This window comes from Burkholderia sp. BCC1972, from assembly GCF_905339605.1.
In the GTDB taxonomy this organism is placed as follows: domain Bacteria; phylum Pseudomonadota; class Gammaproteobacteria; order Burkholderiales; family Burkholderiaceae; genus Burkholderia.
On record NZ_CAJPGH010000028.1, the window covers coordinates 1 to 53,786 of the forward strand.

The 53,786-nt window shown below is 66.8% G+C and carries 64 protein-coding genes (1 of these 64 running past the window's edge); 36 read left to right on the forward strand and 28 right to left on the reverse strand.

The window, feature by feature from the left end; genetic code table 11:
- The first annotated feature begins 385 nt into the window (after positions 1-385).
- The 22 genes from U5798_RS30015 to U5798_RS30120 all read left to right on the forward strand — a co-directional run bounded on the left by U5798_RS30015 (position 386) and on the right by U5798_RS30120 (position 11,739).
- Positions 386-562: a hypothetical protein gene (locus U5798_RS30015; protein ID WP_322084084.1), complete on the forward strand. Its 177-nt coding sequence runs from the start codon at positions 386-388 to the stop codon at positions 560-562.
- A gap of 94 nt (positions 563-656) precedes the next feature.
- On the forward strand, positions 657-887 hold the full coding sequence (locus tag U5798_RS30020) for a hypothetical protein (RefSeq protein ID WP_322084085.1): 231 nt from the start codon (positions 657-659) through the stop codon (positions 885-887).
- Positions 888-1,269: 382 nt separating this feature from the next.
- A complete protein-coding gene (locus tag U5798_RS30025; RefSeq protein ID WP_322084157.1) occupies positions 1,270-2,925 on the forward strand; it encodes a replication endonuclease in 1,656 nt (551 codons plus the stop codon).
- 122 nt (positions 2,926-3,047) lie between these two features.
- The gene (locus U5798_RS30030) at positions 3,048-3,263 is read left to right on the forward strand and encodes a hypothetical protein (RefSeq protein WP_322084086.1); all 216 of its coding nucleotides are present in this window, start codon (positions 3,048-3,050) and stop codon (positions 3,261-3,263) included.
- 11 nt (positions 3,264-3,274) lie between these two features.
- Positions 3,275-3,565: a hypothetical protein gene (locus U5798_RS30035; protein WP_322084087.1), complete on the forward strand. Its 291-nt coding sequence runs from the start codon at positions 3,275-3,277 to the stop codon at positions 3,563-3,565.
- Between the two features lie 2 nt (positions 3,566-3,567).
- A complete protein-coding gene (locus U5798_RS30040; protein ID WP_322084088.1) occupies positions 3,568-4,185 on the forward strand; it encodes a hypothetical protein in 618 nt (205 codons plus the stop codon).
- The gene (locus U5798_RS30045; RefSeq protein WP_322084089.1) at positions 4,182-4,826 is read left to right on the forward strand and encodes a hypothetical protein; all 645 of its coding nucleotides are present in this window, start codon (positions 4,182-4,184) and stop codon (positions 4,824-4,826) included. The genes U5798_RS30040 and U5798_RS30045 overlap by 4 nt, the downstream gene beginning before the upstream one ends.
- 118 nt (positions 4,827-4,944) lie before the next feature.
- Positions 4,945-5,121, forward strand: a complete 177-nt coding sequence (locus U5798_RS30050; protein WP_196487980.1) for a hypothetical protein — start codon at positions 4,945-4,947, stop codon at positions 5,119-5,121.
- 7 nt (positions 5,122-5,128) lie between these two features.
- Positions 5,129-5,257 carry a hypothetical protein gene (locus tag U5798_RS30055; RefSeq protein WP_257785774.1) on the forward strand — a complete coding sequence of 43 codons (129 nt, stop codon included), beginning with the start codon at positions 5,129-5,131 and terminating at the stop codon, positions 5,255-5,257.
- 61 nt (positions 5,258-5,318) lie between these two features.
- Positions 5,319-6,320, forward strand: a complete 1,002-nt coding sequence (locus U5798_RS30060; protein WP_322084090.1) for a major capsid protein P2 — start codon at positions 5,319-5,321, stop codon at positions 6,318-6,320.
- A gap of 33 nt (positions 6,321-6,353) precedes the next feature.
- Entirely contained in the window at positions 6,354-6,806 is a 453-nt protein-coding gene (locus tag U5798_RS30065; RefSeq protein ID WP_322084091.1) for a hypothetical protein, read from the forward strand.
- Positions 6,806-7,072, forward strand: coding sequence for a hypothetical protein (locus U5798_RS30070; protein ID WP_226190824.1), 267 nt, complete (start codon positions 6,806-6,808; stop codon positions 7,070-7,072). The genes U5798_RS30065 and U5798_RS30070 overlap by 1 nt, the downstream gene beginning before the upstream one ends.
- Entirely contained in the window at positions 7,042-7,452 is a 411-nt protein-coding gene (locus U5798_RS30075; RefSeq protein WP_322084092.1) for a hypothetical protein, read from the forward strand. Before U5798_RS30070 ends, U5798_RS30075 begins: the two co-directional genes overlap by 31 nt.
- Positions 7,449-7,994, forward strand: coding sequence for a hypothetical protein (locus U5798_RS30080; protein WP_226190822.1), 546 nt, complete (start codon positions 7,449-7,451; stop codon positions 7,992-7,994). The genes U5798_RS30075 and U5798_RS30080 overlap by 4 nt, the downstream gene beginning before the upstream one ends.
- Positions 7,994-8,782 carry a hypothetical protein gene (locus U5798_RS30085; RefSeq protein ID WP_322084093.1) on the forward strand — a complete coding sequence of 263 codons (789 nt, stop codon included), beginning with the start codon at positions 7,994-7,996 and terminating at the stop codon, positions 8,780-8,782. Before U5798_RS30080 ends, U5798_RS30085 begins: the two co-directional genes overlap by 1 nt.
- Positions 8,782-9,342: a hypothetical protein gene (locus U5798_RS30090; RefSeq protein ID WP_322084094.1), complete on the forward strand. Its 561-nt coding sequence runs from the start codon at positions 8,782-8,784 to the stop codon at positions 9,340-9,342. Before U5798_RS30085 ends, U5798_RS30090 begins: the two co-directional genes overlap by 1 nt.
- Before the next feature lies 1 nt (position 9,343).
- A complete protein-coding gene (locus U5798_RS30095) occupies positions 9,344-9,655 on the forward strand; it encodes a hypothetical protein (RefSeq protein WP_322084095.1) in 312 nt (103 codons plus the stop codon).
- Positions 9,655-10,281, forward strand: a complete 627-nt coding sequence (locus U5798_RS30100; RefSeq protein WP_322084096.1) for a glycoside hydrolase family 104 protein — start codon at positions 9,655-9,657, stop codon at positions 10,279-10,281. Before U5798_RS30095 ends, U5798_RS30100 begins: the two co-directional genes overlap by 1 nt.
- Entirely contained in the window at positions 10,278-10,601 is a 324-nt protein-coding gene (locus U5798_RS30105; RefSeq protein WP_322084097.1) for a hypothetical protein, read from the forward strand. The genes U5798_RS30100 and U5798_RS30105 overlap by 4 nt, the downstream gene beginning before the upstream one ends.
- Complete coding sequence (locus U5798_RS30110) at positions 10,598-11,047, forward strand: hypothetical protein (RefSeq protein ID WP_322084098.1); 450 nt, start codon at positions 10,598-10,600, stop codon at positions 11,045-11,047. The genes U5798_RS30105 and U5798_RS30110 overlap by 4 nt, the downstream gene beginning before the upstream one ends.
- A 3-nt stretch (positions 11,048-11,050) precedes the next feature.
- Positions 11,051-11,488: a holin family protein gene (locus U5798_RS30115; protein WP_322084099.1), complete on the forward strand. Its 438-nt coding sequence runs from the start codon at positions 11,051-11,053 to the stop codon at positions 11,486-11,488.
- Complete coding sequence (locus U5798_RS30120; protein ID WP_322084100.1) at positions 11,488-11,739, forward strand: hypothetical protein; 252 nt, start codon at positions 11,488-11,490, stop codon at positions 11,737-11,739. The genes U5798_RS30115 and U5798_RS30120 overlap by 1 nt, the downstream gene beginning before the upstream one ends.
- A 92-nt stretch (positions 11,740-11,831) precedes the next feature.
- Here U5798_RS30120 and U5798_RS30125 read toward each other — a convergent pair whose 3' ends face one another.
- The 9 genes from U5798_RS30125 to U5798_RS30165 all read right to left on the reverse strand — a co-directional run bounded on the left by U5798_RS30125 (position 11,832) and on the right by U5798_RS30165 (position 25,853).
- Positions 11,832-12,188 (reverse strand): hypothetical protein, encoded by a 357-nt coding sequence (locus U5798_RS30125; protein ID WP_322084101.1) that lies wholly within the window; start codon positions 12,186-12,188, stop codon positions 11,832-11,834.
- Positions 12,189-12,201: 13 nt separating this feature from the next.
- Positions 12,202-12,705 carry a DUF3653 domain-containing protein gene (locus tag U5798_RS30130; protein ID WP_322084102.1) on the reverse strand — a complete coding sequence of 168 codons (504 nt, stop codon included), beginning with the start codon at positions 12,703-12,705 and terminating at the stop codon, positions 12,202-12,204.
- 347 nt (positions 12,706-13,052) lie between these two features.
- The gene (locus U5798_RS30135; protein WP_322084158.1) at positions 13,053-16,226 is read right to left on the reverse strand and encodes a multidrug efflux RND transporter permease subunit; all 3,174 of its coding nucleotides are present in this window, start codon (positions 16,224-16,226) and stop codon (positions 13,053-13,055) included.
- Positions 16,227-16,302: 76 nt separating this feature from the next.
- Positions 16,303-17,937 (reverse strand): ABC transporter ATP-binding protein, encoded by a 1,635-nt coding sequence (locus tag U5798_RS30140; RefSeq protein ID WP_124452018.1) that lies wholly within the window; start codon positions 17,935-17,937, stop codon positions 16,303-16,305.
- Complete coding sequence (locus U5798_RS30145; RefSeq protein ID WP_322084103.1) at positions 17,937-19,040, reverse strand: ABC transporter permease; 1,104 nt, start codon at positions 19,038-19,040, stop codon at positions 17,937-17,939. The genes U5798_RS30140 and U5798_RS30145 overlap by 1 nt, the downstream gene beginning before the upstream one ends.
- The gene (locus U5798_RS30150) at positions 18,994-20,046 is read right to left on the reverse strand and encodes a microcin C ABC transporter permease YejB (RefSeq protein ID WP_124451874.1); all 1,053 of its coding nucleotides are present in this window, start codon (positions 20,044-20,046) and stop codon (positions 18,994-18,996) included. The genes U5798_RS30145 and U5798_RS30150 overlap by 47 nt, the downstream gene beginning before the upstream one ends.
- Positions 20,047-20,058: 12 nt before the next feature.
- Entirely contained in the window at positions 20,059-21,942 is a 1,884-nt protein-coding gene (locus U5798_RS30155) for an extracellular solute-binding protein (protein ID WP_322084104.1), read from the reverse strand.
- A 242-nt stretch (positions 21,943-22,184) separates the two neighbouring features.
- Positions 22,185-24,974 carry a TonB-dependent receptor gene (locus tag U5798_RS30160; RefSeq protein ID WP_322084105.1) on the reverse strand — a complete coding sequence of 930 codons (2,790 nt, stop codon included), beginning with the start codon at positions 24,972-24,974 and terminating at the stop codon, positions 22,185-22,187.
- 303 nt (positions 24,975-25,277) lie between these two features.
- Positions 25,278-25,853, reverse strand: coding sequence for a helix-turn-helix domain-containing protein (locus U5798_RS30165; RefSeq protein ID WP_124451880.1), 576 nt, complete (start codon positions 25,851-25,853; stop codon positions 25,278-25,280).
- On the opposite strand from U5798_RS30165, the gene U5798_RS30170 reads away from it, so the two are divergent.
- Positions 25,852-26,073, forward strand: coding sequence for a hypothetical protein (locus U5798_RS30170; protein WP_322084106.1), 222 nt, complete (start codon positions 25,852-25,854; stop codon positions 26,071-26,073). The genes U5798_RS30165 and U5798_RS30170 overlap by 2 nt on opposite strands.
- Before the next feature lie 88 nt (positions 26,074-26,161).
- Here the strand turns inward: U5798_RS30170 and U5798_RS30175 are convergent, their stop codons facing one another.
- The 5 genes from U5798_RS30175 to U5798_RS30195 all read right to left on the reverse strand — a co-directional run bounded on the left by U5798_RS30175 (position 26,162) and on the right by U5798_RS30195 (position 30,049).
- The gene (locus U5798_RS30175; protein ID WP_322084107.1) at positions 26,162-27,352 is read right to left on the reverse strand and encodes a tetratricopeptide repeat protein; all 1,191 of its coding nucleotides are present in this window, start codon (positions 27,350-27,352) and stop codon (positions 26,162-26,164) included.
- 16 nt (positions 27,353-27,368) lie between these two features.
- Positions 27,369-27,800, reverse strand: coding sequence for an ExbD/TolR family protein (locus tag U5798_RS30180; RefSeq protein ID WP_124451887.1), 432 nt, complete (start codon positions 27,798-27,800; stop codon positions 27,369-27,371).
- A gap of 127 nt (positions 27,801-27,927) precedes the next feature.
- Complete coding sequence (locus tag U5798_RS30185) at positions 27,928-28,350, reverse strand: ExbD/TolR family protein (RefSeq protein WP_048250972.1); 423 nt, start codon at positions 28,348-28,350, stop codon at positions 27,928-27,930.
- A 20-nt stretch (positions 28,351-28,370) separates the two neighbouring features.
- The gene (locus U5798_RS30190; RefSeq protein WP_322084108.1) at positions 28,371-29,264 is read right to left on the reverse strand and encodes a MotA/TolQ/ExbB proton channel family protein; all 894 of its coding nucleotides are present in this window, start codon (positions 29,262-29,264) and stop codon (positions 28,371-28,373) included.
- 86 nt (positions 29,265-29,350) lie between these two features.
- The gene (locus tag U5798_RS30195; protein WP_124451891.1) at positions 29,351-30,049 is read right to left on the reverse strand and encodes an energy transducer TonB; all 699 of its coding nucleotides are present in this window, start codon (positions 30,047-30,049) and stop codon (positions 29,351-29,353) included.
- Between U5798_RS30195 and U5798_RS30200 the strand changes: the two genes are divergently transcribed.
- The gene (locus U5798_RS30200) at positions 30,048-30,410 is read left to right on the forward strand and encodes a hypothetical protein (RefSeq protein ID WP_322084109.1); all 363 of its coding nucleotides are present in this window, start codon (positions 30,048-30,050) and stop codon (positions 30,408-30,410) included. The two genes, U5798_RS30195 and U5798_RS30200, sit on opposite strands and share 2 nt — an antisense overlap.
- A gap of 484 nt (positions 30,411-30,894) precedes the next feature.
- Here the strand turns inward: U5798_RS30200 and U5798_RS30205 are convergent, their stop codons facing one another.
- Positions 30,895-31,383 (reverse strand): aminoacyl-tRNA deacylase, encoded by a 489-nt coding sequence (locus U5798_RS30205; protein ID WP_059234117.1) that lies wholly within the window; start codon positions 31,381-31,383, stop codon positions 30,895-30,897.
- 101 nt (positions 31,384-31,484) lie between these two features.
- The gene (locus tag U5798_RS30210; RefSeq protein WP_322084110.1) at positions 31,485-32,459 is read right to left on the reverse strand and encodes a cysteine synthase A; all 975 of its coding nucleotides are present in this window, start codon (positions 32,457-32,459) and stop codon (positions 31,485-31,487) included.
- 145 nt (positions 32,460-32,604) lie between these two features.
- Between U5798_RS30210 and U5798_RS30215 the strand changes: the two genes are divergently transcribed.
- Positions 32,605-33,093 carry an adenosine-specific kinase gene (locus U5798_RS30215; RefSeq protein ID WP_322084111.1) on the forward strand — a complete coding sequence of 163 codons (489 nt, stop codon included), beginning with the start codon at positions 32,605-32,607 and terminating at the stop codon, positions 33,091-33,093.
- 270 nt (positions 33,094-33,363) lie between these two features.
- Entirely contained in the window at positions 33,364-33,651 is a 288-nt protein-coding gene (locus U5798_RS30220; RefSeq protein ID WP_124451895.1) for a YciI-like protein, read from the forward strand.
- A gap of 13 nt (positions 33,652-33,664) precedes the next feature.
- On the opposite strand, the gene corA is transcribed toward U5798_RS30220, so the two are convergent.
- Positions 33,665-34,642, reverse strand: a complete 978-nt coding sequence (corA, locus tag U5798_RS30225) for a magnesium/cobalt transporter CorA (protein ID WP_124451897.1) — start codon at positions 34,640-34,642, stop codon at positions 33,665-33,667.
- Positions 34,643-34,842: 200 nt separating this feature from the next.
- Here corA and cydX point away from each other — a divergent pair, with 200 nt between their 5' ends.
- Positions 34,843-34,989, forward strand: coding sequence for a cytochrome bd-I oxidase subunit CydX (cydX, locus tag U5798_RS30230; protein WP_124451899.1), 147 nt, complete (start codon positions 34,843-34,845; stop codon positions 34,987-34,989).
- A complete protein-coding gene (locus tag U5798_RS30235) occupies positions 34,986-35,603 on the forward strand; it encodes an ATP-binding protein (RefSeq protein WP_322084112.1) in 618 nt (205 codons plus the stop codon). The genes cydX and U5798_RS30235 overlap by 4 nt, the downstream gene beginning before the upstream one ends.
- A 111-nt stretch (positions 35,604-35,714) precedes the next feature.
- Here U5798_RS30235 and U5798_RS30240 read toward each other — a convergent pair whose 3' ends face one another.
- Positions 35,715-36,815 (reverse strand): saccharopine dehydrogenase family protein, encoded by a 1,101-nt coding sequence (locus U5798_RS30240; RefSeq protein ID WP_034181371.1) that lies wholly within the window; start codon positions 36,813-36,815, stop codon positions 35,715-35,717.
- Between the two features lie 247 nt (positions 36,816-37,062).
- Between U5798_RS30240 and U5798_RS30245 the strand changes: the two genes are divergently transcribed.
- The 4 genes from U5798_RS30245 to U5798_RS30260 all read left to right on the forward strand — a co-directional run bounded on the left by U5798_RS30245 (position 37,063) and on the right by U5798_RS30260 (position 40,442).
- Positions 37,063-37,845: a hypothetical protein gene (locus U5798_RS30245; protein WP_322084113.1), complete on the forward strand. Its 783-nt coding sequence runs from the start codon at positions 37,063-37,065 to the stop codon at positions 37,843-37,845.
- A 37-nt stretch (positions 37,846-37,882) separates the two neighbouring features.
- On the forward strand, positions 37,883-38,311 hold the full coding sequence (locus U5798_RS30250; RefSeq protein ID WP_322084114.1) for a hypothetical protein: 429 nt from the start codon (positions 37,883-37,885) through the stop codon (positions 38,309-38,311).
- A gap of 92 nt (positions 38,312-38,403) precedes the next feature.
- Positions 38,404-39,069, forward strand: coding sequence for a response regulator transcription factor (locus U5798_RS30255; RefSeq protein WP_124451907.1), 666 nt, complete (start codon positions 38,404-38,406; stop codon positions 39,067-39,069).
- The gene (locus U5798_RS30260) at positions 39,045-40,442 is read left to right on the forward strand and encodes a HAMP domain-containing sensor histidine kinase (protein WP_322084115.1); all 1,398 of its coding nucleotides are present in this window, start codon (positions 39,045-39,047) and stop codon (positions 40,440-40,442) included. The genes U5798_RS30255 and U5798_RS30260 overlap by 25 nt, the downstream gene beginning before the upstream one ends.
- A gap of 37 nt (positions 40,443-40,479) precedes the next feature.
- Here U5798_RS30260 and U5798_RS30265 read toward each other — a convergent pair whose 3' ends face one another.
- A complete protein-coding gene (locus tag U5798_RS30265; protein WP_006481526.1) occupies positions 40,480-40,944 on the reverse strand; it encodes an Lrp/AsnC family transcriptional regulator in 465 nt (154 codons plus the stop codon).
- Positions 40,945-41,194: 250 nt separating this feature from the next.
- On the opposite strand from U5798_RS30265, the gene U5798_RS30270 reads away from it, so the two are divergent.
- Positions 41,195-41,746 (forward strand): Spy/CpxP family protein refolding chaperone, encoded by a 552-nt coding sequence (locus tag U5798_RS30270; protein WP_124451912.1) that lies wholly within the window; start codon positions 41,195-41,197, stop codon positions 41,744-41,746.
- A 137-nt stretch (positions 41,747-41,883) separates the two neighbouring features.
- Complete coding sequence (locus tag U5798_RS30275; RefSeq protein WP_322084116.1) at positions 41,884-42,315, forward strand: PGDYG domain-containing protein; 432 nt, start codon at positions 41,884-41,886, stop codon at positions 42,313-42,315.
- Between the two features lie 33 nt (positions 42,316-42,348).
- Here U5798_RS30275 and U5798_RS30280 read toward each other — a convergent pair whose 3' ends face one another.
- From U5798_RS30280 to U5798_RS30315, 8 genes are all read right to left on the reverse strand, one after another.
- Positions 42,349-42,711, reverse strand: a complete 363-nt coding sequence (locus U5798_RS30280; protein WP_124451916.1) for a DUF3022 domain-containing protein — start codon at positions 42,709-42,711, stop codon at positions 42,349-42,351.
- A 12-nt stretch (positions 42,712-42,723) separates the two neighbouring features.
- Positions 42,724-43,512, reverse strand: coding sequence for a YhfC family intramembrane metalloprotease (locus U5798_RS30285; protein WP_322084117.1), 789 nt, complete (start codon positions 43,510-43,512; stop codon positions 42,724-42,726).
- A 54-nt stretch (positions 43,513-43,566) separates the two neighbouring features.
- On the reverse strand, positions 43,567-44,610 hold the full coding sequence (locus tag U5798_RS30290; protein WP_124451920.1) for a LacI family DNA-binding transcriptional regulator: 1,044 nt from the start codon (positions 44,608-44,610) through the stop codon (positions 43,567-43,569).
- A 332-nt stretch (positions 44,611-44,942) separates the two neighbouring features.
- A complete protein-coding gene (locus U5798_RS30295; RefSeq protein ID WP_322084118.1) occupies positions 44,943-45,908 on the reverse strand; it encodes a D-glycerate dehydrogenase in 966 nt (321 codons plus the stop codon).
- Between the two features lie 3 nt (positions 45,909-45,911).
- Positions 45,912-47,192 (reverse strand): MFS transporter, encoded by a 1,281-nt coding sequence (locus tag U5798_RS30300; protein WP_124451924.1) that lies wholly within the window; start codon positions 47,190-47,192, stop codon positions 45,912-45,914.
- 116 nt (positions 47,193-47,308) lie between these two features.
- Entirely contained in the window at positions 47,309-48,301 is a 993-nt protein-coding gene (locus tag U5798_RS30305) for a sugar kinase (RefSeq protein WP_124451926.1), read from the reverse strand.
- Between the two features lie 28 nt (positions 48,302-48,329).
- Complete coding sequence (locus U5798_RS30310; protein WP_124451928.1) at positions 48,330-49,094, reverse strand: sugar phosphate isomerase/epimerase family protein; 765 nt, start codon at positions 49,092-49,094, stop codon at positions 48,330-48,332.
- Between the two features lie 160 nt (positions 49,095-49,254).
- Positions 49,255-50,148 carry a LysR family transcriptional regulator gene (locus U5798_RS30315; protein WP_322084119.1) on the reverse strand — a complete coding sequence of 298 codons (894 nt, stop codon included), beginning with the start codon at positions 50,146-50,148 and terminating at the stop codon, positions 49,255-49,257.
- A gap of 112 nt (positions 50,149-50,260) precedes the next feature.
- Between U5798_RS30315 and U5798_RS30320 the strand changes: the two genes are divergently transcribed.
- Complete coding sequence (locus U5798_RS30320) at positions 50,261-51,328, forward strand: YeiH family protein (protein WP_322084120.1); 1,068 nt, start codon at positions 50,261-50,263, stop codon at positions 51,326-51,328.
- A gap of 103 nt (positions 51,329-51,431) precedes the next feature.
- Complete coding sequence (locus U5798_RS30325) at positions 51,432-53,165, forward strand: ClcB-like voltage-gated chloride channel protein (protein WP_322084159.1); 1,734 nt, start codon at positions 51,432-51,434, stop codon at positions 53,163-53,165.
- 27 nt (positions 53,166-53,192) lie between these two features.
- Here the strand turns inward: U5798_RS30325 and U5798_RS30330 are convergent, their stop codons facing one another.
- Positions 53,193-53,786, reverse strand: the 3' portion of a protein-coding gene (locus U5798_RS30330; RefSeq protein ID WP_124451937.1) for a TetR/AcrR family transcriptional regulator. The gene runs 27 nt beyond the window's last position; only the last 594 of its 621 coding nucleotides appear in the window; its start codon lies off the right edge, out of view; its stop codon occupies positions 53,193-53,195.

Consider the following 53,786-nt stretch of genomic DNA (forward strand, 5'->3'; position numbering starts at 1 on the left):
ATGAAGGTGTCAAGCGGTTGCCAATGCAACGTTGGCGGCGCCGTCACCTGTCCGCGTAGCCGCTCTGGCGCGCCCTGTATCGACTTCCCGCTCTGCATCTGCGGCCCGGTTTCTCCGGCGCCGGCCGTGCTTTCTGCACCGCCTAATTCCCTTTCAATCAGCCTGTAAGCCTTACCCGGCATGCATCTGCATGCACGGCGGATCGTCTCGTTAAACGGGGCCAAATACCAATGAAAAAGACCAATCACGCGGCGGTGTCGATAGCGTGGCGCGCTGGGGAAATGCTTTGTGCTGCTGAATTTCCGTCGATGTGGCCGTTCGCGTACCGCGCGGCAGTCACGCAATCTGACGCCCTGCTGCGTCGCCTTGTTCGGGGGTACTAACCATGAATCTGCAACAGCTATTCAACCTCATCGCGAACGCCTACGACAGGGGGCATCGTGACGCGATGCTGCAAACCGGAAACGCGGGGTGGATCGTCACGGACGCTACAGAGGCAATGCGTGAAGAGGCTATCGCTGCCGTGCTGGTCGGCGTCGCGAAAGGCGAGTTCGAGAAATGAGCGCGGGCGAGTGGCTGGCGGTGTGGTCGGTGGCCGTGGCCGGCGCGTGGTGCGTCGACCGGGGCTTTTCGTGGCTGCAGCGGAGGGCGTGGCGATGATCGAAGACGGGGACATTGGCTATGAAGGCGAGTATCACGCGTCGTTCGTGCGCGCGCGCCTGCCGCGCGTCGGCGGTCGGGCGACTGAAGCAGGATCGAGCGCCGCGCGCACGCTCGTCGCGTTCGTGCGCGAGCGCTTTGCGGAGCGGTCCGCGCAGCGCGGCGGATTCAGTGTGGCGCCGGCTGAGTATCAGCTGGCCGTGGCGTCGGTGATGGGGGTGCGGTGATGGCTGGAGGTCTTGACACGCCCGAGCTGGGCGATTCCATGCTGTTGAAGCCGCCGGTGCACCGAAAACCGGAATTCGTGCACGTATTCGATTGGTGGCACCTGTACATCGATTGCGGCATCGGCACGGCGATCGTGCGCGGTCGAACGATGGGCGCCGCGTGGCGTGAAGCCCAGCGCATGGGCTATACGAATCCGTATCTCCGGAATCGGGTGAGGGTGCGCTGATGTGGGTCTATGCCGTCGACGCCAAGCAATCGGTAGAAGCACTGCCGGCTGCGCACGGGCTGAAAAAGCGCGTGCCGCTGCGCTGGTATGGGCGCGCCGTTCGCGAGGCGCTCGCGGCAGGGCGTCGCTCGGCGCATGCGCGCCAGGCGTCGCACATGTTCGACGTCGGCGCGGCCGGCGATGCGCTCGACGCGTTCGCGCGCGACCACGCGCCGAGCGACGCGGCGATCCGGCCGGACGCTGGCGATTGGGAAATCGTAGAGAAGGCGCGGCGCATCGCGGCCGATGTGCAGCTGGCAACGCACGGGCTCGAGATTGGCGACGCGCTGATCGTCGCGCGCTCGCGTTGCGACCTGTACGGCGTCGCGATGCCGGATATCGATGATGGCGACGGCCAGGTCGCGCGCGTGCGCTGCGAGTTGTGGTGGCGCCGCCGGCTGCGCACGCAGCACGGGCGCGGCGCGGAGGCATCGAGCGTGCGGCTCGGCCTGGTGCACTACGGCGGCGACCCGTACGCGAGCCGCGAGGCGGTGACGCGCCGCATGGGGCAGAACGCCAGGAACCGGCTGATGCTGGAGTCAGTCGTCGTGGAAAACGATGAGGGCTACCGCGCGACGCTCGCGGAGCTGGCGGACAAGGGCACGGCGAACAAGGCGATTCGACGCGGCGAATTGATGACGCGCCTGCGCGGCTGCGAGGAGCTGGCGGTCGATGCGGGTTTCGATGCGGTGATGTTCACGCTGACGTGCCCGTCGCGGTTTCACGCGGTGCGGCAGCTGGGGAAACAGGTCAAATGCATCCCGAACAAGCGCTACGACCCGACGCTCACCCCGCGCGACGGGCAGGCGTACTTGCGCCGCGTGTGGGCGCGCATCCGCGCGGAACTCGCGCGCCTGGGCGTGCGGTATTTCGGCATGCGCGTCGCGGAACCTCATCACGACGCCACGCCCCACTGGCACGGGCTCGCGTTCTCCAGCGATATCGCAACGTTCGAACGCGTGATGCGAAAGCACGGGCTCAAGGATTCGGGCGACGAGCGCGGCGCGCAGGAACGGCGCGTGAAGTTCGAGCGGATCGACCGCGCGCGCGGATCGGCGGTCGGCTACATCGCGAAGTACATCGCGAAAAACGTGGACGGCGCACACGTGGGCGACCACAAGACCAACGAGGGTTTCATCGTCGCGCCCGACCTGCTGGGCGATCTGGAAATCACGCCGTCGCAGCGCGTCGAGACGTGGGCGGCGACGTGGGGAATCCGGCAGTTCCAGCAGTTCGGCGGGGCGCCGGTCGGCGTATGGCGCGAGCTGCGACGCGTGAAACAGGAGGATTTGCCGCGTGAGGATGAGTCGATGGCTGTGCGTGACGCATGGGCGGCAGCGCAAAAAACTGAGGAGCGGCCGGCGGACTGGGCGGCCTACTGCAGGGCGATGGGTGGCGTTGCGGGTGAGGCGCGCGCCGTCTGCGTGAAGCGCGTGCCGACGATCCGCGAAGGGCGTTACGGCGCCGTGCGCGTGATGGTGCCGCATGGCGTCGCCGCGCGCGGCATCGCGACGATCGATGAGGGCGGCATCGTCGGTTTACTCAGTCGCGAGACGGAGATTTTCGTTCCGTCGACGCGGTACGAATGGCGGGTGGTTTCGCGCAGCGGCGCAGCCGCGAGCACTCGGACTTGTGTCAATAACTGTACGGGAGAGGGTGATGTTGGAAGAGGATCGGGTGTATCGGGAGCTGATCGGAATGCAGGACGTACCGGACGAATCGAGCGTCCGGGAGGCGAAGGCGGCGGCGGCAGAGGTTCGCCGCATGCATGACGCGCTGTCGCCGTTCGAGCGCGGTCTGGCCCACAAGCAAATCGCAGTGATCGAGCGTCTGGTGAAGGCGGTCGAGGCGCTGTAATTCGCCGCAATTCGCGGCATTTTATGAGGAGTGAACCATGTTGGAACGTATCAAGGCACTGACCGAAAAAATCCGCTCGAATATCGAGCACCGTCACGACCTGGCGGACACGCTCGACCAGCTCGGCAACAAGGTGACCGCGCTGGAGGAGCAGGTCGAGGCGCTGGTGACGGCGCTCGAAGCGAAGTTCGCGCCGGCCGAAGGCGCCGCGCCGCAGCAGGTCGAAACGAACGCCACGCAGCAGACGGCGTAAGGGAGGGGGCCATGCCGTATCTGGGGAAAACGGAGTGCCACGTCTGCGACCGGGAGGTCGACGTGTCGGAGAACGTGTCCGGCATGGCCTACTACCGGTGCGCCGCGTGCGGCACCAAATTGCAAATGACGAACCCGCGCGGCGATCGCCTGATCCGCCAGCATGTCCGCGTGTTCGTTGACCCCGACGAAGCCCCGCCGGCCACGCCGGCAGCGGCCGAAGTTCCCGCGAATCCCGGCAATTCGCCGGAGCCCGCTAACCCGCCGCGTGCGAAGGCCCGCGCCGGATTCTGGAGTGTTTGACCATGGCAAAAATCACTGATCCGCAACCGGTCGTCGTGCCGGACGTGCGCGCCGACGCTACTGCAGACCAGCAGCCGGCCGCGCTCGATCCGCTCGATGCGATCGCGCGCGAGGAACTCGATGCGGATGCGGCGCTTGCCGCGAAGGTCGAGCAGGCCGAAGCAGAAGCGGCAGAGGCGGAAATGGATGCCCTGGTCGCCGGCTACCGTGAGGCGATGCGCGCCGCGCAAGATATCGTCGTATCGGCCGTGCCGGGCCTGAAACCGGTGTGGACGGATGAACGGATGGACAACATCGGCGCGGCACTCGCGCGCTGCGATGCGAAGTACGGGTGGGGCGGCGCCGGAAAGCTGCTGTCGTCGCCGCTGGTCGCGCTCGGCATCGCTTCGTTCCCGGTCGCGGTCGGTACCGCGCAATACGCGAAGGCCCAGAAGATCGCCGCGCAGCGCGCCGCGCTCGTCGCGCGAGCCGCCGCCGCACAAGCCGACGTCGCGCCGGGCGTGGTCGGGCCGGCCACGCGCGCGCCGGCACCGGCCGCGACGGTCGCGCCGACCACGCGCACGCCGAACATGGCGGATGCGATCGACGCGGCGCTCACCCAGGCGACCTACGCGCAATGACGGCCGGCATCCACAACAGCGCGGATATCATCGGCGTGGTGGGTGCCTCCAGCATGGGGAAGGGCATCTTCGTCAAGGATTACCTGCGCCGGCAGTCAAAGCGCCGACCGATGGCGATCTGGTCGCCGCTGGAGGAGACGGACGATTACGCGGCCGTGATCGGCGGCCGGAAGGTCGATTCCATCGCCGCGCTGGTCGCCGCGATCAAGGCGGGAGAAACGCGACTTGTGTTCATCCCATCGGAAAAGCCGAAAGAGCTGAAAGAGCAATTCGACCGGTTCTGTCGCGTCGTGTGGCAGCTCGCCGGCTGGTTGGTTGTGGTCGAGGAACTGTCGAACGTGACGATGGCGAGTTGGGCGCCGCCGGCATGGAAAAAGCTGTCGACAGCCGGCCGACACAAGGGGCTGACGATCATCGGCACCAGCCAGCGGCCGGCGCACGTCGACAAGGATTTTTTCGGCAACTGCACCGAGTTGAGGTGCTACCGCGTCGGCTACAAAAACGATGCGGTCGCGATGGCTGATGTGATGCTGATCGAGAATCCGCGCGAGCTGCTCAAGCTGCCACAGTTCCACTACATACATCGTCAGAAGATGGCCGGCACGAACACGCCCGGCGCCGTCTCGCCCCCGAAAAAGTAAAAAAACACACGCGGGGCTGGTCTGCGAATCGCCGTGAATCGCGGCAATTCGCAGACTTCGACCATACCCCCTTTTTCCGGAGATTCTCGGGGCTCACCAACACCCATTGGTCAACCCCGTGTCCGGAAACCCGTCTTACCTGCCTACGTGGCCGCGCCTGTCGCAAGAAGTGATCGCAACGACGGTCGGCGTGCTCGTCGCCGCCTGGATCATTTCCAAGGTGCCGGCCGCGAAAAAGCTGGTCGACGGTAATTCGATCTGGAGCACGGAACAAACCCTTTTTCCCACTCCGTGAGGATCGAATGAACAAGGCTCACCTGCATGCAGCACTCGCGACGCTCGCGACCTTCGCGGTCGTGGCGTTCATCCAGAAAAACGTGATGGCCGTCCCGGTCGTCGGCCCGTACCTGCCCGGCGGCGCCGCGCAGTAACGCGCGCACGACGGTCGCCGCCTTTGCGCGGCGTGTTTCCATTTCTGAAAGCGAGAGAACAATGCGCAAGGAACGGCTGGTAAATTTCCAGAACATCGCGGCGGGTCAAGTCGCGATCCTGACGTGCCCGATCGGCCCGACGTACGAAAAATTCAAGATCAACCTGCTGGGCGGCCTGCTGGTCGCGCACATCACGTCGATCGTCGGCAAGATCAACGACAAGCCCTTCTACACGACCACGGGCGCCGACCTGCTGGCCGAAAACCTGTATGAAGGCCGCTCGAACCCGAACACGCTGATCGTGCTCGACTTCCTGCGCAGCAACGCGAAGTCGTCGGCCGCGAAATCGGGCGCCACGGCGCAGACCAGCGAGGTCATGCTGACCGCGCTGTCGTCGGCGCTGATGCAAAAGCTGACGTGGGAAATCACGATCGCGCCGACCGCGCCGTCGACGCTGAACATGCAGGCGTTCGCCCAGCTGAACGATCCGAGCAAGAACCCGATGGCGCTCAAGAACCTCTACAGCGCGGTCGCGTTCCCGTACGCCCAGGACAACGATATCCCGCTGGCGGTCGGCCGCGCGGGCTCGATCATCAAAAAGCTGTTCATCCACCAGTCGAACTACGGCCCCGCGTGGGCGCAGAGCACGGCCTACGCGGTCGGCGCGCTGGTGACGGCGGGCGGCAACCTGTACCTGTGCACGACGGCCGGCACGTCGGCATCGTCCGGCGCCGGCCCGACCGGCACCGGTGGGGCGATCACGGACGGCACCGTCACGTGGGCGTACCAGCAAGTAGCGGGCACGATCACCAACATGCAGGTGCGCAACGCGGGCGTGATCATCTGGGAAGGTGCGCCGAGCGACGCGCAAGGCGACCAGACCGACTACGGCAAGGTGTCGCAACCGGGCCTGACGGTGATCGACTTCGACCTGCAGGGCATGCGCGAGAAGTGGCTGAATACGGCGCTCACGAACAACGTGTTCCTGCGCCTGACGACTGCCGGCGGCCCGTACAACCTGCGTCTGTATCAGTCGATCGTTGACCCGATCCAGCGCGCGTAAGGCGGCGGCCGTCCACCCACTACAGGAGGGCGTATGTCGCTTTTCGATTTCACGATGCCGGACGGGTCGGCCGGCGCCGATCCGTCGACCCTGAGCGATTACAGCTCGGGCGGCACCGACAGCACGACGTTTTCGACGCTCTACGGGGTGTCGGACGGCTCGGCGGGCGCCGGCTACAACTGGGCGACCGGCACCGACGCCTTGCCGCAGTCCGCGTCGTCGCAGACGCTCGGGCAGCTGCAAAGCGGCGGCAGCACGATAGACTGGAACACGATTCTGCAAGGCGGCCTGACGGCGCTGGTCGCGGCTGACTCGATCTCGCACGGGCTGACCGCGAGCGGGCAGGCGTTGCCGACGTATAAGGCGCCGAACGGCTACGTGTACCCGGTCGGCCAGGGGCCGGCGACGCGTTACCAGTCGGGCGGCGGTTTCATGATGCTGCTGCTGGTCGGCGTGGTGCTGTTCGCGCTCGCGGAGGAAAAGTAATGGTCGCGCCGCTTCCCGGACTCGCCATTCCGCCGCTCACGTTCGCGGGCGGCTCTGCCGGCCCGTCGAACGCGTCGGACTACAACCCGGTGTCGTTCTCGGACGGCTCGTTCATCGTGTCCGCTTCGCCCCAGCTCGGCACCAGCATCGCGGGCGCGGTGGCGGGCGCGACGAATTCGTTTTCGATGGGCTCGTTCCAACAGCTGATGCCGTATCTGCTGCTCGCGGGGGTCGCGTGGATCGTCATCAAGCATCGCCGGCCGTAACGGTGCGCGAGGTGGGCGCCGATGTTGCGCGCCCGCTGCTCGCCCGCGTCGACGCGTTCGATACGACGGGCGGCGTCGACACGGTCGCGAGCATGACGGCGATCGGCCGGTGTTTTGTGATCGCACACGACGGCCGCGACGTGGGCGCGTATGTGCTGCAACGGCAGGGCAACGAGTGTTTCGTGCTGGCCGCGCAAGGCGGCGCCGAGTTCGACATGACCGCGTTTCTGTCGGTCGTGGTCGAGGCGCATGCGCGCGGGCTCGCCAGCATCGCATTTCAGACGCGCCGGCCGGGGCTGATCCGCAAGGCGAAACGTTACGGCTATTACATCGCGGGGCGCGCGCCGGCTGGCGTCGTCATGCGGAAGGATTTGCAATGATTCGCAACCCACAACAGATCAAGCTGATGGCGCTGGGCTTGCCGTGCGTGCCGGCCAACGGCGGCGGCTCGTCCGATTCGTCGTCAGCAACGACGACGACCAACGCCGACCAGCGCAACAACGTCGGGTCGGGCGTCGGCGCGACCGCGTCGAGCGGCGGCACGGTGACGCTGAACGTCAACCAGCTCGACGGCGGGGCGATCGCCGCGTCGTTCGGGCTGGGCGAGCACGCGCTGCAGGGACTGGAAACGTTCGGCACGGCCAGCATGTCGGCGGTGTCGCACACGTCCGACATGGCGATCAACGGCATCCTGACCGATGCGGACAAGACGCGCCAGGCGTACGCGGACGCGGCCAGCGCGGCCATCAGCGCCGCGCAGCAGGCATCGGGCCAGGTCGCGAGCGCGTACGGCGCGGCGAACGGCGCGATCTCGACCGCGTACCAGGACACGCAGACGTCGAACGTGCGCACGCTGATGATCGGCGCGCTGATCGTCGCGGCGCTCGCGGTATCGATGCCCCTGATCGTCAAGGAGGTCTGATGCAGACCATCAAGCAGCTGATTACCGCACTGACCGGATACAGCGCGGGCATCGGTGGCCGCACGCTCTACGTGCAGGCGTGCGATACCGGATCAACGCTGACGATCACGCTGACCGATAGCCTCGGCACGCGTGACACGGTGATCGGCGTTGGCGCGGGCGTGAAGCTCACGCCGGCAGCTGGCTTCACGAAGGTGGAAATCTCGACCACGGCCGACGCGAACGTGCAATTCGTGGTGACGAACGGCGATATCGATCTGCAGCTGACGCAGATCGGCACGAACGTCACGAACACGAACGCGAACCCGGTGCCGGTCACGCTGGTGAGCGAGCCCGGTGCGCCGGTGCAAGTGTCGGCGCCGGTCGGGCAAGAGGTGAACGTCAAGGTGCAGGGCACGGTGAACGTGTCGGGCGCAACGCTCACGGCAACCAACGTCGGCGTGAACAACACGACCGCGAACCCGGTGCCGGTGCAACTGCACCTGTCGGATATCACGGTGCCGGTGCAGGTGCAGCCGCCCGCGAGCACGCCGACCGATGCCAGCGCCGTTACGGTTGGCACGTCGGGCGCGTCGCTGATCGCGGCGAACGCGGCGCGCAAGGGGCTGCGCATCCGCAACGCGGGCGCGGGACAGCTCGCGATCACGGCGGCGGCCGGCACGACGTTCGCGAATGCGGCATTGGTGATCCAGCCGGGCGATACGTATATCGAGCGCGACGCGCCGCAAGCGGCGTGGTACGCGGTGAGCGACACGGGCACGACGGCAAACATTCAAACGGTGGCGTGATGAAACGAACGATCCGAATCGCGGGCGCTGGGCTCGCACTGGTCGCGGCGGTAGCCGCCTACGCGCAATCCAGTTCCGACCTTCTGTCGGGGCTCGCGGGCCGACTGGCGAAGGCCGTCAACACCCAAGCCGTGTCGATCCAGACGAGCGCGGGCACGAACGGGATCACGCTGACCAACAACGGAAACAACCAGATCGCATTGCCGGCCGAGAAGTCGATGCAACTGAACGGCTATGGCTCGATCCAGTTCGGCGGCAACTACCAGGGCCGCTTGCTCGCGAACGACGGCGCGCCGAACGATATCGTGATGAATGGGCCGGCGAACCTGCCGGGATGGGATACAGACTTCGTGCTGTACCCGTCGCCGCAGGCCGGCGCGTTTCTGGTGGTCAACCGCGTGGGCGGCGCCAATCAGGAGCAATTCATTTTCGGTGCGCCGTACGCGGGCTCGAACACGAAATACCTGTTCTCGCAGGTGATCGCAGGCACGGGCCAATACCGGCCGGTGCAGTTCAACGGCGGACAGGACCGACGCATTCACGCTGACGACTGCCGGTAACGTGCAGTTCGACAATCACGTATCGGCAGCATCGCCTGCGCTGCAAAGCGGCACGCTGTCGAGCTGCGGCTCAGGCGGCTCGGCCGCGTTCGCGAACGACGTGCGCGGCACGTTCCAGGTGGGGACGGGCGGCGTCACGTCGTGCACGTATACGTTCAAGCAGGCTTACGCGTCGACGCCTTCGTGCACGGTCAGCGGGCTCGGGACGGGAACGGCGGTGATTGCGCTGGCGGCGCTCACAACGTCGAGTTTCACGATCACGTCGTCGGCCGATATCAGCGGCCACTACGTGACGTTTAACTGCATGCAGTGATGAGCGCGGCGCCTTTTCTTTTGCTGGTGGCTGGCGCGGCGGGCCTGCTGTACGTGACCAGCAGTCAGGCGGAACAGGATGTCGCAAGCTTTACGGCGAGCGACGTGATTGACGGAACGGCGGGGGATTTACTCGATATGACGACCAGCTACGGGCCGACCGGCGACCCGAACCAAAACCGGCAAGCGTTCCTTGACATGATCGCCTACAGCGAGATTGGCGCGGCGCTGCTCGCGGAAACCGATAACGGCTACAACGTGTTGGTTGGCGCGACGCCCGCGAACCCGCTCACGTTCTCGGACTACTCGCGCCATCCGCGCATCCTCAATTCGGCGCTCAACTCGACGGCGGCCGGGCGTTACCAGATCAACTGGCCAACGTTCCAGACCGTCTCCCGGCAAACGGGCCTGACGGATTTTTCGCCGTCGACGCAAGACGCGATGGCGCTGCAACTCGCCGCGAACAAAGGCGCGCTCGCAAGCATCGATGCCGGCAACATTCAGGCGGCAATCACGAAGTGCGCGCCGGTCTGGGCGTCGCTGGCGGGCGCTGGATACGGTCAGCACGAAAACAGCATGTCGCAACTGATCGCGTGGTATCAGGGCGCGGGGGGCGCGGTCGCATGAAGCTGAACAATCTCGCGATGGGGCTCGGCGTCGCCGTGCTGGGCTTCGCAGTCGTGCAGTATTTCAAGGGACAGCAGGCGCGCAATACGGGCCTGTCGACGCTGACCAACCCGAACGCGGGCGCGACGTGGCAATCGCTGACGTTTCCGCTCGGCACGGCGACCGGCGGCGTCAACATGACGGGCGGCGTCGACAACGTCTACAGCTCAACCTCCTGGAACCCGGATGCGCTCGGCGCGGCGATCGGCCAGGATGCGGCGGCGGCAATGAATGCGACCGGGCAGGGCACGTTGAACAGCTGGGGCTTCACACTGCCATGAGCGTGAAATCGGATGCGCTCGAATTCGGGGTAACGGCGCTCGCGGCGGGCGCCGTGCTCTGGTACGCGAGCCGGAAGCTTGGAAAAGGCGTCGATCAGGTCAAGCAATGGGTTAGCGACGCGGGTTCAGCGGTCGCCAACGGTGCGAGCGCGACGTGGGATACCGCCACGGCGCCGATCCTGCCGACCGACACGGGCGTGTCGGCCGTAGACGGCGCGGCGGCGATCGGAAACGGTGTTGTCGCGGCACCGAGCGGCGTTGTCGACTCGTTGTCGATGGGGCTGATCGGCGGCTCGGGCGGCACGTCCGGTAACGGCGGGCTCGGGGGCTGGCTCTGGGGGATCGTCAACGGTTCGGCGTTCGCGCCGAGCGGTGCAGGCAGCACGCCAGGTGCACAACCGGACTCAGGTGCCGGATTCGACCTCGGCAATTCGCAAGGGTGGTGAAAGATGGGAATACTTGACGCAATCCTCGGGCCGGGTGGCGGCGTCGTCAGCCTGGTGGATGACATCATCAAGCGCGCATGGCCGGACCCGGCGCAGCAGGCGCAAGCTCGGTTACAACTGCTCGACATGCAGCAGCGCGGCGAGCTCGCGGAGCTCGATGCCGATCTGAAAACGCGGCTCGCAGAGATCCAGGTGGACGACGATGAGGTGAAGTCGGAAAGCCTGTTCAAGTCGGGATGGCGGCCGTTCGTCGGATGGACGTGCGGCGCGGGCGTGGCCTACATGATGGTCGCGCGACCGTTCATCACGTGGGCGTGCGACGCGTTCCTGCACGTGGCACCGCCGCCGGCCATCGATATCCTGGTGCTGCAATCGATCCTGTTTGGCATGCTCGGGCTCGCGACCGCGCGCACCGTGGAAAAAGTGAAGGGCGCGAACTGATGACGACCGCCGCGCTCAAGATCGACCGCACGATTCCGCTCTGGGGCGTGGTGGGTGCACTCGCAACCATCGCAGCGACCGGCGCGGGTGTGGTGTGGAACCTGTCGGGCATCGCGCACGACGTGACGGAGGTCAAGCAAACCCTGCTCGGGTTGCAGACCCATGAGGAAACCCGCGACGCGCGCGTGACGGCGCTGGAGGTGCGTGTCGTGAAGCTCGAAACCAGTGCCGCTTACCGGAGAGACGAATGAGCAAGCATCACAAGCGGACGCCCCCGCGTGACAGCAAAGGCCGCTTCCGCCGCCGGAAGTAAAAAAAGCCCCGGAAAACCGGGGCTTTTTCATCAGCACGCGTCTTTCGAGCAGTCCGGCAAGACAAACGTGAGGGTGGCGCCGTCCGTCGTGGTCAGCGTAATCGTGCCGCTCACGGGATAGGTGGCGCGCGCGTGCTTACCGTTGATGGTGGCGCGCGGGCCGCCGTATAGGATCACGTTCGCCTCGGGACGCGACGGGCAACGCAGGTCGATCGCCATCGGGCCCGATACACCGATCGGCCCAAAACTACCGGGGCATTCGCCTTGAAACTGCGTGATGCCGTGGGAATCGACCCAGCGGGCGACGGTCGTATAGTCCGATGCGGTGCTCGAGTGCGCGGCGAGCGAAGCGGCGGCCAGGGCGACGGCGGCAAGCGTTTTTAACATGTGGGCTCCGGGGTTAGCGCACGGCGCGGCGCGGCCGGGACGGCGGGCGGGTCGGGTCGTGCGCGATATCGTTGGCGGCGCAGGACATGGCCTGCATGCGCCGGGCCTGATCATGCACGATCTTTTCGAGTTGCGAAATCCGGTCGCGCTGATGCTCAAGCTGCTGATCCTTCCAGTGCCAGGCGAGCATCTCGCGCGGCGTGTAGCGCACGCCGGCCGGCGACACCAGAAAATTCCCGTCGAAGCGGAAGCCGTCCCACTCGCGGCCCATGCCGGGCAGTTTCGATTCTGACCAGACGCGCAGCAGCGCGAGCGCCGCGTTGGGCACGCGGACCTTGCCGGTGCGCCAGCGCATCAGCGTCGTGCGGTGCACGCCGAGGATCGCGAGCGCGGCCGGCAGTGAGACGGCGGTCACGGCTTTGTCGATGAGCTCGGCCAGTTCGTTGGGGGCGGGTTCGGGGTGATAGCGGGCCATGGCGATCAACCCCGGAACGTAAGAAAAGCGCTGGAGGAACATGAGGCGGCAACGTGGTGGACGGGCCGTGAATCATGCCTACGGAGAGTTTCTTTAACCTTTCGTAACAATTCAGACAATTGTGAAACAACATTAGGGAAAACCCCTACGGAATTGTAGGTCGTTGAAAAGTAAGGCATTTCTCCCTCCGCATAGCGTGTTTCAATTGGTAACAGTTCGTGATAGTTGGCAACATGTTCCGAACCGTGCAGGATGCACACAAATTGCGAAACAGCCGGGGTCGGACCATGAGCAAAAAGGCGATAATTATGATTATGTCAAATACGATATTTCCGTCCGAATCCGCACCATCCCGCCATTGATCCGACCGAAAAAACCCGCTGCCACCGTCAATCGACCTCCAGATCCCCGACCGTTTCCGCCCGCCGCGCGTCGCGCCGCGTCCCGGCAGCCTGCCGACCGCGCCGGCCTGCAGACACCACCAGACGAAACGCAACCGGCGCAAACACGAGCCCGAACAGCGTCGCCGCCAACACGCCTCCAAACGCACCCGTGCCGATCGACCGCCGGCTTTCGGCGCCCGCGCCCGTCGCCAGCACGAGCGGCACGACGCCCAGCAGGAACGCCATCGACGTCATCACGATCGGCCTGAATCGCGCGGCGGCCGCGTCGATCACCGCCTGCCGCAGCGACATGCCGTGCGCGGCCAGATCGCGTGCGTACTGCACGATCAGGATCGCGTTCTTCGCCGCCAGCCCGACCACCGTGATCATGCCGACCTTGAAATACACGTCGTTCGGCATGCCGCGCGCGAGCGCCGCCGCGATCGCGCCGATCATGCCGAGCGGCACGATCGTCAGCACCGACAGCGGAATCGTCCAGCTTTCGTACAGCGCGGCAAGCGCCATGAACACCGCGAGCACCGACAGCCCGACGAGCAGCGGCGTTTGTCGCGCAGCGACCTGCTCCTCGCGCGCCGCATCGACCCAGTCGAAGCCGATCCCGGCCGGCAGCGCGCCGGCGAGCCGCTCCATCTCCGCCATCGCCGCACCCGAACTCGTGCCGGTCGCCGCCCGGCCGCTGATGTCGAGCGACGGATAGCCGTTGTAACGGTTCAGCATCACCGGGCCGATCGTCCAGTGCGGCGCGGCGATGGCCGACAGCGGCACCATGTCGCCGGTGCGGTTCGGCACGGTCAGCGCCATCAGTTGCGTGTCGGTCGTGCGGGCGCCCGGCTCGGCCTCGATGATCACGCGCCGCATCCGGCCCGATGCCGGAAAATCGTTGATGTAGTTCGAACCGAACGTGCCGCCCAGGAGCCCCGCGATCCGCTCGAACGGCACGCCGAGCGCATACGCCTTCGCGCGATCGACGTCGAGCTCGATACGCGGCGCGTCCGGCAGGTCTTCGAAATGCACGGCGGCCAGCAGCGGATCGGCCTTCGCGCGCTCGGACAGCTGCTCGCGGGCCGCCTTCAATGCATCGAGCCCGACACCGCCGCGATCCTCGAGCCGGAACGTGAACCCGTCGGAATGCCCGATGCCGCGCACCGACGGCGGCAGCGACGCCTCGACGTCGCCGTCGAGAATCTCGCCGAAACGCCGGTTGAGCCGGTCGCGCAACGTCATCGCGTCGACGTCGCGCTGCGCCCAGTCCTTCAACTCCACGAACGCCATCCCGACGTTCTGCCCGCTGCCCGCGAAACTCCAGCCGATCACGCTCGTCACGTTCGCGATCGCCGGCTCCGCGCGCAGGATCGCCTCGACCCGCTCGACGGCCACGAGCGTGCGCGCCTGCGTCGCGCCGGCCGGCAACTGGATCATCACCTGCAGCTGCCCCTGGTCCTCGGTCGGCAGGAAACCGCCCGGCATCATCCAGTACAGCAGCGCACAGCCGAGCACGAGCGCCGCGTAGACCGCGACGACGATACCGGTGCGGCGCACCGCGAACACGGCGACGCGGCGATAACCGGCCTCGACGCGCGTGAAGCCTGCACCGAACCGGTCGGCCAGGCGCGCACCGAGGCCGCGTCGTCGCGCCTGGCCGGCTCCGCGATCGTGCGGCGCGACCGGCTTGAGCAGGTTCGCGCACAGCGCGGGCGTGAGCGACAGCGCCATGAACGACGACACCAGCATCGACGCGATCATCGCCACCGCGAACTGGCGGTAGATGCCGCCGACGGTGCCCGGAAAGAACGCCATCGGCACGAATACGGCGGTCAGCACGGCCGTCACGCCGACGATCGCCCCGCCGATCCGCTTCATGGCCCGACGCGTGGCGTCGCGCGGCGACACGCCCTCCTCCATCACGCGGTGCACGCTCTCGACGACGACGATCGCGTCGTCGACGATGATGCCGATCGCCAGCACGAGACCGAACATCGTGAACACGTTGATCGACAGCCCGAACGCCCACATCGCGACGAACGCGCCCATCAGCGTGACCGGAATCACGACCGTCGGCACCAGCGTGTAGCGCAGGTCGCGCAGGAACAGCCACATCACGCAGAACACCAGCACGACCGCTTCGATCAGCGTCAGCACGACCTCGCGGATCGCGATCGTCACGAAATGCGCGCCGTCGAACGGGATCTCGATCGCGACGCCCGGCGGCAACGTCCGCGACAGCTCGGCGAGCCGCGCACGGATCGCGTTCGACGTTTCGAGCGCATTGCCGCGCGGGCCGAGCTGGATGCCGACCGTCGCGGCCGGGCGGCCGTTCAGCCGCGAATAGAACGAATAGTCGTCGCGGCCGATCTCGACGCGCGCGACGTCGGCGACGCGCACCGCCGAACCATCCGTCTTCGACTTCAACACGATCCGGCCGAACTCGTCCGGCGACGCGAGCTGCCCCTTGACGACGATCTGCGCGGTGAGCTGCTGGCCGCCCGGAAACGGCGCGTCGCCGATCGCGCCGGCCGTCACCGTCGCGTTCTGCGCGCCGATCGCCGCGATCACGTCGTCGGCGCCGAGGCCGTATTCGCGCAGCTTGTGCGGATCGAGCCAGACCCGCAACGCTTCGTCGGCATCCCACAGCTCGGCCGCGCCGACGCCCGGCGCGCGCTTCAGTTCACGCAGCACGTAGCGGTTCAGGTAGTCGCCGAGCTGCGCGGAATCGCGCAGGCCGTCGGTCGACGTCAGCGTGACGAGCATCAGGAACGTGTTCGCCGCCTTGAACACGCCGATCCCCTGCTGGACGACCTGCTGCGGCAAGCGCGACTCGACCTGCTTCAGCCGGTTGTTGACGTCGACGAGCGCGATGTCGGGATCGGTGCCCGGCGAAAACGTCACGTCGATCTCGAGGTTGCCGTGACCGTCGCTGCTCGTCTCGTAGTACAGGAGCCCGTCGGCGCCGTCGAGGCTTTCCTCGATGATGCTGCCGACGTCGCCGTCGACCGTCTCGGTCGACGCGCCCGGGTATGCGGCGGTGATCACGACGCGCGGCGGCGCCAGGCGCGGATACTGCGCGATCGGAAGCTGCGGAATCGCGAGCACGCCCGCGACGACGATCGCGAGCGCGACGATCCACGCAAAGACGGGACGATCGATGAAGAACGACGGCATCGACATGCGTCAGCGCACCGACGGCGTCGTGCCGAGCGGCTCGCGCTCGGCCTGGGCGCGCTGCGCCCGGTACACGTCAATCATCGGTTCTCTCTCGGGAGTCGCGCACCGGCGCCAGCATCGACGACGCAAGCAGCGCACGCGTATACGGATGGGACGGCGCATGCAGCACGTCGAGCGTATCGCCCTCCTCGACCACGCGCCCCGCCTTCATCACGACGACCCGGTGGGCCATCGCCCGCATGACCGCGAGATCGTGCGTGATGAACAGGTAGCTGAGTTTGTACTTCTTTTGCAGATTCGTCAGCAGATTCAGCACCTGCTTCTGGATCGACACGTCGAGCGCGCTCGTCGGCTCGTCCAGCACCAGCAGTTCCGGCTCCACCGCCAGCGCACGCGCGATCGCGATCCGCTGCCGCTGGCCGCCGGAAAATTCGTGCGGATACCGCAGCATCGACTCGGCCGGCAGGCCGACCTCCTGCAGCAGCGCGGCGATCCGCGCACGCCGTGCGTCGCCGGCCACCTGCGGCCGGTGCACGGCAAGCCCCTCGCCGACGATCTGCTCGACCGTCATCCGCGGCGACAGCGAGCCGAACGGGTCCTGGAACACGACCTGCATCCTGCCGTACAGCGTGCGCCTGCCCCCCGTCGTCCGCAGCGTGTCGAGCGGCAAGCCGTCGATCTCGATCGCGCCGGCCGCCGGCCGCTGCAGGCCGAGCACCGTCGCCGCGAGCGTCGACTTCCCCGACCCCGACTCGCCGACGATCCCGAGCGTTTCGCCACGCTTCAGCGTCAGCCGCACGTCATGCACGGCGCGGAACGTCGTCTTGCCGAGCACCGCACGCCAACCTTTCGCCGCGATGCGGTAGTCGACGGCGAGATCGCGCACGTCGAGGATCGTCTGCGCCCCGGCCGCGACGGGCTCGACGGCGCGCTGCGGCGCACTGTCGAGCAACCGGCGCGTGTACGCATGCTGCGGCGCGGCGAACAGTGCGTCGGTCGTGTTCGTCTCCACCAGCACGCCCTGCTCCATCACGGCCACGCGCTGCGCGAAGCGCCGCACGAGGTTCAGGTCGTGCGTGATCAGCAGCACGGCCATTCCGCGTGCGGCCGCTTCCTGCTCCTGCAGTTCGATCAGCAGATCGACGATCTGCTGGCGCACCGTCACGTCGAGCGCCGTCGTCGGTTCGTCCGCCAGCAACAGCCGCGGCCGGCATGCGAGCGCCATCGCGATCATCGCGCGCTGGCGCTGCCCGCCCGACAACTGATGCGGAAAACTGTCGATACGCCGCTCCGGCTCCGGAATCCCGGTGCGCCGCAGCAGCGCGATCCCGCGTTCGCGCGCGTCGCCCGGGCGCAGCCCTTCGTGCAGCCGCAGGCTCTCGGCGATTTGCTTGCCGATCGTATACAGCGGATTCAGCGCAGTCATCGGCTCCTGGAACACCATCGCGATGTCCGCGCCGCGAATCCCGCGCATCTGCCGTTCGGTCTTCGCGAGCAGGTCCTCGCCGTCGAACAGCATCCGTCCCGACAGCGTCGCCTGCTGCGCGAGCCGCAGGATCGACAGCGCCGTCACGCTCTTGCCCGACCCCGATTCGCCGACGAGCGCGACGCGCTCGCCGCGGCCGATCGACAGGCTCAGGTCCTGCACGGCCGGTTTCGCGCCGAAGCGTGCCGAAAACCCGTCGATCTGCAACAACGCGTTCGCCATCATCGCCCCCCGCCGAACGCCGAGCCGCGCGCGCGCGTGTCGAGCGCGTTGCGCAACGCGTCGCCCATGAAGGTCAGCAGCAGCAGCGTCACCACCAGCGCAGCGAACGCGGAGATCGAGATCCACCACGCATCGAGATTGTTCTTGCCCTCCTGAAGCAGTTCGCCGAGGCTCGGCGTCGGCGGCTGCACGCCGAGACCGAGGAAATCGAGGCTCGTCAGCGACAGGATCGCGGCGCTCATCCGGAACGGCAGGAACGTGATCACCGGCGTGAGGCTGTTCGGCAGCACGTGGCGCCACATGATCTGCGCGTTCGTCAGCCCCATCGTGCGGGCCGCTTTCACGTAATCGAGCGTGCGGTTGCGCAGGAATTCGGCGCGCACGTAGTCGGACAGCACGAGCCAGCCGAACATCGAGAGCAGGATGAACAGCAGCCACAGCGACGGCGTGAAGATCGACGCGAAGATGATCAGCAGGTACAGGTCCGGCAGCGCGCTCCAGATCTCGATCAGGCGCTGGCCGATCAGGTCGGTGCGCCCGCCGTAGAAGCCCTGCAGCGCACCCGTGAGCACGCCGACCAGCACGCCCGACACGGTCAGCGCGAACGCCATCAGCACCGACAGCCGGAACCCGTACAGCAGCCGCGCGAGCACGTCGCGCCCGAACTGATCGGTGCCGAGCCAGTTGCTCGCCGACGGCGGTGCCGGATACGGCCGCGACGCGAAGTAGTCGATCGTGTCGTAGCGATAGCGGTTCGGCGGATAGATCGCGAAATTGCCGTGCGATTCGAGCTTCGCCCGAATGTACGGATCGAGATAGTTCGTCTTCGCGGGAAAATCGCCGCCGAACTCGGTCTCCGGATAGTCCTTCAGGATCGGAAAATAATAGTGCCCGTCGTAGCGCACGAGCAGCGGCCGGTCGTTCGACAAACCATCGGCGCACAGACTGAGCGCGAACAGCACGACGAAGATCACGAGGCTCGCGAAGCCGAGCGGCTGCGCGCGAAAACGCTGCCACGTACGCCGCCACGGCGAAGGCGACGGCGCGCACGCGGGCTCAGTGGTCCAGACGGCTGAACTGGATACGGGGGTCGACGAGGACATAGCAGATATCCGCGATGAGCTTGGTCAGCAGACCGATCAGGGTGAACAGGAACAGCGAGCCGAGCACGACCGGATAGTCGCGACGGATCACCGCGTCGTACGACAGCTGCCCCATTCCGTCGAGCGAGAACAGCGTCTCGATCAGCAGGTTGCCGTTCAGGAACGCGCCGACGAATGCCGCCGGCAACCCGGTGAGCAGCGGGATCGCCGCGTTGCGCAGCACGTGCTTCCACAGCACGTCGCGCTCCGGCGCCCCCTTCGCCCGCGCGGTCAGCACGTACTGCCGGCCGATTTCCTCGAGGAAGGTGTTCTTCGTCAGGATCGTGACGATCGCGAAATTGCCGATCACCGCCGCCGTGACGGGCATCACGATGTGCCACAGATAGTCGAGCGTCTTGCCGAGCAACGTCAGGTCGTCGAAGTTGTCCGACGTGATCCCGCGCATCGGGAACACCTGCCAGAACGTGCCGCCGCCGAACAGCATCAGCAGCAGCACGCCGAGCACGAAACCCGGCACCGCATAGCCGGTCAGCACCAGCACGCTCGTCACGGTGTCGAACCGCGAGCCGTTGCGCACCGCCTTCGCGATGCCGAGCGGCACCGATACGAGATACGTGAGGATCACCGTCCACAGCCCGAGCGTGATCGAGACCGGCAGCTTCGAACGGATCACCGCCCACACGCTGCGGTGCGCAAAGTAGGACTGGCCGAGGTCGAACGTCGCATAGCTTTTCAGCATCAGCAGGTAGCGTTCGAGCGGCGGCTTGTCGAAGCCGAACTGCTTGCGGATCTGCGCGATCTGTTGCGGATCGACGCCCTGGCTGCCGTGATAGCCGCCCCCGCCTCCGCCCGCCTCGCCCCCGCGTGCGCTGCCGTGCCGCAACTGCGCAAGGACCTGCTCCACCGGGCCGCCCGGCACGAACTGCGTGACCGCGAACGTGATCGTCACGACCCCGACCAGCGTCGGGATCATCAGCAGCAGCCGCCTGAATATGTATGCCAGCATCGTCGTTCCCCGTCAGGCCGCCGGCGCCGGTTGTGTCGCCGGCTTCTTCACGAACCAGTAGTCGATGATCCAGTCCTCGTACTGATAGGAGTCCGGCACGACGGCCGGATGACCGATCGTTGCCTTGTACGCGATCCGCGCGTTCGGCAGGTAGTACTGCGGGATCAGCACGTACAGGTTGATCAGCACGCGGTCGAGCGCATGCGTGGCCGTCTCGAGATCGTCCAGCGTGTCGGCCGCGAGCGCCGCGCGGATCAGTGCGTCGACGGCCTTCGACTTCACGCCCGGATAGTTCTCGGAGCCCGGCTGCGACGCGGCCGCGCTGCCGAACCGGCGCGTCAGCTCCGCGCCCGGGATCGTCACGGGCAGGTAGATGTACGTCGTCATGTCGTACTCGAAATTGTCGAGCCGCTTCAGGTAGACGGCGCTGTCGATCTCATGCAGGTACGCGTGGATGCCGAGCGTCGCGAGCGCCTGCGTGTACGGCAGGATCAGGCGATCCATGCCCGGCTGGTCGTCGATGATCTCGATCGTCATCGGCGTGCCGTTCGCGTCGCGCAGCGCGCCGTCCCGGTAGCGCCAGCCGGCCTGCTCGAGCAGGTCGCGCGCTTCCTTCAGGTTCGCGCGCAGCGAGCCGGGCGGCAGCGTCGACGGCTGGCTGATCATCGGGCCGAACACGGCCGGCGGCAAGGTCGACCGGTACGGTTCCAGCAGCGCGAGCTCCTTCGCGCTCGGCATGCCGGACGCCGCGAACGGGCTCGCCTCCCAGAAGCTGCTGGTGCGGCGGTACTGCCCGTAGAACATCATCCGGCTCATCCAGTCGAAGTCGAACGCCAGCGCAAGTGCATGCCGCACACGCACGTCCTGGAACATCGGCTTGCGCAGGTTCATCAGGAAGCCCTGCATCTGCGCGGGGCCGTCGGGGAATTCGCCCTGCTTCAGCAGGCCGTTGCGAAAATTCTTGCCGACGTACTTGCGCGCCCACTGCGTCGCGCTGTATTCCATCCGCGCGTCCACGTCACCGGCCTTGAACGCCTCGAGCGCCGTGTACTGGTCGAGGTACAGCTTGAACGACACGTGGGCGAAGCGGAACATGCCGCGTCGCGACGGCAGGTTCGCGGCCCAGTAGTGCGGATTGCGCACGTAGCGGATCTGCTTGTCGTTCCTGCGCTGCTCGATCAGGTACGCACCGCTCGCGATCGGCGGCACGGCCGCGATCTGGTCGAACGGCGGCCGCGTGCCATCCGCGCGCTGCCCCCATTTCGGCGAGAACACCGGCAGGTCGCCCGCGATCAGCGCCGCGTCGCGCTCCGCGTGCTTGAACTCGAAGCGGATCGTGTGGCCGTCGACCACCACCGCACGCTTGATGATCGAGAACTGCGCGTTGTAGAGCGGCGACGCCTGCGGGCTCGTCAGCGTGTCGAACGAATACTTGACGTCTGCCGCGGTGATCGCGTCGCCGTTCGAGAAGCGTGCGGCCGGGTTGATATGGAACGTCGCCGACAGCCGGTCCGGCGCGAGTTCGACGTCGTCGGCGATCAGCGCGTATTCGGATGCGAGTTCGTCCCAGCTGCGCTGCATCAGCGTGTCGAACATCAGGTTCTTGATGTCGGGCGCAGGCGAGCCGCGCACGAGGAACGGATTCAGCGAATCGTAGCTTTGCGCTTCGTCGTAGTTTTCGAAATCGAGCGTGCCGTCGTCGGGCGCATTCACGTCCGCGTAGTCGAAATGCGTGAAATCCGGCGGATATTTCGGCTGGTCGTATTGCGAAATCGCCGGCACCGCGAGCGCGGCCCGCGGCATCGCACCGCCCGACACGAGCAGCGCCGCGCAGGCGAACAGCACAATCCGCGCGCGGTGCGGCACGTGTGCCCATCGCCATTTCAACAGTCTCATGGTCAGTCTGTCCGGAAGCGTGCGGGCGCGAAGCCTGCACGCGGTGGATGCCTGTGCCGGACGCCGCGTACTGGCCGCGTCCCGCCGGTAGTTCGTGTTGCAAACGATCGAAACACTGCGCCATCGCGTGCCGCGGTTGCGGGCATGCGTGGCGCCAGGCGAAAAAGGGCCGCTCCAATTAAAGGGGGGGGTTGTGGACGTGGAGCGGCCCGTCCAAGCCTGTCAATCCATCACGGCCTCCGTCAGAACTTGTACGTCGCGCCGACCTGCGCGAACCGGCCGATGTACGAGTACACCGACGTGTCGTACCCGCTCTGGCTCAGCGTGCCGTTCGCGAAGATCGGGTCGTACGGCGGCGTGCGGTTGAAGAGGTTGTCGATGCCGCCGTAGATCGTCCAGTTCTTGAAGCCCGTGTACGTCACCATCAGGTTGAACTGGCTGTACGAACCGACTTTCGGCGGCTCCGCCATCAGGTTCTGCGCGTACGGGCCCGTGAACTGCCACGTCAGCGCTGCATCGAACTTGCGATAGTTCCAGTCCAGCGTCGTGTTGCCGCGCCAGCGCGGGAAGCTGCCGCCGAACGGCTGCGTGATCGTGAAGTTGTTGCCCGCGCCGTTGACCGGCGCGGCGCCCGGGAAGCCGATCTTGTAGCTGTTGATGTATGCCCAGTCGCCCGACAGCGTAAGCATGCCCCAGCCCTTGAGCGGCAGCCCCTGGCGGAACGTACCTTCGAAGCCGTTCGTGTCGAGGTAACCGAGGTTCTGGTACGGAATCACCTTGTACAGCAACTGGCCGGTCGCCGGGTCTGTCACGACCTGCGATGGCTTGCCCTGGCCGATCACGTTGTCGATGCGGATCTTGTACCAGTCGAAGCCGATATCCGTGTAGCGGGCCGGTGAGACCTGGAAGCCGATGTTGAAGTTGCGCGTGCGTTCCGGTGCGAGGTTCGGGTTGCCGACCGTAATCGACGTGTAGTTCTGCCCGGTAGCCGGGTCGACCTGGATGCCGAGGGTCTGCGACTTGCTGTCCTCGACGAAGGTCGGCGCACGGAAGCCGCGGTTGTACGACGTATACAGCGTCAGCGCCTTGATCGGCTGGTAGCGCAGCGCGAAGCGCGGAGAGAATGCACCGCCCACGTCCGTGTAGTGGTCGTAGCGGCCTGCCTGACTGAACGTCAGGTTTTCCAGGATCGGCACGTTGATCTGGTAATAGACAGCCGCGACGTTGCGCGCGCCGTTCACTGTCTGCAGATCGGGCGAGATCACCGCGCCGCTCAGGTATTCCGAGCCCGGCGTCAACGTTTCGCTCTGGTGCGTGAACTGCGCGCCGAAGCCGATGCCAACGTCACCGGTCGGCAGGTGGAACAGGTTCGGCGTCGACAACGTCGCGTCGATCGTGTCGAGCTTCGAGATGCCGAGGTTGTTCGCTTCCTGGTACAGGCCGTTGAATGCGTTCGGCGTCGCGGCCGGGTTCGCGAAATTCAGCGTGCCGTTCTGGTAGATGTTGTTCAGCGCGTTCACGTTCAGCTGGTTCGTGAACACGTTCGACACCGTGCTCTGCGAATGGCTGACCGACGTCGCCCAGTCCCAGTCGCCGTACGGCAGCGTGAACGAACCCTTGATGCCGGCGGCCGCGCGCCAGTAGTTGGCCCAGGTCTTTTGCGCAACCGTGTTCGGAAACGCGTAGGTGAGCGGCGTGGCCGCGCCCGTCGTGTTGTACGGGTTGCTGGCCGGTACCGTGTAGTTGAACGGCGACAGCAACTGCGTCTGCGGATTCCACACCAGCGCCGGGTTCTGCGGGTTGCCGATCACGTTGTTCCACAGGCCGTCGTTGGTCGTGGTCGTGTTGTAGCTTTCCAGGAAGTCCGCGAAGGCCGTCGTCGTGTCGTTGATCTTGAAGTCGCCATGCAGCTTCGCGTTCAGGCGCTCGGTCATCGGCAGGATCGACGTGCTTTCCGCCGTGTTGTACCCGCAGATGGTGCCCGGCAACCCGGCCGACAGCGAGTTCGTCGCGGCCTGGTGCACCGCTCCGCCGAACGGGCAGCCGTTCAGCGCCTGCGCACTGCCGTCGGGCATGTTCCAGTAGGACGGCGCGAGCAGCGAGAAGCCGCCCGGCTTGCCCGTGAAGTCCTGGTTGCGCGTGGAATCGCGGTCGGCCAGCGTGAAGCCGTTCGACTTGTAGTAGCTGAGTGCGGCCGTCACGTTGAAGCGGTCGGCGTTCAGGTCGCCGAAGCCGCCGAGCACGCCGAACTTCATCGTGCCGTCGCCGTTACCGGCGTTGATCGCGCTGCCGAGGCTGCCGTCGAGCTGCAGGCCGCGGAAATTGTGTTTCGTGATGATGTTGACGACACCGCCGATCGCGTCCGAACCGTACTGCGACACCGCGCCCGTCTTCACGATTTCGATCCGCTCGATATCGTTGAGCGGCAGCGTGTTGAGGTCGAAGAACGAATCGACGCTGTTCGAGAAGAATGCGTACGGCGCGACGCGCTGGCCGTCGACCAACACGAGCGTGTACTTCTCCGAGAGGCCGCGCAGTGCAATGCCGGCCGCGCCGGCCGCGAAGTTGCCCGACTGCCCTTCGCCCCAGCTGTTCGCCGAGTTGGCCGTCGCATTGCGCAGGAAGTCGGTCACCGTCACCGCGCCGCTGGCCTGGATCTCCTTCGGCGTGATCGTCTGCACCTGCTGAAAGCCGGTCTTGTCGGATTGCCGGATCAGCGAGCCCGTCACTTCGAACCGCTTGATCTGCGCGACCTTGCCCTGCCCGTTCGCGGCGGGTGCGGCAGGCGTCGCCTCGGCCGCTGCACCGGGTGCCGCATCGGGCGCCGCAGCGTCCGGTGCAGCGGCGCTGCCCGCCGTGCCGCCCGCCTGCGCGACGGTCACGGGTGCGCCGTTCGCGACCGCATCGGCGATCGCGACGGCGCCCGGCGCCGGCTGGCTCTGGGCGAACGCCGGCGGCACCAGTACGGCCGTCAACGCGAGTTCCGCCCAGACTATCCTCTTGATGGCCAACGCCAACACTCTCTGCTTCATCTTGTTCCCTCTCGCTCGTAGTAAGACCCCACCTGCTGTGCGCCGGAACCTTGTGAATTCCTTGCGCGTCCTGGGTGCCCGTGTACCGGAACCCGCGATTGCCACGCTTTCGACTGCCATGATTCGAACGGATCGGCCTCGGGGCACCAGTGCCATTCAGCACGACCGCTATTTATTGTTTTGATTTGTCATACTAATTACCTACATTGAGCGCGCTACCTGCTTCTTCCCGATTCGACGGATGGCGCGTTGTGGTGCCGGCCCTTCCTTCGATCGGATACTTCTTCCTTGCGGCCGCCGCCGCTAGAACAGCCGCGGCGTGCCGACCCAGACGATTACCGCCTCTTCGTCGGCCGTGTTGTGCCACGCGTGCGGCATCGTCGACTCGTAGTGCGCGGTATCGCCTTCGTTCAGCGTGAACGTGCAGTCCTCGAGTGTCAGCGCGACCTGCCCGCGCATCACGTAGACGAACTCCTCGCCCGCATGCGTGGTCATCTCGGACGACAGCTGCCCTGCCGGCATCCTGACGAGGATCGCGTCGAGCTTGCGGCCGTCGACCAGGTTCGTCAGCCGCGCGAACAGGCTCGTCGAGTTCGCGAACTGGAAATACTGCAGCGCGTTGCCGCGGCACACCGAGCGCGCTTCCGTCGGCGTGTCGATGAAGTACTGCATCGTCACGCCCAGCGCCTTCGCGATCCGGACCAGCGACGTGATCGACGGCGTTGCCCGCCCGCGCTCGACCTGCGACAGGAACGGCTTCGAAATGCCGGCGATGCCGGCCGCTTCGTCGAGCGTGAGTTTCAGACGCTGGCGCAGCGCCCGGATCTTGTTGCCGAGCGACACGGCGACGAGCACCGACTCATCAGGGGGCACAACCATGGAAGAACTGAGCCTCGCAGTCGAAATCGGTTTGATGTCGGCGATCCGTGATCGATGCAACGATGCGCACGGCCCGGCGCGATACCCGCTCGCGCGCGGCAGCCGCGTGCGGGTGGTGCGCGGCGCAGGACCGCACCATCGCGGCCTGTCCGCACACGTCTCGCATATTTCATTCGGTTTACTAACTAACAAGGCTGCTCCTTTTCCTCGTCGAACCTGAACGTCATGCTGTCATGCACCGGCACTGTCGCGGCGGCGCACCGCTTGCCGATCGCGCCTGCAGCGTGCGCCGCCACCCCGTCGTTGCGTTACCGGGACGCCACCGCCGTCCACAGCCTGGCCAGGTCGCCGGAACCGTCGGTTCCCTTGACCGTGCGCAGCACCTGTACTGCATGTGCCTTCTGGCCGGCCACGTAGTACGCCTCGCCGAGCCGCAGTCGCGCCGCGTCGGGATGCTCGAGGCCGCCCTTCGCGATTGCCTGCTCCATCATCGGCAGCCCCTGCTGCGCGCGGCCCGCAAAGACGAGGTTCATGCCCGTGTCGAGCGGCGTCGCCGGCGTGGCGGCATCTGCGCCCGATTGCGCGCGCTTCGCGGCGAGCGCCTGCAGCCGCTTCTCGCGGTCCGCCTGCGCGTCCTTGCCGAGTACGCCGGACGCGAACCCCTGGTCGATTACCTGCTTGCCCTCGGCGGGCGATCCCGCCACCAGCGCGAGCTGCGTCATCTCCATGTATGCGTCGGCCGTCGCAAGCGATCCCGTCGCGCGGCGCAACCGGTAGATGTCGAGGTCAAGCGACGACAGATACCCGGGCGTGCCGCGAATGGCCGTGATCATTTCGTCCCAGTACGCGGGGCTCGGATGGTAGGTCACCAGCAGCCCGAGCGCACTGCGATACGCGTTGCCGTCCTTCACTTTCTGCGCGCACGTCGCGAGCATCTGCAGTTGCCCTTCGTCCGGTGCGCGTCCGCTGTTTGCCTGTGCGTCGGTGCTCGCCTTCAACTGGCTCACGACCGGCGCGCAATCGTTCGACAGGTAATACGACTGCGTGAGCAGCGTGCGCATTTCAGGGTCCGTGCCGCCTGCCTTCAGGTAGCGCTGCGCGATCCGGATCGCCAGCGGATAGTTCTTCTGCTGGAAATAGATGCCGGCCAGTGCCGCTGTCGTCCGCTGCTCGTCCTCGCCCGACAGCCGCCCCGAGTTCAGCACGGTTTCGTACGCCTGCGCAGCCGTGCCCGAGTCGCCGGCCGCGATTGCCGCCGCGCCGCGCATCTCTTCCACCATGTACGTTTCATACGGTGTCCGGTTGGGCACGGCGGCCGCCTGGCCGATCTTGCCGAGCGCGTCGCGATACTTGTGCGCGCGGTACAGCTCCTGCGCCGCTGCGAGCGGTTTCGCCACGTCCGGCCGCAGCGCGTCTGCCGGCACCGCCGGCCGGCCGAGCATGCAGGTCGCGCCGAGCGCCGTCACCGCCAGGATCCGTTTCCATCGTCGCTGGTTCATCGGCTCGTCCGTTTCGTCATTGCATGAACTGTTCGTTACCGATCAGGCCGATCTTGGTCGCGCCCACGCGTTGCGCGGACGCCAGCACGGCCGCCACGTCCTTGTACGGCACCAGCTTGTTCGGTCGCAGGTGGATCTCTGCCTGCACGGGTTCCGCCGCGACCTGGGTCAGTTTCGCCTCGAGTGCCGAACGGTCCGGCACCGGTGTGCCGTTCCACGTCGTCGTGCCGTCGAAGTCGATATCGATCTGCACGACTTCCGGCGGCGCGGCCGGCGGCGGCGGGTTGCCGACCGGCAGGTCCATCTTCACCGAATGCATCTGGATCGGAATGGTGATGATCAGCATGATCAGCAGCACCAGCATCACGTCGATCAGCGGCGTGGTGTTGATGTCGACCATCACTTCCGGTTCCGCGTTGCTTCCGCCCGAAGGCACATTCATCCCCATCTTCGACTCCTGTCGACCCGCGTTAGCGCTTTAACGCTTACGCTGATCCCATGCTTCGCGGTCGACCCGCGTTAGCACCTCAGCACTGACGCGAGCCCCATGCCCTGCAGCCGATCCGCTCGGGCGCCTAACCGCCGCGTGCCGGCGGCTCCGTAATGAACGACAGCTTCGCGATCCCCGCACGCTCGCACATCGTGACCACCCGGCCGATGAACTCGTAGCGTGTGTTCTGGTCGCCCCGCACGTGGACGCTCGGCTGCGGCTGCTGTTGCGACACGCCCTTCAGCTTTGCGAGCAGTGTCGGTGCGTCCACCAGCTGCTCGCCCCAGAAGAAATCGCCGTCGCGATTCACCGCGATCTCGATGCTTTTCGGCGTCGTCTGCAGCGGCTGCACCGTCTCCTTCGGCAGCTGAAGCTGGATCGTGTGCGTCACGACCGGAATCGTGATCAGGAAGATGATCAGCAACACCAGCATCACGTCGACGAGCGGCGTCGTGTTGATGTTGGCGATCACCTCGTCGCTATCGTCCTGCCCGACGTTCATGGCCATCGCGCGTCTCCGTCAGCCGGTCAGTTCGCGAGCGATGCCGCCGGCGACGCCGCACGCACCGGGCGCCGGTTGCCGGCCAGCAGCACCGTGTGCAGTTGCGCGCCGAAGTTGCGCACCCGCTCCATCACCGACTTGTTGCGCCGAACCAGGAAGTTGTAGCCGAGCACCGCCGGCACTGCGACGGCAAGGCCGATCGCGGTCATGATGAGCGCCTCGCCCACCGGGCCTGCGACCTTGTCGATCGACGCCTGCCCCGCGATGCCGATCGCGGTCAGCGCGTGATAGATCCCCCAGACCGTGCCGAACAGCCCGACGAACGGGGCCGTCGACCCCACCGTGGCCAGAAACGCGAGCCCGTCCTGCATCCGGTTCGACACGTTCGTGATCGAGCGCTCGACCGATACGTCGATCCACGTGTTGCGGTCCACCGCTTCGAGCAGCGCGTCTTCGTGATGTTCGCCGGCTTCGATCGCGGTTTCGGCGATGAACCGGAACGGCGACGCCTCGTCGAGCAGCTTGGCGCCTTCGGCCAGCGACGGCGCGGTCCAGAGCTGCGCGTCGGCCAGTTTCGCGCGACGATTCGCACGCAACTGCTCCAGGAACTTGGTGATCATGATGTACCAGCTTCCCATCGACATGATCACGAGCAGGATCAGCACGAAACGGGCGACGAAGTCGCCGTTCTTCCAGAGCGCGCCGAGCCCGTACGGATTCTCGACTGCAACCGACGTCGCCGGCGCGGGCGGCGGCGCCGGCTCGGCGGCGGCCGGTGCCGGAGCCGGCGCGGCCTGCGCCGACGTGTCGGCCGCCCCGCTGGCCTGCGCGTGGGCGAGCTGCGGCGCAACGAACCCGTCGACCACGGCGACGGACATCAACATGCTTGCCGCCAGCGCGGCCAGTAAACGCTTCGTCATACCCTACTCCAGTTCTTTCGTTGAACTTAATACACAAGTTCGAGACGGTTTTCCCCGACCCGGCTCGTGCCGGGCCGCCCACTGCATCAATTCAGATTGAACGAGAACGGCACCTGGACCCGCACCGACTGGCCCTGAGCGACGCATTTGAACCGTTTCACGGTGTTGAACGCGGCGCGATCGAGGATCGGATCCGCCGACTGCGCGACGCGCTCGTTCGTGATGTTCCCTTCCGCATCCACGACGAACTCGATCGTCACGTCACCCGTGATGTTGTTTTCCTGTGCTTCCTTCGGATACTGGATCGACGCGCGCAGCGTGTCCGAATTCGGGCAGACGACCCCGACGTCATGGCTGACCGGCTTGGCCGGTGCCGGAGGCGCCACCACCGGCGCCTGCACGGCAGGCGCAGAAGGCACCGGGGCCGACTGGTGCGTGATCGTGGCCTGCGGCGGCGCCTGCACCTGGACTTCCGGCGGCGGCACGAACGGCGGCGGCGGCGGCGCGAATTTCGGCGGCGGGAGTTTGACCACGGGCATCGGCGGTGGCGGCGGCGGCTTGACCGGCTCGATGATGCGGGTTTCGATCGGATGCTGGATCACCTGCACGACTTTCGTCGCGAGGCCGTTGAGCAGTGCGTAGATCAGCACTGCATGCAGCACCAGGACGATCCCGATGCCGCCGAACCGGCGCACCGGGTTCTGCTGCTTCTTGCCGAACTCTCTCGGACGCCCCAGCGTGGCCAGTCCGCTGTTCGAAGTAGCCAGATGTTCCTCGACTTTCATGCCCACCATCCATCCCCCAAGCGATTCGCCCAGTTTCGGGTTGCGGCCGGCAGCGCAGCCAGGTCGGCATCGCCACCGCATCATCCCGAAAATTTCATTTCAAATTCAATTAGCAATCCGAATTGAAAGAATCACATTCGAATTCCAATTAATTCTTTTTCAAGGAATCGTTCCGGCCGGCGCGGCCCGGCTTTACACCGGTAAACCACGCGCCCGCACGGTCAGGCAATTGTTAGCTGAGCAGACGCCCCTCGTATTTCGTATGACGAATCGCCGATCGTTACGCGGTGATGTCAATGGCGCCGTTCACTTGGGTGCAGAAGATAGCAAGGAAAAAATTTTGCCGTCAAACTTTATTTGATGCCCAAATACAAAGTTTGGAGGCTTTATTCAAATAATATTCCGGTAAGCACAAATCAAGTCTTTATTATTAAAACGGTAATTGATTTGTATGGATATATCAAAATCCGGATATCAAACCCTTTTCGACATAAATATTCGCGTATTTCCTGCGCTGCACCAGAATGGTTGGTCCCGGAGACGACGGGCTGGCGCGTCGCGTCATCTCGGCAACGCCGGCATCCGTCGTTCGACGTCCCTCTTCACCTGCTCGGAACGCGGCCGGCGTCACATGCCGCGAGACGCCGGCGGCACGATCCGGTCTCGTAAAGATAAATAGGAATCCGATACAACTAGAATGAGATTACGATCTATCGAATCATCACGAAACAACTTCGCATATCAAATTAACATTCCGGGAAAACGCGTCCGAAAGGCACACGCCCCCCCTCCTCGGCGCGCACACATGCGCGCCGCCCTCGCGTGTCACCGCATGCGCCGTCTCGTCAGGACAGCATCATCCCCTGCATCTTGTGCGAGAAATGCGCGCGCTCCGCCGTCTCCATCAGCATCAGGAATTCGTCCTGCATCATGTGGATCAGCGCTTCGTGGTCGCCGGCCTCGAAATAGACTTCCGGCTGCTGCGCGAGACGTTCCTCGAGGAAGGTCTTCATCCCGTACGCCATGCAGACCGGCGGCAGCGCGCCCATGTCGCAATCCTTGAACAGCTCGCGCAACTCGACCTCCCGGGCGAGCACGAGATGGCGTCCCGTCTTCACCCAGAGATCCGACAGGCGCACCGCGTGCGTCGTCGGCAATACGGCGGCGACGTAGCCCTCGTCGTCCTCGAGGAGCACGGTTTTCGCGAGGCGATCGCCGGGAATATGCGCGGCGGCGGCCGTCTCCATGCTCGTATGGCTATAGGGGTGGTACACGACTTCGTACCGCGATGACTTCTGGCGCAGGCAATCCTGCAGGGTGGCTGATACAGGCATGGCACACCTCGTCTGGGCGAATCGGGCGAACGGCGTTCGCACCGGATTCGTTCAGCATAGGTCGCAATCGCACGTTTGGAAAATCCCGGTACGCGCTTCCTTCAGACCGGATCCAGTCCCTTCTCCCGCAGCCATTCGCGGTTGAAGAGCCGTGCGCGATAAATGTCGCCGCGATCGCACAGCAGGGTCACGATCGTGTGTCCCGGCCCCATCCGGCCGGCAAGCCAGACCGCCGCCGCAACGTTGATGCCGCTCGATCCGCCGACGTACAGTCCTTCCTCGCGCAACAGCCGGTAGACCATCTTCACGCATTGCGGATCGTCGATGCGCACGGCGTCGTCGATCGGCGTGCCTTCGAGATTGGCGGTGATCCGCGTCGAGCCGATGCCCTCGGTGATCGAACTGCCTTCCGCGTTGATCTCGCCGGTTTTCACGTGGCTGTAGAGCCCGCTGCCGTGCGGATCGGCAAGCACGATCCGGATCTCCGGCTTCTGCTCCTTCAGATAGCGGCTCACGCCGGCCAGCGTGCCGCCGGTGCCGGTCGCACACACGAATGCATCGACCGTGCCCGCGGTGTCGCGCCAGATTTCCGGGCCGGTGGTCTCGTAGTGCGCCTGCCGGTTGACGAGGTTGTCGAACTGGTTGGCCCACACCGCGTTGTCGAGTTCGGCCGCGAGCCGCCCGGCAATCTTCTGATAGTTGTTCGGGTCGCGGTACGGCACGGCCGGCACCTGACGCACCTCCGCGCCCAGCGTGCGCAGGATCTCCATCTTTTCCGGCGATTGCGTTTCCGGTATCACGATCACGCAACGATAGCCGCGCGCCGCGCAAATATGCGCGAGGCCGATGCCGGTGTTGCCCGCCGTGCCTTCGACGACGGTGCCGCCCGGCGTCAGCGCGCCGCGCCGCTCGGCGTCGCGAATGATGTAGAGCGCCGCGCGGTCCTTCACGGAGCCGCCGGGATTCATGAATTCCGCCTTGCCCAGAATCTCGCAGCCCGTCTCGGCGCTCAGCTTCTCAAGCCGGATCAGCGGCGTGCGTCCGACGCACTCGACGAAGCCCTGTCGCACGTCCATGCCCCCTCCTTTGCGTATACGCTCGCGCGCGCGTCACACAAATAAAGGATAGAACGCCCTCGCCGCTTTCGACGGCGGCCGTCGCGTACTAAGCTGGGAGAGCCCACTCGCGACGCCTGCGTCGCATCGCCAGACGAGGTCCGACATGCTGCAATTGCACACCGTGGCCATCCAGAAGCCCGAGACGGTGAACTTCGTTCTCGGCCAGACGCATTTCATCAAGTCGGTCGAGGACATTCACGAGGCGCTCGTCGGCACCGTGCCGGGCATCCGCTTCGGGCTCGCGTTCTGCGAGGCGTCCGGCAAGCGGCTCGTGCGGCGTTCCGGCACCGATACGGAGCTGACCGAGCTCGCGTGCCGCAACGCCACCGCGATTGGCGCCGGGCACGGCTTCATCGTGATGCTCGGCGACGGTTTCTATCCGGTCAACGTGCTGAACGCGATCAAGGCGGTGCCGGGGGTCTGCCGGATCTACTGCGCGACCGCGAATCCGACCGAGGTGATCGTCGCGGAAACCGCACAGGGCCGCGGCATCATCGGCGTCGTCGACGGTTTTCCGCCGCTCGGCGTCGAAAACGATGACGACGTGCGCTGGCGCAAGGACCTGCTGTGCGCGATCGGCTACAAAGCCTAGATTCGGGGCGCCGTTCAGCTCGTGCGTGCCTGCTCGACAGGAATCTCCTGGCCCCCGGACTTCCCCTCTACAGACAATGCTGCATCGATGTCGCGAATGCGTCGCAAGATTCCAGCGCGGCTCAAAAACAGACCGTTAGTTGCATTAAAGACAACAAGCCGATGCTCCTGTGTGCCGCGCACCATGTTCGCACGGCTGCCCTATACTGCCAGCACACTGATTGACGGCCGCTGGCGCACCGGCCGCCGCCGATTGCTCCGGGAGCGACACATGCATTACCAGTTGATCTACGAACTCGTCGACGATTACCTGACGCGACGGGAACCGTTCCGTGCGCAGCATCTCGCGCTCGCGCAGGCCGCGACCGAGCGCGGCGAACTCGTGCTCGCCGGCGCGCTGGCCGATCCGGCCGACCAGGCCGTGCTCGTGTTCGAAGGCGATTCGCCGGAAGCGGCCGAATCGTTCGCGCGCGCCGATCCGTACGTGCAGAACGGCCTCGTGAAATCGTGGCGCGTGCGGCCGTGGCGCGTCGTGATCGGCAAGCACGCGCCAGGCTAGGCGCGCGGGATGCCTACAGCCACCCTGCCCGCTTGAAACGCCACCACAGCGCGAAGTCGGCTACGACCATCACCGCGATGCAGCCGTAGAAGCCGTACTTCAGGTGCAGTTCGGGCATGTTCGCGAAGTTCATCCCGTAGATGCCGGCGATCATCGTCGGTATCGCGAACAGCGCGGCGAACGAGCCGAGCCGCTTCGTCACTTCGCTCTCCGCGAGCGAAATCATCCCGAGGTTGACCTGGATCGCCGTGACGACCATCTCGCGGCGCCCTTCGATCGTCTTCACGATCCGCTGCAGATGGTCGTACACGTCGCGAAAATATGCGGCCATGCCGCTGCAGACCTGCGGCACGCGCCCGCCGGTGAGCTTCGCGAGCGGCTCCATCAGCGGCGCCGTATGCTGGTACAGCAACACGAGCCGGCGTTTCAGCGAATAGAGATCCTCGATGATCGCGCGCGACGACGCGGGCGTCGCCTTCGCGAAGATGCGGTCCTCGAGTTCCTCGAGCTCGGTGCCGAGCGTTTCGAGGATCGGAAAATAGCGGTCGACGACCTGGTCCATCAGCGCATAGAACACGAACGCCGATCCTTCCTGCAGCAGATGCGGCTCGCGCTCGCAGCGCTTGCGCACTTCGCGGAAATCCTGCTCGGTATGGTTGCGGATCGACAGCACGTAGTTCGGGCCGACGAACACGTTCAGTTCGCCGACCTTGAATTCGCCGTCCTCGTCGAGCTCGACCGTATGCAGCACGGCGAACAGCGAATCGCCGTATTCCTCGATCTTCGGCCGCTGATGCCCTTTGCGGGCATCCTCGAGCGCGAGTTCGTGCAGCCCGAACTCCTCGCCCATCAGGTCGATTTCGTCGGGCGTCGGATCCTTCAGCGCGACCCACACGAAGCATTCGGGCTTCGACACGTAGTCGCTGATGGCATCGATATCGATGTCGGCCAGCTTGCGGCCGTCCTGGTATGCAGCGCAGTTGATCAGCATGTTGTCCGTGATGTTGCGGTTTGCGCATCAGTTTACCGCTTTGCTGCGCGGACGGCCCGGCTTGCACGGCACGCCGTTATTGGTCATGATCGGGCTGCGTGCGCCGCAGCACGCGCACCGCGGTACGTCGACAGGCCCGCGGCACCTGCGTTGCGCGATGCACAACGCCCGCGCGACCCAACCGTCAAGGAGGCAGACCTATGTGGTATTTCTCGTGGATACTCGGCATCGGCGTGGCGCTCGGCTTCGGCATCATCAACGCGATGTGGCTGGAAGCGGAGGTATTCTCGCGCGGCGACAAGCGCAACGACACGTCGAGCCCGCGGCCGGGAGGCAAGGCTTCGTGACGCACCTGGTGTTCTTTTGCGGTCACGCCGGCACCGGCAAGACCACGCTCGCGAAGCGGCTCATCGGGCCGCTGATGCGCGCGACCGGCGAAGCGTTCTGCCTGCTCGACAAGGACACGCTGTACGGCCGCTACAGCGCGGCCGCGATGGGCGCGCTCACGGAAGATCCGAACGATCGCGACAGCCCGCTCTACCTGAAACACCTGCGCGGTCCCGAATACCAGGGCCTGCTCGATACGGCCCGTGAAAATCTCGCGCTCGGCATCGGCGCGATCGTCGTCGGCCCGCTGTCGCGCGAAGTGCGCGACCGGCGCATCCTCGACCGCGCATGGCTCGGCATCGCACCTGACGTCGCGCTGACGGTCGTCTGGGTCCACACGTCGGAAGACGTCGCACATGCGCGGATCGTCGCACGCGGCAACCCGAACGATGCGTACAAGCTCGCGCATTGGGACGAATACCGGCAGCGCCGCTTCGTGCCGACCGGCCGTGAATGCGACGGCATCGTGATGTTCGACAACACAGCGCCGTCCGACGCGGACGTCGACGCGCTGCTGTACCGCATCGTGCCGCCCCCCCAACCCGCGACGATCGTCCCGCCGCTGCCGGCCTGAGCGCGCCGCCCGCCGCCGCCCCGCTTTCTGTTTTCCCCCAAAAAAACAACGCCGGAAGCGCTGCTACGCTCCCGGCGTCGTACGGCCCTCGTGCCAGAGGCTGGCGGTCGGTCAGGCGACCGCGTGCACGCGCTCCATCGTGCCGCCTTCGTACAGCTTGCCGAAGCGGTTCGACAGGAACGCCTTCAGCGACACCTTTTCCTGCGGGATGAAACCGCTCTGCGGCAGCTTCTTCTCGCGGAACAGATCCAGCACCGCGCACATCGCGCCGGCCGTCGTGATCTGGATCGCGCTCATGTGCATCCCGCACACGTCCTTCGCGAAGATCTTGCGCGTGAACACGTCCTGCACGAGCTGGCCGTCCTTCACGCCCGTCACCGTGACGAACACGAGCACGACGTCCTGCTTCGTCGACGGCACCGCGCGGCGCATGATCGACTTCAGCGTGTCGCGATCGGTCGACAGGCGCAGGTCTTCCAGCAGGAACTGGACGAGCTCGCGGTGGCCCGGATAGCGCACCGACTTGTAGTCGAGCGTCTCGACCTTGCCCGACAGCGTCTCGCACAGCGTGCCGAGGCCGCCGGACGTGTTGAACGCTTCGTATTCGGTGCCGTCCAGCGAGAAGTGCTCGAGGCCTTCGAGCGGCTGCACCCACTGCTTGCGGCCGTCGCGGATCGCTTCGCACGGCTGGCAGTATTCGTTGATCAGGCCGTCGACGCTCCACGTCAGGTTGTACTTCAGCGCGTTGGTCGGATACTCGGGCAGCGCGCCGACGCGCATCTTCACGTCGCGCACTTCGCTGAAGCCGTTCACGAGTTCGTGAGCGGCGATGCCGATGAAGCCCGGCGCGAGGCCGCACTGCGGCATGAACGCGCGGTCTGAGCCGTCGGCCAGTTCGCGGATCGCGTGGGTCGCGCGCACGTCTTCGGTCAGGTCGAAGTAATGGACGCCGGCAGCCTTCGCGGCGGCGGCGACATTGACCGCGAGGTAGTACGGCAGCGCGTTGACGAGCGCATCGAAGCCCTTCACCGCTTCGCGAATCGCATTCGCGTCGGCCGAATCGACCCGTTGCGTCGCGATGCCTTCGCGCGACAGCTTCGCAAGCGCATCCGCGTCGCGGTCGAACGCAACGACTTCGTAGTCGCCCGTTTCACGCAGCATGTGAGCAATGGTGTGGCCGATCAGACCTGCGCCGACGATGGCGATTTTCATGCGCTTATCTCCTGATGATGGGTTGGTGTTGTGAACGGCGTTGAGCCATGAACACAGTTTAGGGACGCTCAAAATCAGTTCCAAGACGAAGAATGATGCGAAACGACCGATAATTTCGACGTTATGACGACACATTTCGCCGAAACGTCGAAACGAGGGTTTTTCACCCGCTGCGGTCTGCTATGGCTGGCCTAAGTTTCGCGATTCAGACTGCATGCCGGTCACCCGATTTCCATGGAGGCATCGCATGCAATCCCTGCCCGTCAACCGCGCGTCGCACTGGCTGAACAAGGTGCCCGACGTCGCCCTGTCGTTCTGGATCGTCAAGATCATGTCGACCACGGTCGGCGAAACCGGCGCGGACTTTCTCGCGGTCAACGCGGGACTCGGCCAGACCGTCACGCGCGTCGCGATGGCGTCGCTGCTCGCGATCGCGCTGTGGCTGCAGTTGCGCACGCGTCGCTACGTGCCGTGGATCTACTGGCTCACGGTGGTGCTCGTCAGCATCGTCGGCACGCAGATCACCGACCTGCTCACCGACGGCCTGAACGTCAGCCTCTACGCGAGCACCGCCGCGTTTGCCGTCGCGCTCGCTGCGATCTTCTTCGTCTGGCATCGCGTCGAAGGCACGCTGTCGATCGACACGATCGTCACGCCGCGGCGCGAGCTGTTCTACTGGGCCGCGATCCTCTGCACGTTCGCGCTCGGCACCGCCGCCGGCGATCTCGCGACCGAGGCGCTCGGGCTCGGCTTCACCGTCGGTGCGCTTGCCTTCGGCGCGTTGATCGCGGCCGTGTTCGCCATGTGGCGGTTCGGCGCGAACGCGGTGCTGGCGTTCTGGATCGCGTACATCCTGACACGTCCGTTCGGCGCGTCGCTCGGCGATCTGCTCACGCAGGCCCGCGCGTACGGCGGGCTCGGTTTCGGCGCCGCGTGGACGAGCCTGCTGTTCCTGACCGTGATCGTGCTGCTCGTCGCCGTCGCGCAATTCGGCAGCGGCGCGCAGACGCGTGCCGGCGCCGCCGATTGACACCCTCTATTTCCCTTCATCGCATCGAGGACATCCCATGACCATCCCGAATTCCGTTTCCCGTCTCGTCATGACCGCAGCCGCGATGGCCGTGCTCGGCACCGCCGCCGGCTGCTCGAAGCAGGATGCGAGCGCATCGACCGCGGTACCCGTCGCGTCGTCCGCAGCACCGCGCGCCTCGAAGCTCGGCGACCTGTCGCAATTCCGCACGATCGCCGCCGACGTGAACACGCTCGTCGCCAAGGGCGACCTGCCCGGCGCGAAAACCCGCATCAAGGATCTGGAGATCGCGTGGGATTCGGCCGAGGCCGGCCTCAAGCCGCGCGCTGCCGCCGACTGGCACATGGTCGACCAGGAGATCGACCGCGCCCTCTCCGCGTTGCGCGCCGACCATCCGACCCAGGCCGATTCGGCCGCCGCGATGAAGAGCCTGCTCGCGGCCTTCGACCGGTTCGGCGGCAAGTAAGCGCGGATCGGCGATGCGCCGGGCGCGCCGCACGTGACGGGCGCGCGGGAATCGCATACGCTGGCGGCGATCGCGCAGCACGGAGAACACGCATGCGAATACTGCTCGTCGAGGACGACCCGATGATCGGCGAGGCGGTCCATGCCGCGCTGAAGGACGCGTCGTACGCCACCGATTGGGTCGACGACGGCGGGCGCGCGCTGGCCGCGTTCGCCGCGCAGCCCTACGACCTGGTCCTGCTCGACCTCGGCCTGCCCGGCCGCGACGGGCTCGACGTGCTGGCCGGCATCCGCGCGAAGGACGCCGGCACGCCGCTGCTGATCGTCACCGCGCGCGACGGGCTCGACGATCGCCTGCGCGGCCTCGACGGCGGCGCCGACGACTACATCGTCAAGCCGTTCGACATGGCCGAGCTGCTCGCCCGGATTCGCGTCGCGATCCGGCGCCGCGCCGGTTCGGCCGCGCCGCTGCTCGGCAACGGAATCGTGTCGCTCGACCCCGCCACGCGCGAGGCGACCGTCGACGGACAGCCGCCGGTCGCACTGTCGAACCGCGAGTTCTCGCTGCTGCGTGCGCTGCTGGTCCGCCCCGGCGCGATCCTGTCGCGGCGCGAGCTCGAGGATCGGCTGTACGGCTGGGGCGAGGAAGTCGAAAGCAACGCGGTCGAATTCCTGATCCATTCGCTGCGCCGCAAGCTCGGCAGCACCGTGATCAAGAACGTCAGGGGGGCCGGATGGATGGTTTCAAGAAGCGCCTGAACGAGTCGATCGGGTTCCGCCTGTCGGTCGCGCTGTCGGCCGCGATCCTTGTCGTCGCCACCATTGCGGCCGCGTTCGCGTTTTCATCGGCGTTCGATGAAGCGCACGAATTGCAGGACGACGTGCTGCGCGAGGTCGCGACGCTGCTCGACCGCCAGCGTGCGCCTGCGCCGCATGCGGCGGGCGCCGGGCCCGCACGCGAAAGCGACGAGCTGTCGCGCGTGATCGTGCAGCCGCTCGGCGCCGATCCGCAAGCACGGCAACCGCGCACCGACGGCTCGCCTCAGCTCGCGCTGCCGCCGACGCTCGCCGACGGGCTGCATACGGTCGATGCCGGTGGCAGCGCCTATCGCGTGATGGTCCGTACGTTCGCGAACGGCGAGCGCATCGCGGTCGCCCAGGCAGCCGGCATGCGCGACGACGTCGCGCGCGAGAGCGCGTGGCGTACCGCGTTGCCGCTGCTGATCCTCGTCCCGATCCTGCTGCTGCTCGTCGCCGATCTCGTGCGCAAGCTGTTCCGTCCGGTCGCCGCGCTGTCGGCCGGGATCGACGCGCGCGACGAACACGACCTGCGCCCGGTGCCAGCCGAGCACGTGCCGGTCGAGGTGCGGCCGTTCGTCGTCGCGATCAACCGGATGCTCGCGCGCGTCGCGCAATCGGTCGATGCGCAGCGCCGCTTCGTCGCCGACGCCGCCCACGAACTGCGCTCGCCGCTCACCGCGATGTCCCTGCAGGCCGAGCGGCTGGCCGACATCGACCTGCCGGACGACGCGCGCACACGGCTCGCCGCGCTGCGCGGCGGGCTCGACCGCAGCCGCCACCTGATCGGGCAGCTCCTCGCGCTCGCGCGGGCGCAAAGCGCGCCGGCCGCGCCGCCCGGCGCCGTCTCCGTGCATGCGATCTATCGCCGCGTGCTGGAAGACCTGATGCCGCTCGCCGAGGAGAAGGCGCTCGACATCGGCATCGACGACGGCCCGGACGCCCGCGTGAGCGTCGACGAGCTCGAACTCGCATCGCTGGTCATGAACCTGGTCGACAATGCGATCCGCTACACGCCGGCCGGCGGTCGCGTGGACCTGTCGACGTCATGCACCGATACGCATGCGTGCGTGACGATCGTCGACAGCGGGCCGGGCATCGCGCTGCAGGAGCGCGAGCGCGTGTTCGATCCGTTCTACCGCGTGCCCGGCAACGCGCAGATCGGCTCCGGGCTCGGCCTGTCGATCGTGAAGATCCTCGCGGACCGGATGGGCGCCGACATCACGCTCGCGCATGCGGACGAGCGGGCCGCGCACGGATTGCGCGTATCGGTGCGGATTCCGCTCGCGCGGCCGTCACGCGCAGCGCAGCCGCGCGACCGGACCGACGGCTGATCGAGCCGCTGCGTGCGATACAAATGCGACCGAAGCGTCAGCCGCCGATCGTCCCGCGATCGATCTTGCGCGACAGGATGATCGACGTCGTCGTGCGCTCGACGCCTTCGAGCGTGCCGATCTGGTCGAGCAGGTCGTTGAGCCGTTCGGGCGAATCGGCGCGCAGCCACGCGACGTAGTCGTACTCGCCGCTCACCGCGCACAGCAACTGCACTTCGGGCATCCGGTCGAGCTTGCGCAACACGTCCTTGCCGAACTTCGGCGTGAGGATGATGCCGACGTACGCGTAAATGCTCGCGTCGAGCACGTCCTGCCCGAGCCGGACGCTGTAGCCGGCGATCACGTTGGTGCGTTCGAGCCGCGCGATGCGTGCGACGACCGTCGTGCGCGCGACGTCGAGCTGGCGCGCGAGATCCGCGACACTGGCGCGCGCATCGGCTTGCAGCAGCGCGACGAGTTGCCGGTCGAGATCGTCGAGTTGGTCGAGGCGAGGTGGACGCATGAGACTGGGCCGGTGCGCAACGCGCCGGCTGAGTGGAAGGTGACGCGATGATAGCGCCGAACGCCGGTGCGCCCAACCGCCATCGCCCGGGTTCTAACCTTTCGATTTCGATTCGTATCGGATGTAAGCAAGTGTCGCATTCACTGCTGCGCCGCACGCGGCGTGCTACTAATAGCGTGCGACGCGAGATGCGCGCTTGCGGCAGCAGCCGCCGCGCCCGCTCGCACGACATCACCCCGGAGAGCCAACCATGAAGAAAATCTCGCTCACCCTCGCTACGCTCGCCGTTGCAGCCAGTGCGTTCGCGCAAACCCCGGCCCAGCCGCAAGCGCCCGCCCCGGCTCCGGCCACGACGGCCGCTGCGTCGGCCCCGAGCGCCGAGCAGCGCGCGGCACGCCATGAAGCGCGCATCGAGCAGCGCATCAAGTACCTGCACGATCAGTTGAAGATCACGTCGGCGCAGGAACCGCAATGGAAGACGTTCGCCGATACGATGCGCGACAACGGCGAAACGATGGGCCGCCTCTACAGCGAACGGATGGCCAAGCACGACGTCTCCGCGATCGACGACATGAAGCAGTATGCGGAACTGTCGCAGGCGAACGCCGACGGCGCGAAGAAGCTTGCCGAAGCCTTCGCCCCGCTCTACCAGAGCTTCCCGGCCGAACAGAAGGCGCTGGCCGACACGACCTTCCGCGGCTGGCTGCACCACGGCGGCGAGCACGGCGGCAAGGGCAAGACGAAGGGCAAGGAAGGCAAGGCGGCGGCCGCGCCGGCCGCCAGCGCACCCGCGCAGCCCTGACGCCCGCCGCGCCGGCGCCGTGCCGTGCCCGCCCGGGCCGGACGGCGCCGCGCCCCTGCCGGCGACCGGCGCGCCACACGGCGCGCCGAATTCGGGATAAGCTCCCGGCTTTTCCAGCTTTCCCGCTCCTTCCCGCCATGCTCGAACTCAAGCAACTCGATCTGCGTACCGACCCGCAGGCCCGTCGCGTCGTCAAGGACGAAACCGTCGCCGTGGATTTCGCGGATGTCGATGGCGAACTGATGAGCCTCGAAGGCCCGAACCGCTATGTGGCGGGCGACGCATTGATCACCGGCTCGACCGGCGACCGCTGGGTCGTGTCGCGCGCCCGCTTCGACGCCAAATACCTGCCCGCCGATCCGGCACTCGCGCACGGCACGCCGGGCGCCTACCGGAACCGGCCGGCCATCGTGCTCGCACGCCGGATGGACGAGCCGTTCACGATCGCCCGCTCGGAAAACGGCGACACGCTGCGCGGCGTCGCCGGCGACTGGGTCATGCAGTACGCGCCCGGCGACTATGGCGTCGTGCAGGCGCAGCGCTTCGCGCAGGTGTACCGCGACGCATGATTCGCCGCGCCGGTGCGATGCCGGCGCCGTCGCTCACGCGAAGTCTTCGTCGAGTTCAAGTTCCGCGTCGCGCTCGACGGCCTCGCCGGCCGCGTGCCGCTCCTCGAGCGACCCGAGCATCGCTTCCGTATACGCATGCAGCACCGCATGGCTGCGCGCGCGCTGCATCGGCTTGAGCGCCAGGTAGCGCGCGAGTGCCGCCGGCACGATGCGGATCGCGAGCGTCATCCGCTTCGGCGTCGCGCCGAAACGCATCGCGAGCCAGTGCACGGACAGGAAGCGCCCGCGCGCATCGCTGCTTTCGGCAAAGCGCGTCTGTTCCGGAAAGAGATCGCAGATCACGCGCGCGAGCGCGTCGAATTCCGCGCTCTGGCATTCGATCAGATAGTCGTCCATTCCGCTCTCCCGTCAGGCCGCCGCGCGCGACGGCCGGCACGTCTTCACCAGCACGACCACCAGGGCCGCGGCCAGCACGAAATACACGGCCTCGACCCACGCGGCCGGTAGCGCGCGCACCTGGTACAACAGCGCCGGCACGGCCGCGAGCGCATGCAGCACGATCGCGAGCGGCAACACGCCCGCGCGGCCGGCACGCACGCCGCGCCACACCAGCACCGACAGCGCCACCTGCACCGCGAACGCCGAGCAGCGCTCGAGCAGCAACAGCAGGATCGACTGTGCCGACAGCGTCGCGAGCATCATGTGCAGCCGCACCACGGTGTCGACCGGCAGGTCGGCCAGCTGCGTCTCGAGCTGGCCGCGGCCCGCGAGCCATGCGAGATACGACCACTGGCCCCACACGAGCACGCCGACGAACCATGCTTCGGCACCGGCGTGACCGATCCCGTAGCCGATCCCGCGACCGTCGCCGGCCGATTCGCCGTAGCGGCGGTTCAGGAAACGCATCCCGAGATAGCGGCCGACTTCCTCGAAGACGGCCGTCGCGAGCGCACCGTACGCGACGAACGCGAGCGGCTGCGTCAGCCAGCCGTCCTCAGGCGTGTGGCTCAGCACGAGCCCGTGGAACGCACGCTCGACGATCATCGCGAACAGCGTGAAGACGGCGACACCGACGATCGTGTCGCGGCGGTTGAGTGCAAGCGGCTTGCGCAGGATGCGGAAGAGGACGAGCGGCAGTAGCGCGATGATCAGCGTGGCGGCGATCAGCAGCGCCAGCGTGACGGGAGCGACAGTCATGTATTTCCTTGATCGGGGCAGCGCACCTGGCGCGCTGCGTGCCCCGAATGATACTCAGCTTGCGGTCGACGCGCGCGCACACAGCGCGCCGGGCAGCATCGCGACGCGCACGTCGCCCGCCGCGCCGTCGATCCGCTCGTGCACGAATTCGACGGCCTTGTAGCCGATTTCGTAGGTCGGCTGACGGATCGTCGTGATGCCGATCAGCTCGGCCCATTCCGGATCGTCGATCGACAGCAGCGCCGCCTTCTGCTGCCACGCGGCGCCGAAACGCGCACGCAGGTGGCGTGCGATCGCGAGCGCAACCGGCGCGTTCGCGGCGAACAGCGCCGCGCGCACGCCGCGCCGGGCCGCGGCGTCGATGCGGGTGTCGATGTCGGCAAGCGCCGCGGCAGCCGCGTCGGGCGCGTTCAGGTCGAGCACGACCGTCGGCGGCACCGGCAGCCCGCGCGCGTCCAGCGCCGCGCGGAACGCGGCCTCGCGCGCGCGCCGCGAGCTGACGCGCTCGAACGGCTGCACGACGAAATGGATCGCGTCGAAGCCGTGTTCGACCAGGTGCGCGAGCGCCATCTCGATCGCGTCGGCGTTGTCGAGGCCGATCAGGTCGGCCTCGAAGCCCTCGACCGTGCGGTCGACGAGCACGGCCGGAATGCCCGCGCCGCGCAGCGGGCGCAGCACGTCTTCGTCGGCACCGAGCGCGTTGACGATCAGCCCTTCGACGCGGTAGGTCGTGAGCAGCTGCAGGAAGCGCCGCTCCATCTCGACCTCGTTCGCTGCGTGACAGATGAGCGGCATGTAGCCGAGCGCATGGCACGCGGCCTCGACGCCCTGCAGCACTTCGACGGTGTAAGGATTGGTCAGGTCGGCCGCGAGCATGCCGAGCAGCCGGTTGCGGCCGCGCTTGAGCCCGCGCGCCATCTGGTTCGGCCGGTAGTTGAGCCGCGCGATCGCCGACTCGATCCGCTGGCGCAGATCGACGGACAGCACATGCGTCTCGCCGTTCAGGTAGCGCGACACGCTGGTCTTGCCCGTGCCGGCCTCGCGCGCGACGTCGCTGATCGTCGCCGGACGCGTCGTGGAAGGTTGCGAATCGGTCACTGTCGTGCCTCGCGACGTGCGATCCGCGCCGCTTCGTGAGCAGACGGACCTTTGTTGTTGGAAACGTAAGCCACCCGGCGGACTCCCCTGTCTGAGCGCTTCTGCGCCTGCACTGATCCCGTGCTTCGCGGTCGATCAGCGCCCGCGAGTCGCGTGCGTCGGCAGTCGGCCGCCCGGACCTGGCGCGGATACCCGCCGCGCGACGCCACCGGCCATGCAGCCGGGTTGTCGACGCGACGAGAGCGGGCGATCATAACGCAGCCAGCCCTCCCGCACCAAGATCATCGACTCTAACCGCGCCGCCGCCGCGCCGGGCGGTCGCCGGATGCGGCTCACGCGTGCGCGAGCGCGTCCGGATTGACGAGATTCGTGCGCAGCGTGCCGGCCAGCGCGCCGACCAGGTTTTCCGCCGCGCAGCGCGCCATCCCGTGGCGCGTCTCGTGCGTCGCCGAGCCGATATGCGGCAGCGCGACGACATTCTTCATCTGCAGCAGCGGCGAATTCGCCGGCAGCGGCTCCTGCTCGAACACGTCGAGCCCCGCGCCGCGGATCGTGCCCGCGCGCAGCGCATCGACCAGCGCGGCTTCGTCGACGACGGGCCCGCGCGACGCGTTGATCAGGATCGCGCCGCGCTTCATCTTCGCGAATTCGGGCGCACCGACCAGATGGCGCGTTTCCGGCGACAGCGGCACCTGCAGGCACACGAAATCCGACTGTGCGAGCAATTCGTCGAACGTCACGCGCCGCGCGCCGTACTGCGTCTCGGCTTGCGCGTGCGCGGAGCGGTTCGCGTACAGCACCTGCATCCGGAAGCCGAGCGCCGCGCGGCGCGCGACCGCGCCGCCGATCCGCCCGAGCCCGACGATGCCGAGCGTCTTGCCCTGCACGTCGGTGCCGTACAGGTCGGGGCCGATGCTGCGATGCCAGTTCCCGGCCTTGACCCACTCGGCCAGCTCGACCACGCGCCGCGCGGACGCCAGGATCAGCGAAAACACCGTATCGGCGGTCGACTCGGTCAGCACGTCCGGCGTATGCGCGAGCACGATGCCGCGGCGCGTCAGGTCGGCGACGTCGAAGTTGTCGTAGCCGACCGAGATCGTCGACCACGCCTTCAGCCGCGGTGCGCCGTCGAGCATCCGCGGCGTGACCTTCAGGCTCGCGCCGATCGCGCCGTCCGCGTCGCCGAGTGCGGCGGCAAGCGCGTCGGCGCCGTCGGCCTGCACGACGTCCGCATGCTCGCGCAGGTACGCGAGAACGTCATCGGGCAGCGGCTTGTACGCGACGATACGGGGCTTCATGTTTCATTTTCCTTGCAGCGGCGCGGCGAGCGGATGCGCATCGCGCGCCTGGGGTTTGACGGACAGCGTGAGGATCACCGCGGCGACGAGCGCGGCGCTCATGAACGCATACGACGCGACGGGCGACCCGGTCGCACCGTTCAGGTAGCCGACGAAGTACGAGCCGACGAACGAGCCGAGCGCGCCCATGCTGTTGATCAGCGCCATCGCGCCGCCGGCGACGTTCTTCGGCAGCAGCTCCGGCACGATCGCGAAGAACGGGCCGTACGGCGCATACATCGCGGCGCCCGCGACAACCAGCAGCGCATACGAGATCCAGAAATGCGACGAGCCGAGCGCGTACGACGCGGCGAATGCGGCTGCGCCGATCAGCAGGAACGGCCACACGAAGCCGCGGCGCGAGCCGACCTTGTCGGACGCCCACGATGCGGCGAGCATCGCGATCGTCGCCGCGAGATACGGCAGCGCGGACAGCCAGCCGGTCGCGACCATCCCGAGGTCGGACCCGTTCTTGACGATCGACGGCAGCCACAGCACGAAGCCGTACACGCCGATGCTCCAGCAGAAATACTGCGCGCACAGCTTGATCACGGCCGGCGAGCGGAATGCCTCGCCGTAGTTGCGCACGGGCTTGATCGCTGCCTGCTCGGCCACGAGCGCGGCGTCGAGGTCGCGCTTTTCCTGCGCGGTCAGCCACGGCGAATCGGCCGGCTTGTCCTGCACGAGGAACCACCAGCACACGGCCCAGATGATGGCCGGCACGCCTTCGGCGATGAACATGTGGCGCCAGCCGAATTCATGCACGAGATAACCCGACACGATCGACATCCACAGCACGGTGACCGGGTTGCCGAGGATCAGGAACGTGTTCGCGCGCGAGCGCTCGTTCTTGGTGAACCAGTTGCTGATGTAGATCAGCATCGCCGGCATCACGGCCGCCTCGACCACGCCGAGCACGAAGCGGATCGCCATCAGCGACGGGATGTTGCTGACCACGCCCGTGAGCGCCGCGCAGCCGCCCCACAGGATCAGACTGACGAACACGAGCTTCTTCACGCTGCGGCGTTCCGCATAGATCGCGCCGGGGATCTGGAAGAAGAAGTAGCCGAGGAAGAACAGCGCGCCGATCAGCGACGACAGGCCCTTGCCGATGCCGAGATCCTGGTTGATGCCGGCCGCTGCCGCGAACCCGTAGTTCGCGCGGTCGAGGTAAGCGAGGCTGTACGTGATGAACACGATCGGCATGATCGTCCACCAGCGACGGGCTGCGAGATTGGTTGCCATGAGAGTGTCTCCGTATGTCGACCGGACTTGGCGCTTCAGCGCCCGTCCGGCCTCCAGCAAAACTACGTGTGCGTCGTGCACGAAATGGATCCGCGGATTGTGCCGTGTCCGGCCTCTCATTGCGCGGTGACGATTTCCTCTAAGCGATCGGCGCGATTGCTGACATTTTCGAGCCGGTCGAGGGCTTCGCGCGTCGGCAACCCTTCCGAATCGCCGATCACCTGGATCGCGAGCGCGCCGATCCGGTTGCCGCGCGCGACCGCCTGCTCGACGCTCCGGCCTTCCAGCAACGCGCTGACCACGCCGACCGCGAAACCGTCGCCGGCGCCGACCGTGTCGACCACCCGTTCGACACGCTCACCCGCGACCGTGCCCTCGCGGCCGTCGGCCGTGCGGAAATATGCGCCTTGCTCGCCGAGCTTGATCACGACGCCGCGCGCGCCCCGCGCGAGATAGAAGCCCGCGATGTCGGCCGGCGTGTCGTGCCCGGTGAGCTGGCGCCCTTCGGCGAGGCCCGGCAGCACCCAGTCGGCGAGCGTCGCGAGCGCGTTCAGCGTCTTCGCCATCACGTCGGCGGACGGCCACAGCGTCGGGCGCAGGTTCGGATCGAACGAGATCGTCTTGCCGGCCGCGCGCATCTCGCGCGCGAGCCGGAACGCCAGTTCGCACGAGGTCGCGGAGATCGCCGGCGCGACGCCCGTCAGGTGCAGGTGGCGCGCGCCGAGCACGTAGTCGGCCACGTAGTCGTCGCACGACAGGTAGCTCGCGGCCGAACCCTTGCGGAAATATTCGACGGTCGGGTCGCTGCCGTCGTCGTTGCGCGACTTCAGCTGGAAACCGGTCGGGTAACGCGGATCGACGGTCACGCACGACGCGTCGATGCCTTCGCGCGCCAGCGTGTCGAGCACGTAGCCGCCGAACGAATCGCGGCCCACGCGGCTCATCCAGCCGACCCGGAAACCGAGCCGCGACAGGCCGATCGCGACGTTCAGGTCGGCGCCCGCGATCCGCTTCGTGAATTGCCCCGCGTGCGCGAGATGGCCGGGCTCGGTCGCGACGAACATCGCCATCGCCTCGCCGTAGGTCACGACATCGAGTGCTGCTTTCATGAATGAACTCCTCGGGATCCTTTTGCGGTCAAGCGGTCGCGAGCCATGCGACACGGCGGCAGGCATCGCCCGCCAGATCGGCAGCGTCGAACGGGAACTCGATGCCGCGCGGCACATGCGGCGGCAGCGCCGCAAGCACGCCGGTCACGAGCGCGTCGTTCGGCGCCGGCGCGACCGCGAAGCGGCGCGCGCCCTCACCCTCGACGGCCTTGCAATGAATGTATTCCACGTGCGGCGCAAGCACTTGCGCGCAGTCGAGCGGCGCTTCGCCCGGCCACTGCCAGTTGCCGATGTCGAACGTCATCCCGAGCGCATCGCGCTGGCCGGCCGCGGCCAGCGCGTCGAACAGCCCGCGAAACTGCGCGAACGCGCCGCCGACCTGGAGCTGGCCGTTCTCGACCACCACACGCGCGTTCGCGCCGCGCGACAGCGCGACGATCTCGGCCGCGTGCGCGTCGCCGGCAAAACCGCCGAGCTGGAATTTCACGAAGCGCGCGCCGAGCGCGTCGGCTTCCGCGAGCGCGTCGCGCAATGCGTCGGCATCCAGCGCACCCGTTTCCGTATACAGCGTGGCCGGCGTCGAATAGACCGACCACAGCCCGTGGCCGGCGATCTGCGCGCCGAGCGCGGCCAGCGCGCCGGGGGCCGTGTCGTCGTCCGACGCGAACAGTTCGCGCCGCACCTCGAATCCGGTCGCACCGGATGCCGCCACGGTCGAGATGAATGCGCTGTGGCCCTCCTGGCGCACGCGGTCCATCCCGAATGCGCTCGCCACGATCACGATGTCTGCCATGTTGCCCTTTTTTACCGGAATGGAACCGGTTCCATTTGCTTGAGACGGATGGTGCGCCTCGCGTCAGGCCCACGCCATAGAGGAAATCCCTAAGATAGTGCACCGCGCCAGCACGCGCCCGACGGCGTGCAACGCACGTTCCCGGCGCGGCTGCGGCCGCTCAGGCGAGGTCTTGCGCGAGACTCATGTCGAGGAACTGCGCGGCGACCCGCGACGGCGCACCGCCGTGCGGCACGAGAATGGAGAAATGACGCGTGAGCGGCGCCGGCGCGAGCGAGCGCAGCACGAGCGCCGCATCCTGGTGGCGCAACGACATCGCGGACACGAACCCGACGCCCATCCCGGCGCGCACGGCCTCCTTGACGGCCTCGACGCCGGCGATCTCGAACGCGACGCGCATCGGCGCGCCGCCGTGCGCGAACGCGCGTTCGACGAGCTGCCGCACGGCGGAGCCCGCCTCGCGCAGCACGAGCGGATGCGCGGCGAGCGCGTCGAGCGTCACGCCCGCGTCGTAGCCGGGCGCGGCCAGCGGATGGCCGGCCGGCACGATCGCGACGATCTCGTCCTCGTGCCAGGCATGGACGGCCGTGCCCGGCGGCAACGCCTCGCCGGGCGGCCCCTCGATCAGCGCGATGTCGAGCGACGGCAGCGCGGCCACCACGTCGGCCGTATTGCCGCTCATCGTCTGGATCGTCACGCACGGCGCGAGCGGCTGGAACGCCGCGATCAGGTATGGCAGCAGGTAGCTCGCGGGCGTCGTGCTCGCGCCGATGCGCAGCGTGCCGGCTTCCAGCCCGCGCACCGCGTCGCGAAACGCACGCGCCTGCGCGAACGTATCGCGCTGCGCCTTCGCGTACTGCGCGAGCTGCTCGCCGACCGGCGTCAGGCGGATGCCGCGGCCGTCGCGCTGGTACAGCGGCTCGCCGAATTCGTCCTGCAGCAGCCGCAGCTGGCCCGACACGGCCGGCTGCGACAGATGCAATGCCACGGCGGCGCGGCTGATGTTCAGGTGTTCGGCGACGGCGGCGAACGTTATCAGTTGATCCGGGGTCATGGGGATGAATTATCGGCTTTCCGGATAGTTTACGTCACAAATCACAATTTTTCATATCGATATAACGAAATTAGGATTACAGCATCGCAACACGCTCCATCACGGTGCTCCCATGTCCACTGCCCCGACTCCCCATCTCAGCCATGCCGCGCCGTCGATGCGCGGCCAGTTGAACGGCGTGCTGTTCGTCGCTCTGTTCGCCGCCGCCGTCACGAGCCTGTCCGAGCTTCCCGCGGTCGCGGCGCTCGGCCTGTCGCCGCTGATCGTCGGCATCGTCGCAGGCGCCTTGTACGGCAACGCGCTGCGCGACGGCATGCCGGCCAGCTGGGCGGCCGGCGTCAATTTCTCCGCGCGCAAGCTGCTGCGCATCGCGGTCGCGTTCTTCGGGTTGCGCGTGAGCCTGCAGGAAATCGCGCAGGTCGGCCTGCCGGGCCTCACGGTGTCGGTGCTGGTCGTCGTCAGCACGCTCGTGATCGGCACCTGGGCCGGCATGAAGCTGATGAAGCTCGACCGCGACGCGGCGCTGCTGACCGCCGCCGGCAGCGCGATCTGCGGCGCGGCCGCCGTGCTCGCGTTCGAATCGACGCTGCAGTCGAAACCGCACCAGAGCGCGATGGCCGTGGGCAGCGTCGTGCTGTTCGGCACGCTGTCGATGTTCCTGTACCCGCTCGCGTATCACGCCGGGCTGCTGAACCTCGATCCTGCCGGCCTCGGCCTGTTCTTCGGCGGCACGATCCATGAAGTCGCGCAGGTGGTCGGCGCGGCGAGCGACATCAGCCCCGAGGTCGCACACATCGCGACGATCGTGAAGATGACGCGCGTGATGCTGCTGGTTCCCGTGCTGCTGGTGCTCGGCTGGTGGCTCGCCCGCTCGGCCCGCGCAACGGCCGGCGGCGCGCAGGGCAAGCGCAAGGTGGCCGTGCCCTGGTTCGCGCTCGGCTTCCTCGGCTTCGTGATCGTCAATTCGCTGAACGTGCTGCCGACCGCCGTCACGCATACGCTGAACGTGCTCGACACCTTCGCGCTGACGATGGCCATGACGGCACTCGGCATCGAGACGCGCGTCGCGCAGATCCGCGCCGCCGGCCCGCGGGCGCTGATGACCGGCCTGATCCTGTATGTGTGGCTGATCGCCGGCGGCTACGCGATCACCTGGGCCGTGCAGCACTGGCTTGGCTGAGCCGCACGTCCGTGACGGTTCGCACGCCGCGCCCGACGGGGAAGTCCCGCGGGCGCGGCGCAGTGCTATGCTTCGCGTCGTTTTCCATCGCCCTCTTTCAGCCGTGCTCTCGTTCCTGCTGAAGCTGCGCACTCGCGCCCAAAAGCTGTTCCGCCTGTCGGACGCCCATACGATGCTGATCTGGTCGGCGATCGTCGGCGTCGGCGGCGCCTTTGCCACGATGGCGTTCCGCGAAGGCATCGACCTGATGCAGCGCCTGGTCTCCGGGCAAAGCGGCAGCTTCGTGCAGATGGCCAAGAGCCTGCCGTGGTACGTACGGTTCTGGATGCCGGCGGCCGGCGGCTTCCTCGCCGGCTGCGTGCTGCTGCTCGCGACGCGCGGCGACAGGCAGGCCGCCAAGACCGACTACATGGAATCGGTCGCACTCGGCAACGGCGTCGTGCCGGTCCGGCAGAGCCTGTGGCGCAGCGTGTCGTCGCTGCTGACGATCGGCAGCGGCGGCTCGATCGGCCGCGAAGGCCCGATGGTGCAGCTCGCGGCGCTGGCCGCGTCGCTGGTCGGCCGCTTCGCGCACTTCGACCCGCCGCGCCTGCGCCTGCTGGTCGCCTGCGGGGCCGCTGCCGGCATCACGTCCGCGTACAACGCGCCGATCGCCGGCGCGTTCTTCGTGTCGGAAATCGTGCTCGGCACGATCGCGATGGAAAGCTTCGGGCCGATGGTCGTCGCGTCGGTCGTCGCGAACATCGTGATGCGCGAATTCGCCGGTTACCGGCCGCCGTACGAAATGCCGGTGTTTCCGGCCGTCACGGGCCCCGAGGTCCTGCTGTTCGTCGTGCTCGGCGCGCTGTGCGGCGTGCTCGCGCCGCAGTTCCTGCACCTGCTCGACGCATCGAAGAACCAGTTCAAGCGGCTGCCGGTGCCGCTGCCCGTGCGGCTCGCGCTCGGCGGCCTCGTCGTCGGCGTGATCTCGGTATGGATTCCGGACGTCTGGGGCAACGGCTACAGCGTCGTGAACCACATCCTCCATTCGCCGTGGACCTGGCAGGCGCTCGTCGCGGTGCTCGTGTTCAAGGTGATGGCGACCGCCGCGACGGCCGGCTCGGGTGCGATCGGCGGCGTGTTCACGCCGACGCTGTTCGTCGGCGCGGTGTTCGGCTCACTGTTCGGGCTCGCGATGGAAGCGCTGTGGCCCGGCCATACGTCGGCCTATTTCGCTTACGCGATCGTGGGGATGGGGGCGTTCATGGCCGGCGCCACGCAGGCGCCGCTGATGGCGATCCTGATGATCTTCGAGATGACGCTGAGCTACCAGGTCGTGCTGCCGCTGCTGGTGTCGTGCGTGTTCGCGTATTTCGTCGCGCGCGCGACGGGCACGACGTCGATGTACGAGATCACGCAGCACCACTACCAGGACGCGCAGGAGCGGCAGCGGCTGCGCACCACGCAGATGCGCGAGCTGATCCAGCCCGCGCAGACGGTCGTCCCGCTCACGGCGAGCGTCGCCGACATGACGCGCGTGTTTCTCGAATACCCGGTGAAGTACCTGTACGTGACGGACGACGCCGGGCGCTTCCGCGGCGCGGTCGCGCTGAAGGACATCACGTCGGACCTGCTCGACAAGCGCGACACGACCGACAAGACGGCCGCGCACTACGCACATACGCCGTTTCCGCTCCTCACGCCCGACATGCCGCTCGCGACCGCGCTCGAACGCTTCATGGCGTTCCAGGGCGAACGGCTGCCGGTGATCGAAAGCGAAGCCGAGCCGACGCTCGCGGGCGTCGTCTACAAGACCTCGCTGCTCGACGCGTACCGGCGGATGACCGGCGAGCGCTGACACGCGCCGCCGATCCGCCCGCGCCGGTCAGTCCGGCGCGCGCCCCAGCACGACCCGCGCGAAGAATCCCGCGAGCACCGATTCGGCCACGTCGACCGATACGTGCTGCGGATCGGCCGTGTAATACGACTGCACGCCGTCGCACAGGCACATCAGCCCGAACGCGAGCGTATCGGCCGGCAGCAGCAGCGGCGTACCCGAGCGCTCGGCGAAGCGCTCGATGAATTCCGCCATCTGTACGCGCTTGCCGTGCAGGAACTGATTGAAGCGCACGCGGAACTTCGCGTCGCGCGCCGCCTGCAGCTTCGCCTCGCCCCATAGCAGCGAGTATTCGTCGTCGCGAAACAGCGTCCGGTAATACGCGAGCGCCATCGATTCCATCTGCTCGCGCGTGCCCCCCTCTTCGAAAATCGCCTGGAAGTCGGACCGCACCTCCTCGTGGTTGCGCTCCAGCAACTCCAGCAGCAGGTCGGACTTGCTGCGGAAATTCGAATAGAACGCACCGCGCGTATAGCCGGCCGCCGCCGCGATGTCTTCGACACTCGCGGCCACATAGCCTTTCTTCAGAAAAATGCGATGCGCGGCCGTCAACAGACGTTCACGCGTCTGGTCCCGGCTCTG

Bases quoted from the DNA above. Each gene is read 5' to 3' on its own strand.
- U5798_RS30015 (WP_322084084.1), top strand. From the start codon at position 386: ATGAATCTGCAACAGCTATTCAACCTCATCGCGAACGCCTACGACAGG.
- U5798_RS30020 (WP_322084085.1), top strand. From the start codon at position 657: ATGATCGAAGACGGGGACATTGGCTATGAAGGCGAGTATCACGCGTCG.
- U5798_RS30025 (WP_322084157.1), top strand. From the start codon at position 1,270: ATGTTCGACGTCGGCGCGGCCGGCGATGCGCTCGACGCGTTCGCGCGC.
- U5798_RS30030 (WP_322084086.1), top strand. From the start codon at position 3,048: ATGTTGGAACGTATCAAGGCACTGACCGAAAAAATCCGCTCGAATATC.
- U5798_RS30035 (WP_322084087.1), top strand. From the start codon at position 3,275: ATGCCGTATCTGGGGAAAACGGAGTGCCACGTCTGCGACCGGGAGGTC.
- U5798_RS30040 (WP_322084088.1), top strand. From the start codon at position 3,568: ATGGCAAAAATCACTGATCCGCAACCGGTCGTCGTGCCGGACGTGCGC.
- U5798_RS30045 (WP_322084089.1), top strand. From the start codon at position 4,182: ATGACGGCCGGCATCCACAACAGCGCGGATATCATCGGCGTGGTGGGT.
- U5798_RS30055 (WP_257785774.1), top strand. From the start codon at position 5,129: ATGAACAAGGCTCACCTGCATGCAGCACTCGCGACGCTCGCGACCTTC.
- U5798_RS30060 (WP_322084090.1), top strand. From the start codon at position 5,319: ATGCGCAAGGAACGGCTGGTAAATTTCCAGAACATCGCGGCGGGTCAA.
- U5798_RS30065 (WP_322084091.1), top strand. From the start codon at position 6,354: ATGTCGCTTTTCGATTTCACGATGCCGGACGGGTCGGCCGGCGCCGAT.
- U5798_RS30070 (WP_226190824.1), top strand. From the start codon at position 6,806: ATGGTCGCGCCGCTTCCCGGACTCGCCATTCCGCCGCTCACGTTCGCG.
- U5798_RS30080 (WP_226190822.1), top strand. From the start codon at position 7,449: ATGATTCGCAACCCACAACAGATCAAGCTGATGGCGCTGGGCTTGCCG.
- U5798_RS30085 (WP_322084093.1), top strand. From the start codon at position 7,994: ATGCAGACCATCAAGCAGCTGATTACCGCACTGACCGGATACAGCGCG.
- U5798_RS30090 (WP_322084094.1), top strand. From the start codon at position 8,782: ATGAAACGAACGATCCGAATCGCGGGCGCTGGGCTCGCACTGGTCGCG.
- U5798_RS30100 (WP_322084096.1), top strand. From the start codon at position 9,655: ATGAGCGCGGCGCCTTTTCTTTTGCTGGTGGCTGGCGCGGCGGGCCTG.
- U5798_RS30105 (WP_322084097.1), top strand. From the start codon at position 10,278: ATGAAGCTGAACAATCTCGCGATGGGGCTCGGCGTCGCCGTGCTGGGC.
- U5798_RS30110 (WP_322084098.1), top strand. From the start codon at position 10,598: ATGAGCGTGAAATCGGATGCGCTCGAATTCGGGGTAACGGCGCTCGCG.
- U5798_RS30115 (WP_322084099.1), top strand. From the start codon at position 11,051: ATGGGAATACTTGACGCAATCCTCGGGCCGGGTGGCGGCGTCGTCAGC.
- U5798_RS30120 (WP_322084100.1), top strand. From the start codon at position 11,488: ATGACGACCGCCGCGCTCAAGATCGACCGCACGATTCCGCTCTGGGGC.
- U5798_RS30125 (WP_322084101.1), bottom strand. From the start codon at position 12,188: ATGTTAAAAACGCTTGCCGCCGTCGCCCTGGCCGCCGCTTCGCTCGCC.
- U5798_RS30130 (WP_322084102.1), bottom strand. From the start codon at position 12,705: ATGTTCCTCCAGCGCTTTTCTTACGTTCCGGGGTTGATCGCCATGGCC.
- U5798_RS30135 (WP_322084158.1), bottom strand. From the start codon at position 16,226: ATGCCGTCGTTCTTCATCGATCGTCCCGTCTTTGCGTGGATCGTCGCG.
- U5798_RS30140 (WP_124452018.1), bottom strand. From the start codon at position 17,937: ATGGCGAACGCGTTGTTGCAGATCGACGGGTTTTCGGCACGCTTCGGC.
- U5798_RS30145 (WP_322084103.1), bottom strand. From the start codon at position 19,040: ATGTCCTCGTCGACCCCCGTATCCAGTTCAGCCGTCTGGACCACTGAG.
- U5798_RS30150 (WP_124451874.1), bottom strand. From the start codon at position 20,046: ATGCTGGCATACATATTCAGGCGGCTGCTGCTGATGATCCCGACGCTG.
- U5798_RS30155 (WP_322084104.1), bottom strand. From the start codon at position 21,942: ATGAGACTGTTGAAATGGCGATGGGCACACGTGCCGCACCGCGCGCGG.
- U5798_RS30160 (WP_322084105.1), bottom strand. From the start codon at position 24,974: ATGAAGCAGAGAGTGTTGGCGTTGGCCATCAAGAGGATAGTCTGGGCG.
- U5798_RS30170 (WP_322084106.1), top strand. From the start codon at position 25,852: ATGGAAGAACTGAGCCTCGCAGTCGAAATCGGTTTGATGTCGGCGATC.
- U5798_RS30165 (WP_124451880.1), bottom strand. From the start codon at position 25,853: ATGGTTGTGCCCCCTGATGAGTCGGTGCTCGTCGCCGTGTCGCTCGGC.
- U5798_RS30175 (WP_322084107.1), bottom strand. From the start codon at position 27,352: ATGAACCAGCGACGATGGAAACGGATCCTGGCGGTGACGGCGCTCGGC.
- U5798_RS30180 (WP_124451887.1), bottom strand. From the start codon at position 27,800: ATGGGGATGAATGTGCCTTCGGGCGGAAGCAACGCGGAACCGGAAGTG.
- U5798_RS30185 (WP_048250972.1), bottom strand. From the start codon at position 28,350: ATGGCCATGAACGTCGGGCAGGACGATAGCGACGAGGTGATCGCCAAC.
- U5798_RS30190 (WP_322084108.1), bottom strand. From the start codon at position 29,264: ATGACGAAGCGTTTACTGGCCGCGCTGGCGGCAAGCATGTTGATGTCC.
- U5798_RS30200 (WP_322084109.1), top strand. From the start codon at position 30,048: ATGCCCACCATCCATCCCCCAAGCGATTCGCCCAGTTTCGGGTTGCGG.
- U5798_RS30195 (WP_124451891.1), bottom strand. From the start codon at position 30,049: ATGAAAGTCGAGGAACATCTGGCTACTTCGAACAGCGGACTGGCCACG.
- U5798_RS30205 (WP_059234117.1), bottom strand. From the start codon at position 31,383: ATGCCTGTATCAGCCACCCTGCAGGATTGCCTGCGCCAGAAGTCATCG.
- U5798_RS30210 (WP_322084110.1), bottom strand. From the start codon at position 32,459: ATGGACGTGCGACAGGGCTTCGTCGAGTGCGTCGGACGCACGCCGCTG.
- U5798_RS30215 (WP_322084111.1), top strand. From the start codon at position 32,605: ATGCTGCAATTGCACACCGTGGCCATCCAGAAGCCCGAGACGGTGAAC.
- U5798_RS30220 (WP_124451895.1), top strand. From the start codon at position 33,364: ATGCATTACCAGTTGATCTACGAACTCGTCGACGATTACCTGACGCGA.
- corA (WP_124451897.1), bottom strand. From the start codon at position 34,642: ATGCTGATCAACTGCGCTGCATACCAGGACGGCCGCAAGCTGGCCGAC.
- cydX (WP_124451899.1), top strand. From the start codon at position 34,843: ATGTGGTATTTCTCGTGGATACTCGGCATCGGCGTGGCGCTCGGCTTC.
- U5798_RS30240 (WP_034181371.1), bottom strand. From the start codon at position 36,815: ATGAAAATCGCCATCGTCGGCGCAGGTCTGATCGGCCACACCATTGCT.
- U5798_RS30245 (WP_322084113.1), top strand. From the start codon at position 37,063: ATGCAATCCCTGCCCGTCAACCGCGCGTCGCACTGGCTGAACAAGGTG.
- U5798_RS30250 (WP_322084114.1), top strand. From the start codon at position 37,883: ATGACCATCCCGAATTCCGTTTCCCGTCTCGTCATGACCGCAGCCGCG.
- U5798_RS30255 (WP_124451907.1), top strand. From the start codon at position 38,404: ATGCGAATACTGCTCGTCGAGGACGACCCGATGATCGGCGAGGCGGTC.
- U5798_RS30260 (WP_322084115.1), top strand. From the start codon at position 39,045: ATGGATGGTTTCAAGAAGCGCCTGAACGAGTCGATCGGGTTCCGCCTG.
- U5798_RS30265 (WP_006481526.1), bottom strand. From the start codon at position 40,944: ATGCGTCCACCTCGCCTCGACCAACTCGACGATCTCGACCGGCAACTC.
- U5798_RS30270 (WP_124451912.1), top strand. From the start codon at position 41,195: ATGAAGAAAATCTCGCTCACCCTCGCTACGCTCGCCGTTGCAGCCAGT.
- U5798_RS30275 (WP_322084116.1), top strand. From the start codon at position 41,884: ATGCTCGAACTCAAGCAACTCGATCTGCGTACCGACCCGCAGGCCCGT.
- U5798_RS30280 (WP_124451916.1), bottom strand. From the start codon at position 42,711: ATGGACGACTATCTGATCGAATGCCAGAGCGCGGAATTCGACGCGCTC.
- U5798_RS30285 (WP_322084117.1), bottom strand. From the start codon at position 43,512: ATGACTGTCGCTCCCGTCACGCTGGCGCTGCTGATCGCCGCCACGCTG.
- U5798_RS30295 (WP_322084118.1), bottom strand. From the start codon at position 45,908: ATGAAGCCCCGTATCGTCGCGTACAAGCCGCTGCCCGATGACGTTCTC.
- U5798_RS30300 (WP_124451924.1), bottom strand. From the start codon at position 47,192: ATGGCAACCAATCTCGCAGCCCGTCGCTGGTGGACGATCATGCCGATC.
- U5798_RS30305 (WP_124451926.1), bottom strand. From the start codon at position 48,301: ATGAAAGCAGCACTCGATGTCGTGACCTACGGCGAGGCGATGGCGATG.
- U5798_RS30310 (WP_124451928.1), bottom strand. From the start codon at position 49,094: ATGGCAGACATCGTGATCGTGGCGAGCGCATTCGGGATGGACCGCGTG.
- U5798_RS30315 (WP_322084119.1), bottom strand. From the start codon at position 50,148: ATGACCCCGGATCAACTGATAACGTTCGCCGCCGTCGCCGAACACCTG.
- U5798_RS30320 (WP_322084120.1), top strand. From the start codon at position 50,261: ATGTCCACTGCCCCGACTCCCCATCTCAGCCATGCCGCGCCGTCGATG.